A 55,365-nucleotide genomic window follows, 5' to 3' on the forward strand; every position below is an offset into this window, starting at 1 on the left:
CCGGGCGTGCTGTCCTGGCTGGGTGCGGTGGACATGCTCGGCGTGCTCGCTCTGTTCGCCTGGATCATCTGGTCCGGCAATCGGCGCGAGCGGCCGGGGGATGCGGCGGCGAGCCGCGTAGCGGCCGAGGACTCCGCACGCGCCGCGTAGGTGCCCGCCGCCTGCCCGTGCGGACGAACTGCGAGGCATGCCCGCGCTGGGTCTCGGCCGACGCCGATGTCGAGGAAGTGCCCGTAGTGCGGAGCGGCGACCCGGTTCGGCGGATGCCGACTTCGGCTTGCGTCATCGCACCCGCGCACCGAGTCGGGTGCGGCCGCGGGTGCCGGATGCGTCGTCGAAGCGCGCCTACTCCGACTGCGACGCGAGCAGATCGATCTCGCGGGCCATGCCCAGATCCAGGGCGGTGAGTCCGCCCGCGGAATGGGTGGACAACCTGAAGGTCACCTTCCGCCAGCGAATATCGATGTCGGGATGATGGTTCGCGGCCTCGGCCGCGTCGGCGACCCGGCGCACCAGATCGATGCCCGCCGGAAACGAGGCGGCCTTGACGGTGCGGGTGATGTTGTCACCGGACCGGCTCCAGTTGGGCAGCCCGGCCAGCGCGTCGGCGATCTCGGCTTCGGATAGCAATGGGGTGCTCATAAGCCGGTTGTACCCCGTTTGCCGACTGTGCACCGGAATCCGCGGAATTCAGGCTGCGCGAGCCTGTTTCAGCGCCTTCTTCAGATCCTTGCCGCACAGCCCCGCGGCCTCGGCCTTCTTCATCCGCATGATGACAACGGGGCATTTGAAGCAGCGCGTCTTCTTCCGACAGCACTTCTTCTTGGGTTTCAGACTCGAAACCTTCTTCGCTTTGACCTTGCCCACGATGGTTAGCATACCCTTACTCGAACGCCTGGTACGTGGGGGGCGTTCGGTAGCCGGTAGTCTGTAGCTGGCCGCAATGCCCGGTGAGTTTTCATTCTCCACCTGTTTGCAGGGGTCGGCCGGCACCAACACCGAACAGCAGGAGGATTCAGGCGTGTCGTCTGCACGCGATTTTCGCAACGTCGCCATCGTGGCCCACGTCGACCACGGCAAGACGACGCTGGTCGACGCCATGCTGCGCCAGTCGGGCGCGTTCGCCGAGCGGGCCGAACCGGTCGACCGGGTGATGGACTCCGGCGACCTGGAACGCGAGAAGGGCATCACCATTCTCGCCAAGAACACCGCGGTGCACCGGCACCACCCGGACGGCTCGGTCACCGTCATCAACGTCATCGACACCCCCGGCCACGCCGATTTCGGCGGTGAGGTCGAACGCGGCCTCTCCATGGTCGACGGCGTCGTGCTGCTGGTGGACGCCTCCGAGGGCCCGCTGCCGCAGACCCGCTTCGTGCTGCGCAAGGCGCTGGCCGCGTCGCTGCCGGTGATCCTGGTCGTCAACAAGACCGACCGCCCCGACGCGCGCATCGAGGAGGTCGTCGAGGAGAGCCACGACCTGCTGCTCGATTTGGCCTCCGACCTGGACGACGCCGCGGCCGAGGCCGCCGAGCTGGCCCTCGACCTGCCGGTGCTCTACGCCTCCGGCCGCGAGGGCAAGGCATCCAAGGAGCGCCCGGAGAACGGCAGCGCGCCCGACGCGGAGAACCTCGACGCGCTGTTCGACGTGCTGATGGAGTACATCCCGGCGCCCAAGGGCGATCCCGCCGCGCCGTTGCAGGCGCACGTCACGAACCTCGACGCCTCGGCCTTCCTCGGCCGCCTCGCGCTGGTGCGCGTGCACAACGGCGAGCTGCGCAAGGGACAGAACGTCGCGTGGATGCACGCCGACGGCGTCAAGCACGTCAAGATCACCGAACTGCTCCAGACCATCGGCGTCGAGCGCCAGCCCGGCGAGCTGGCCGTCGCGGGTGACATCGTCGCCATCGCGGGCATCCCGGAGATCATGATCGGCGACACCCTCGCCGACATCGACGATCCGGTCGCGCTGCCGCGCATCACCGTCGACGAGCCCGCGATCTCGGTCACCATCGGCACCAACACCTCGCCGCTCGTCGGCCGTGTGCAAGGTCACAAGCTGACCGCGCGCATGGTGAAGTCGCGGCTGGACCAGGAGCTGGTCGGCAACGTCTCGCTGCGGGTGCTCGACATCGGCCGCCCGGACGCCTGGGAGGTGCAGGGCCGCGGTGAGCTGGCGCTGGCCATCCTGGTCGAGCAGATGCGCCGCGAAGGCTTCGAGCTGACCGTCGGCAAGCCGCAGGTGGTCACCAAGCAGGTCGACGGCAAGGTGCACGAGCCCTACGAGGAGCTGACCATCGACTGCCCCGAGGAATACCTCGGCGCGATCACCCAGCTGCTCGCCGCACGCAAGGGCAAGATGGTGCAGATGAGCAACCACGCCGCGGGCTGGGTGCGGATGGAGTTCATCGTCCCCTCGCGCGGCCTGATCGGCTTCCGTACCGACTTCCTCACCGAGACCCGCGGCACCGGCATCGCCAACGCCGTCTCGCACGGCTACGCGCCGTGGGCGGGCGAGATCCGGGCCCGCCACACCGGCTCGCTGGTCTCCGACCGCGCGGGCTCGGTGACGCCGTTCGCGATGATCCAGCTCGCCGACCGCGGCCAGTTCTTCGTCGAGCCGGGCGCGGACACCTACGAGGGCCACGTGGTCGGCATCAACCCGCGCGCGGAGGATCTCGACATCAACGTCACCCGCGAGAAGAAGCTGACCAACATGCGCAGCTCCACCGCGGACGTGATCGAGACCCTGGCCAAGCCGCTGCAGCTGGACCTGGAGGGCGCGATGGAGTTCTGCGCCGCCGACGAGTGCGTCGAGGTCACCCCCGAGGTGGTCCGGGTGCGCAAGGTCGTCCTCGGCCAGAACGAGCGGGCCCGTGAGCTGTCCAGGCGGAAGGCGCGGGACCGGGCCGCGCTGTAGTGCGGAAGCGGACCGGCGAGCGCGAAGCCTCGGCGTCGCCGCGCGAGAGCGTGGCGGCGCCGCGTAGGCGAACGGAAGCCGGGCGAAGTAGAGTGCCGGGCGTGAGCACGGGGGCAAGACGACGCGCGATGTCGCGCGCACTGATGGTTCTGTTGGCGGCCTCCGTGACGGTGCTCGCCGGATGCGCCGCGAACCCGCCACCGCCCATCGAGAGCACGGACAGCCCGAAGACGACGCCGGCCAAGCCGGGCAAGAACACCGTCGTCGTCGCGATCGACGACATCGGCATCGGGTTCAACCCGCACCTGCGGTCCGATCAATCGCCCGCCACCTCGGCGGTGAGCTCGATGGTGCTGCCGAGCCCGTTCCGTCCGGTGCCGAGCCCAACGGTGCGCGGCGCCACCGACTGGGTGCCGGACACCGCGCTGGTGACCTCCGCCGAGGTCACCAGCCAGGAGCCGTTCACCATCACCTACACGTTGCGCAACCAGGCCAACTGGTCCGACGGAGCGCCGATCGCCGCCGAGGACTTCCGTTTCCTGTGGCAGCAGATGCTGACGCAGCCCGGTGTCGCGGATTCGGCTGCCTACCGGCTGATTTCGGATGTGAGCTCCTCCGGCGGCGGCAAGACGGTCACCGTCGTGCTGACCCAGCCGTATCCCGCGTGGCGCGAGCTGTTCGCGAATCTGCTTCCCTCGCACCTGATCAAGGATCAGCCGGGCGGTTTCGCCAACGGGCTCGCGGAGGGCATCCCGGTGTCCGGCGGCAACTTCGCGATCAAGTCGGTGGATCCCGGCCGCGACGAGATCCTGCTGGAACGCAACGACCGCTACTGGGGCACTCCGGCCGGTCCGGATCAGATCCTGTTGCGTCGCGGCGGAACTCCCGCGCAGCTGGCCGAATCGCTGCGCACCGGTGACGCGCAGATGGCGCTGGTGCACGGCGGTGTCGCGACCCAGGCACAACTGGCCGCGATCCCCTCGGTGCGCACCGCGATCATGGCGCAGTCGCGCGAACTCCAGTTCGTCTTGAACGGGCGCACCACCGAACTCGCCGATCCGCGGGTCCGGCGCGGGGTGCTCGCGCTGCTCGATCCCGCGCTGCTGGCCACGGTCGGCGCGCAGACCGGCGGCTGGGTCGAGCCGGTGCGCGCGCAGATCCTGACGCCATCGGACCCCGGCTACGCGCCGACCGCGCCGCCGCGCCCCGCCCCGGACGAAGCCTTCGCGCTGCTCGCCGAGGCGGGTTTCGCTCGCGCGCCGGAACCACCGGCGGTGGTCTCGCCGACCTCGCCCGCGCCGCAGCCGCGGCCGGTCGCGAAGAACGGCAAGGCGCTCGCCCTCCGTATCGGCGCGGTCACCGGTGACGCGACCGCGCTCGCGGTGGCCAACACCGCCGCCGACCAATTGCGCAGCGCAGGCATCGATGCCAGCGTCCGCAGCGTCGCCGCCGACGCGCTGTACGGCAAGGAACTGGTCGAGGACGGCGTGGACGCCATCGTCGGCTGGGAGGTCGCGGGTGCGGATCCGGCCAACGTGCTGGCGTCCCGCTACAGCTGCCTGCCGCCCGAACCGAGCCCCCGCGACGGCGAGACACAGGCCGCGGTGGAGGCGGCACGCCGCGCGCCGAGCAACCTGTCCGGCGTGTGCGATCCGGTGCTGCAACCCGCGATCGACGCCGCGCTGCGCGGCGTCGACGTCCCCAAGGTGCTCGCCGAGGCGGAGCCCGCGCTGTGGGGGCTGGCCACGGTGCTGCCGATCGTGCAGGACAACGTGGTCGCCGCCGCGGGCCCGCGGGTCGACGGCGCGTCGCTGAGCGGCGCCATCCAGGTGGGCATCTTCGGCGACGCCGCGATGTGGCGCAGGATCCCGTGACCGCTGCCGAAGGAACCGGCGGCATCGTGCTGGTGCACGCGCATCCGGACGACGAATCCATCACCACCGGCGGCACGATCGCGCATTACCGCCGTCGCGGCGTCCCGGTCACGGTGGTGACCTGCACCCTCGGCGAGGAGGGCGAGGTGATCGGCGAGCGGTGGGCCCAGCTCACCGCAGACGGCGCCGATCAACTGGGCGGTTACCGCATCCTCGAATTGACGAGGGCGCTGGCCGCATTGGACGCCGCACCGCCGCGCTTCCTCGGCGGGGCCGGTCGCTGGCGGGATTCCGGGATGGCGGGCACGCCGTCCGCCGAGCATCCGAGGGCGTTCGTGCGCTCCGGTTCCGAGGCGGTGGACGCGCTCGTGGAGATCCTGCTCGAGCTGCGGCCCCGGGTGGTGATCGGCTACGACCCGCGCGGCGGCTACGGCCACCCCGATCACATCAGGGCGCACGAGGTCGCCACGGCCGCGGTGCACGAAGCGGCCGAGCGCGGCTGGGACGTGCCGAAGTTCTACTGGACCGTGACCGACGCCGACATGCTGCGGCTGCACACGGAGGCGCTGGCCCGCCGCACCGTCGATGGCCTGCCCGGCGCGCTGCCCAAGGGCTGGCGGCTGCCCGCGGCGGGGGAGCTGGCGAGCGTGCCGAGTCACACCGTCACCACCACCGTCGAGGTGTCCGACGCGCTGGCCGCCAAGCGGGCGGCGCTGCGGGCGCACGCCACCCAGGTGACGGTCGCGCCGTCCGGGCGGGAGTTCGCGCTCTCCAACGACATCGCTCAGCCGGTGCTGCCCGAGGAACACTTCGTGCTGGTCCGCGGCGCGCGGGGGCCGGCAGGGCCGGACGGGCGCGAACACGACTTGTTCGCAGGCATCGGCTGAATCGGACACGGTGCGCGATCCGCGGCCTCGGCGGCGGGGCATAGACTCCTGGACGTGTACAACTGGGACCTCCAGAACGCCATCTCGGCCTTCGTGGACAGCTTGCGCCCCGGCGCGGAGCATCAGCACGAGCTGTACATGTCGGTGCTGTACGCCTTCGTCGACATGCAGAGCCACCTGCTGACCCTCCTCGGCTACCCGCCGGTGCCGTGACGGCGCTCGACAAGCGCGCGGACGCGCCCCATACCGATGATCGAGGGTGGATCGCCGAGCCGCTACGGCTGGCACTGATGGCCGCGCTCGTCCTGAGCGGGTTGTTCACCCTGGCCTTCGAGATCCTCTATCTGCCTGTCTATCTGGGCGCCTCGCATCTCCCGCCGCCGAAGGAGACCACCTTGGTGGCCGCACCGCTCGCTGCGGCCGCCGGTTCGGGCGCGATCGCGTTCCCCGCGACGGTCCTGCTCGCCGCCACGCTCAATGTGCTGCTGATCGCGGCCATGCGCACCCTCACCGAGAGCGTCCGCGTCGCCCTGCTGCCGGTCATCGTGTGGACCTTCGGCTTCCTTGCCTGCACCGTCGCGGGCCCCGGCGGCGACCTCGTGCTCCTCAGCGACTGGCCAACCCTCCTGCTCCTCCTTTGCGGCCTGCTCCCACCCCTCGCCTACCTCTACCTCCGCCCCGCCCAGCACTGACCTCGCAGACCCTCCGCACGCTTCGCAGGGGTCGCAACCGGTGCGAAGCGTGCGGTGCCTCTGCGAGGCAGAACTGACCTTGGGAAGCGTGTCGAGGCCGGGTTGTCAGTCGACGCGGATCGGCAGGGTGGCGATGACGGCGTCGGTACGGGCGCGCAGCGCGGCGGCGAGGACGGGGCCGCGCGGGTTGTGCAGCAGGCGGTGGCGCCAGTGGCGCGCTTCCACGTGGGTGAGCAGCACGGTGACGTCGCGGCCTCGGGCGCTCTGTTTGCGCACATAGCCGACCAGGGTGGTGATCAGGCTGCGGTGCGGGCACGGCAGAACGGTGAGCGGGACGCCCGGGTCCCATTCTTCCCAGCGGGCGCTGAGGCGCTTCGTCGCGGCGGGGTCGATCTCGGCGGCGACCGCGACGATCTCGCCGCGTGTGCGCAGGGCGACGGCGAGCGCGCGGGCGGTCGCCTCGCTCACGGCGACCACCGGGACGACGACCAGAGCCCTTGTCTCGCGCGAGATCTCGGGACGCGGCGGGATCTCGCCGAGACGCAGTTCCGCGGCGACCGTGCGGTAGTAGTTCTCGGTCCTGGCGAACAGGATGATCAACAGCGGGATGATCACCAGCAGCATCCAGGCGCCTTCGGTGAACTTCTCGGCCAGCAACACCACGGCGGCCACGGCGGTCAAGCCCGCGCCGAACCCGTTGAGCGCGGCGCGCGGCGCCCACCCCGGGTCGCGCTGCCGTTGCCAGTGCCGGACCAGCCCCCACTGGCTGAGGGTGAAGCCGATGAAGACGCCGATCGCGTACAGCGGGAGCAGATCGTGCGTCTCGGCGTCGACCAGTATCAGAATCGTGCCCGCGGCCAGGGTGAGCGCGGTCACGCCGTACCGGAAGACCGGCCGCTCGGAGCGCAGCGTGAACAGCGAGGGAATCCGTCGGTCCTTCGCCAGCAGCGCGAGCAATACGGGCAGCCCGCCGAAACTCGTGTTCGCCGCCAACCCGAGCGTCACCGCGACGGCCACGTTCACGATGTAGAACGGCCACCCCGTGCCGAACGCGGCGGCGGCGAGCTGAGCCAGAATCGTCACTCCTTCGCGCGGCACCACGTGGTGCAGGCGGATGAGCAGCGCCAGACCCAGCAGCATGACGCACAGCAGCACGCCGAGCGCGACCTCGGTGTGCTGGGCGCGCCGGACGGCGGGCGTACGGAACGACGGCACCGCGTTCGCGATCGCCTCCACACCGGTCAGCGCCGCACAGCCCGCGGCGAAAGCCTTGAGCAGCAACCACACTCCGAGCGCCTCGATCGGGACCAGCGGCCCTGGTTCGTCGCCGACCACGGCCACCGGCTCCGGTCGCAGCAGGCCGACGGCTATCACGCCGAGGACGCAGCCGACGAACAGCAGCATCGGCGCCATCAGCACCCTCGCGGACTCGGCGACGCCGATCAGATTCACCACGGCGATGAGCGTCAGCGCCGCGAGCGCGACCTCCAGCTCGTGGTCGCGCAAGAGGGGAAACGCACTGGCCAGGCTCGCCGCACCCGCCGAAAGGCTGACCGCGACCGTCAGCACGTAATCGACCACCAGACTGGCCGCGGCCAGCAGGCTCGCGCCACGGCCGAGGTCCTTCTTCGCGACCGCGTACGCGCCGCCGCCGTCCGGGTGCGCCGCGATCACCTGACGGTAGGAGAGGACGAGCACCAGCAACAGCGCAGCGATCGCCAGCGACACCGGCAGTGTCCACTGCACCGCCGCCGCTCCCGCGCCGACGAGCACGAGCACGATGGCCTCGGGCCCGTAGGCGACGCTCGACAGCGCGTCCAGCGAGAGCGCCGCGAGCCCCCCGAACGCGGTGAGCCGGAAGGCATCGCCCCGCTGCATCCGGCGCATGCGCCGATCGGCGATCCGGGACTCGTCGCGCGTTACGGTCTCGACCACATCCGCCATTCAACGCCGCCCCCGCACGCCCGCCCCCCAACGACACGTACGCGCCCCCGCAGGGCGCTGCCGCAGGCCCTTTGCACGCCCCGCAGCGCATACACGCCCGTTGCCGGCTACCGGTCGCCGCCAATGGCGAACTGGTCGGTGACCGCCGCCGACGCTGGTGCGAGCAACAACCTGTGTGGCGTACGAAAAGGCAGCGAGGTGTCAGCGGCGGCCGAGCGCGCCGGGGGTGACGGCTTCGACGAGGGACCAGGCTTGCGGCAGCGGGATGTCGATGACGTGGTAGCGCTTCTTGCCCGCGGCCGTGGCGGCGATGACGGTGGCGACACCGGAGCGGCGTTGCCAGAAGGATTGGCGAACGGTCCAGCCGATGACGCCGGGGGCTTCGAGGCAGTCGCGATCCCGATCGAGGGAGCCGGCGCGGGTGATGAGCCAGGCGGGGCCGGTCTCGGTGCGCGGGAGGACGGCGTGCCCGAGGCCGCGGTAGCGGTCTTCGGCCAGGGCGACGGCGAGCACCGCCGAGATGCCGGGCAGCAGCCACCACCAAGCGGGAATGGGGCCTTCGAGGGCGAAGGCGAGCACCGCGACGGCCAGTAGGACGACGGGGGACAGGACCCGCGTGTAGCGGCGGCGGCGCGCGACGGGCCCGTGCCGGGTGAGTCGGACGGACAGCTGCGCCACGGGCGTGAGTTCGGTTGCGGCACTGGGGCTCGACGCGGAGGGATGTGGCGGCGTGTGTTGATCGGGCAGTGTGGGTTCGGGCTCGGCGGCGGTGAGCTCGGGCGGGGTGGTGGGTTGCGGCGGGTGTTCATCGAGCGAGGCGGGCGCGATATCCGCGCCGGGCTCGGACGTGGCGGGCTGTGGCGACGGTCTGCCGGCGCCGGGTGGGGCGGCAGGCGAATCTCCCGGTCTCGCACGCGGACTCAGCAGTTCCGCGAGGGTGCGTTCGACCGCGGCGCGCGGTGCCTGCGGCAGGATCTTCTGGCGCGGGTTCTCGCCGACCATGATGGCCTCGAGTTCGGCGGCGCCCGAAAGGCGGAGCAGCAGTGGCTCGTTGACGGTGGCGCCGCGGAAGCGGGCCAGGTCGAGGGTGATCTGCCTGGTGGTGAACAGGCCGTGGCGCAGGTGCAGTGTGCGGCCGTCGTTCAGGACGCGGAGGCCGAAGTACGTGGTCAGGTATCGCGTGCAGGCCGCGAGGCTGACCACGAGCACGATGGCGGCGATCAGGCCGAGTACGACGAGGACGATGGCGGCGACGGTGCGATCCCCGATGTCCTGCGCGGTTTCGGATTCGAACAGCCACTGGCCGAGCCCGTACTGGAACGCCACGCCGACCACCGGCGCTACGACGGCGAAACCGGTCAGCGACAGCGGCGCGTACCGCGCCCACCGCGGCTGCCAGTGCCCGATCTCCCGCGCCGTCGATTGTGCTCGAGCCGGTTCGTCATCGGTGCCTGCGGCGGGGATCTCGGGTCTGTCGGCTCGACGCGCCGTGTGCGCGAGCAGTTCCGTGCGCAGCGCGGGCACCACCCTCGCGTCGAGCGAGTCGAGCTTGAATTTCTCACCGCTGTCGGCCTGCTGCCCGGTGCCGATGACCACCACGGCAAGGCCCAATGCCCGGTGCAGCAAATCGGATTCGATGTCCACGGATCTGATCCGGCTTCGCGGCACCGAAAGCTCTCTGCGCTGGAGCAATCCTGTCCGGAGTTCGACGTGGGTCTCTCCGACCCGGTAGGTCGTGGTGAACCAGCGGGTGATCGCGAATCCGACGATCAATGCCAGCGGGATGATGCTCCACGCGGGATTGCCGCTGCTGGTGCCGAGGATGACGGAACCGATCAGCACCGGGATGAACTTGACCACCTCGGTGACGGGGTGCACCAACAGCATTCGCCGGTCCAGGCGCGCCCACTGCGGTCCGATGTCGCCGGGTAGCGGCCCGGTCATGTCGCGTCTCCGCGATGCCGGGCGGCGATCTCGGTCAGCCGCGTCACGGTCGCTTCGGCGACCGGAAGGTCGAGCGCCGAGATCTGCACCGCGCCCGCCGACGAGGCGGTGGTGACCGTGACCGTGGCGAGGCCGAGCAGCCGCTCCAGCGGTCCGCGTTCGGTGTCGACGGTCTGCACCCGCGAGATCGGCGCGACCCGGCTCTCCTGAGCCAGCCAGCCGACCCTGGTGTACACGGCCTCGTCGGTGACCTCCCACCGGTGCACCGCGTAGCGCCACCACGGCACGACGGCGATGCTGAACACCGCGCAGATCAGTCCGATCACCAGCGTGATCAGCTGCCAGCCGCGGTGCTGCGAGTCCACCGCGGCCCACACGAGCAGCGCGAGCAACGGCACCGCCCACGACAGCACCGCCTGCACCGTCCACAGCAGTTTCGCCTTGGGGCTCGGGCGCCAGGCCGGGTCGGCCATGATCGTGCGCGGCTGCGACATGCTTGCCATGGTTGCACGAACATTCGCCACCCACCGCGCGCCGGTGGAATAACCGTGGCGCATGGTGAGGTTGTGAACGCTCACGACGGGTCCCGTGCGGCTCGCCGTGCCCGTGAGCTGGTTACGCTCACTCACAAGCACTGGAGGGAGACAGTCCAGGATGGGTAGCGCATGATCGAGGGCGTGACCGAGCTAGCGACCCCGAGCGTCCCGCCCGCCCCGCCCAGCCCGCCGGCCATGCGCCGCGCGCTGCGCCGGGCCCGAGACGGTGTGACGCTGAACGTGGACGAGGCCGCGGTGCTGCTGCACGCGCGCGGTGATGATCTGGTCGAGCTGTGTCGCAGCGCGGCGCGGGTGCGCGACGCCGGTCTCGAATCCGCGGGCAGGCCGAAGACCATCAGCTACTCGCGCAATGTGTTCATTCCGCTGACCCGGTTGTGCCGGGACAAGTGCCACTACTGCACGTTCGTCACGGTGCCCGGCAAGCTGCGCGCCGAGGGCAAGGGCATGTTCCTGGAGCCCGACGAGGTGCTCGACATCGCCCGCCGCGGCGCCGCGCTCGGCTGCAAGGAGGCGCTGTTCACCCTCGGCGACCGGCCCGAGGCGCGCTGGCCAGAGGCCGCGCAGTGGCTCGACGAACGCGGTTACGACTCCACGCTGGACTACCTGCGCGCCGTCTCGATCATGGTGCTGGAGGAGACCGGCCTGCTGCCGCACCTGAATCCCGGCGTGATGAGCTGGGAGGAGATCGCCCGTCTCAAGCCGGTGGCCCAGTCCATGGGCATGATGCTGGAGACCACCTCGACGCGGCTGTTCACCGAGAAGGGCCAGTGCCACTACGGCAGTCCCGACAAGGACCCTGCGGTGCGATTGCGCGCCATCACCGACGCCGGACGGCTTTCGGTGCCGTACACCACCGGCATCCTGGTCGGCATCGGCGAGACGCTGACCGAGCGTGCCGAGTCCATCATGGCGATTCGCAAGCAGCACAAGGCTTTCGGGCACATCCAGGAAGTCATCATCCAGAACTTCCGTGCCAAGGGCGACACCGCCATGCGCGACGCGCCCGACGCCGGTCTGGAGGAGTTCCGCGCGACCATCGCGGTGACCCGCCTGCTGCTCGGCCCGGACGTCCCGGTGCAGGCGCCGCCGAACCTGGTGTCGCTGGAGGAATGCCTGGCGCTGATCGACGCGGGCATCGACGACTGGGGCGGCGTCTCGCCGGTGACCCCGGATCACGTGAATCCCGAACGGCCGTGGCCGAATCTGGACACGTTGCGCGAGATCACCGAGGCGGCTGGCTATCAGCTCGTCGAAAGGACCTCGGCGCACCCGAAATACGTGCGCGCGGGCAACCCGTGGGTGGATCCGCGCATCGGCGCCCATGTGGCCGCGTTGACCGATCCCGCAACGGGTCTGGCGAATCCGGACGCGATCCCGGCGGGCCTGCCGTGGCAGGAGCCGGACGAATCGTGGGACTCCGCGGGCCGGATCGACCTGAACACCGCGATCGATACCGATGGCCGCAACACCGAGAGCCGCAGCGACTCCGCGCTCGGCCAGGACGTGGTCGGCGCTTTCGGCGACTGGGACACCATCCGGGAACAGGCGCGCGACCTGGCCACCTCGGCTCCCGAGCGGCTCGACGCCGACGTGCTCGCCGCGCTGCGCGCCGCCGAACGCGATCCGGCCGCGCTCTCCGACGCCGAGTACCTGGCGCTGGCCACCGCCGAGGGCGCCGATCTCGAGGCCGTCACCGCTTTGGCCGACCAGCTGCGCCACGACACCGTCGGCGACGACGTCACCTATGTGGTGAACCGGAACATCAACTTCACCAACATCTGCTACACCGGCTGCCGCTTCTGCGCGTTCGCCCAGCGCAAGGGCGACGCCGACGCGTTCACGCTGAGCACGGAGGAAGTCGCAGACCGAGCGTGGGAGGCGCATGTCGACGGCGCCACCGAGGTCTGCATGCAGGGCGGCATCGACCCGGATCTGCCGGTCACCGGCTACGCCGATCTGGTGCGCGCGGTGAAGCAGCGGGTGCCGTCCATGCACGTGCACGCCTTCAGCCCGATGGAGATCGTCAACGGCGCCTCGCGCGGCGGGCAAAGCATCCGCGACTGGCTGGTGGCGCTGAAGGAGGCCGGGCTCGACACCATTCCCGGCACCGCCGCGGAGATCTTGGACGACGAGGTGCGCTGGGTGCTCACCAAGGGCAAGCTGCCCACATCGGCGTGGATCGAGGTGATCACCACCGCGCACCGCATCGGCCTTCGTTCCAGTTCGACCATGATGTACGGGCACGTGGACAGCCCGAAGCACTGGGTCGGGCACCTGCGGGTGATTCGCGGAATCCAGGACGAGACAGGCGGTTTCACCGAGTTCGTGCTGCTGCCCTTCGTGCACCAGAGCGCCCCGCTGTACCTGGCGGGCGCGGCGCGGCCAGGTCCGACGATCCGCGACAACCGCGCGGCGCACGCGCTGGCCCGCATCATGCTGCACGGCCGCATCGACAACATCCAGACCAGCTGGGTGAAACTCGGTACGGCGGGCACCCGCATGATGCTCAACGGCGGCGCGAACGACCTCGGTGGCACGCTCATGGAGGAGACCATCTCCCGGATGGCGGGTTCGCAGCACGGCTCGGCCAAAACGGTCGCCGAGCTCGTCGAGATCGCCGACGGCATCGGTCGTCAGGCCAGGGAACGCACCACGACGTACGGCCGGGTGGACCGCACACAGGCGGCTCTGTCGCTTTCGCTCCAGTAGCGCTCGGCGTCGGTGCGCGCGACTACGATCGGCTGGTGACCGTCAGCTGGCAGGGACCGCAACCGGAGCCGATCACCTGGGAGACGTACCTCGACCTGGACGAGGACATCCGCCGCGGAATGGAGATCGTCGACGGTTTCGTCGTGCCTCGTGAGCAGCGCAGCCGCGACCACCAGAAGGTCGGTACGAGACTTTCTCTGGCATTGGAGCGTGCGGCCGTCGATGAGATGCGACGCGGTGGCCACGGATCGTGCTACGAGACGAACACCGAAGTCGACGTTCTGCTGTGGGAAGTGCCGCCGACGGCTCGCAAGCCCGGCGCGGTACTGCACCGGTGTCTGCCGGAGTTCGAGCAGCTGGCCGCCGAGCACTGTCTGATTGTCGCGGAGGTGCTTTCGACCTGGTCCGTCCGACGCGACCGTGTGCACAAGATGAGCGACTACGCGGACGCCGGGATTCCGCACTACTGGCTGCTCAGTTTCGACAAGATCGGCGCATTGACGATCGAGCGCTATGCCCTGTCCGGCCGTACAGGTCCGTATACGCATGTCGGCACCACCCACCGGGACATGGGAGCGATCGCGGTCTCGGCGTCGGATCCGTTCCCGCTGGAACTGCGATGGGCGGACCTCGAGATTGCGCCACCTTCGTAGCCCGGGGGTCGAAGCGTCGCGGCGGTGAAGGGCCACAATGGGGTTTAGGATCGGCTTCCGGCCGTCGGCGGGTACGTGGGCCCGGCATACCGGCCGCGAGCGGGGGCGGAGCCGGTGAAGTTAGGGCAGGCTGACCAGTAGTAATGTGGGTGGTCGGGATAGGGTTTCGCGTGGCGGACCATCCCCGCAGGTGAGGACAGACTAGGAGAGCGGCAGTGCCGTACATCATCGCTGAACCGTGCGTTGACGTGAAGGACAAGGCATGCATCGAGGAATGCCCCGTCGACTGCATCTACGAGGGTGGTCGCATGCTGTACATCCATCCCGACGAGTGCGTGGACTGTGGTGCATGTGAGCCGGTATGCCCGGTGGAGGCGATCTTCTACGAAGACGACACGCCGGACCAGTGGAGCGGATACGTGAACGCCAACGTCGATTTCTTCGACGAGCTGGGTTCGCCGGGCGGCGCGACCAAGGTCGGCAAGGTCGACTACGACCCGCCGTTCATCAAAGAACTTCCCCCGATGGGCGAGTGAGACCCGAGTGAGTTCGCGTGGCCGGGTCAGCGCTCTGCTGCCCGATTTTCCCTGGGACACCATTGCGGCGGTCAAGGCGAGAGCCGCGGCGCATCCAGACGGGATCGTCGATCTGTCGGTAGGCACCCCGGTAGACCCGGTCGCCCCGATCATCAGGGCGGCACTGAACGCGGTCGCGGAGGTGCCCGGCTACCCGACCACGCACGGCACCCCCGAACTGCGCGCGGCCGCGGTCGACGCGCTGAAGCGCCGGTACGGGATCACCGGACTGGACCCGGCGGCGGTGCTGCCGGTGATCGGCACCAAAGAACTGATCGCGGGTCTGCCCAGGCTGCTCGGCCTCGGTTCCGGCGATCTGGTGGTCATTCCCGAGATTGCCTACCCGACCTACGAGGTCGGCGCGCTGCTCGCGGGCACTCAGGTGCTGCGGGCCGACGGGCTCACCCGGCTCGGTCCCCAGTCGCCCGCGCTGATCTACCTCAATTCGCCGTCCAACCCGACCGGCCGCGTGCTCGGCGTCGAGCACCTGCGCAAGGTCGTCGCGTTCGCGCGCGAGCGCGGCGCGATCGTCGCCTCCGACGAGTGCTACCTCGGCCTTTCCTGGGACAGCCGCCCCTTCTCGATCCTGGATCCCGAAGTGTGCGACGGCGACCACACCGGTCTGCTCGCGGTGCATTCGCTCTCGAAGACCTCGAACCTGGCCAGCTACCGCGCCGGTTTCGTGGCGGGCGATCCCGAACTGGTCGCCGAACTGCTCGAGGTGCGCAAGCACTCGGGCATGATGGTGCCCTACCCGGTCCAGGCCGCGATGACGGCCGCGCTCGGCGACGACGCGCACGAGGCCCAGCAGCGCGAACGCTACCGCGCCCGGCGCGAGCAGCTCCGTAATGCCTTGCAGGGCGCTGGTTTTCGCATCGATCATTCGGAGGCCGGGCTGTACCTGTGGTCCACTCGCGGCGAGAACTGCCGGACCACGCTGGACTGGCTGGCCGAGCGCGGCATCCTCGCGGCGCCCGGCGACTTCTACGGGCCGACCGCTGGTGAGCACGTGCGAATCGCGCTGACCGCGTCCGACGAACGTATCGCCGCTGCCGCGGAGCGCTTGCGCGCGAACTGATTTCGCTAGCCGGCCCAGGTGCGCTGCGATGTGTTTGCCCTGTGGTGGCGGCGCGAATGCTGATGGTGGGCGTCGGATGATGACCGGCCCTCGTACACCAGTGACGGGCTGATCCTCGACGGTTCGCGCAGGTTCACCGCGCTCCGTACACTCGAGGCGCTCGATCGGCTCAGCGAAAGGTTGCTGCGATGCAGGGGGTGGGGCTCGCCGTCGGCGAGGTGTTCGCCGGTTATCGGATCGAGCGGGTGCTCGGTCGCGGCGGGATGGGCACCGTCTATCTGGCCGGTCATCCTCGGCTGCCGTGCCGGCGACCGCCGAGGGTGAACGGCAGGCGAGACGATTCGCACGCGATCGATACGCGGGCCGATTCGGAACCGGTAGTCGCCGGGCCCTCATGGGCGAGCCCTTTGCCAGCCTTCTCGCCGCCGCCGGCTCCGCATTCCGCCGACGCGGTAGCCGCTCGCCGACCCGCGGCCGCCCACCACTGGGCGAGCGACGCGGCGATGCCCGCGCGCCGAGCGGCCGGACGGCGGGTCTCCTCCGGCTGGCGGACGTTCTCTGTGCTGCTGCTCGTATCGCTCCTGGTTCTCGGGCTGGGCGGGGTCGCGGCCGTCGGCGTGTACTGGAAGTTCATCCGACCGAATCGGACGCAGCCGCTGCCGTGGGGCGCGCAGCATTCCGTCGCGATCGCCTTTCCCCAGCTCATACCGGCGAGCCCGGACGGAACGGGCTGGCGGGGCGCGCGCTGCCACGGCGCGGCGACGGTGGTGACCGCGCTCGGTGACCCGCTGCCGCGGCGCCAGATCGTCTGCACCGATCCGGACGGTGTCACCGCCTGGTACACCGAGTACGAAGGGTTCCGCGAGGTAAAGGCCTACCTCGCCGCGCACGCCACCTTGACGGGCGAACGCGAATTCAGCAGGCCGGGTGGGCTCCAGGTGTTCCGGCCGACCGATCCGGCCGCGCCGTTCACACTGGCGACGCACGGCTGGGTGAGCCCGTCCACCTCGTCGATCCTGGTCGAGGTCGCCTGGCCGGGGCACACGTTCGACGAGGTCCGCGACAGCTGGTGGGCCGAGGCGCCGTTCTGATCGGCGTCCGACACGCGATCGCGCGAGGGCTCCGTCCGGACGTCGATTTGGGGCTAGCCTGAGTTATGGACGCTGTCACGGTTGTCCCTACTCCGAGCAACGAGCCGGTGCATACGTACGCGCCGGGGAGTCGCGAGCGCGAGCTGCTGATGGCCGAGCTGGCCGAGATCTCCGCCGAATCCGTCGACGTGCCGCTGGTGATCGGCAGCAAGCATCGGCCCGGTATCGGCGAGCGGCACGAGATCGTCGCACCGCACCGTCATCGGCACGTGTTAGGGACCTACACCGATACCACTCATTCGGAAGCACACGGAGCCATCGAGGCGGCCATCGCGGCCGCGCCGGGATGGCGCAACATGCCCTTCGACGACCGCGCCGCGGTCTTCCTGCGCGCGGCCGACCTGCTGGCCGGACCGTGGCGGGAGAAGCTGGCCGCCGCGACGATGCTCGGCCAGTCCAAGTCGGTGGCGCAGGCCGAGATCGACGCGCCCTGCGAGTTGGTCGATTTCTGGCGATTCAACGTGGCGTTCGCCCGCGACATCCTGGCCCAGCAGCCGCAGTCGAGCCCCGGCGTGTGGAACCGGATGGACTACCGGCCGCTGGAGGGCTTCGTCTACGCGATCACGCCGTTCAACTTCACCGCCATCGCGGGTAACCTGCCGACCGCACCCGCACTGATGGGCAACACGGTGGTGTGGAAGCCATCGCCGACGCAGACGCTCGCCGCGTTCCACACGATGCGGCTGCTGGAGGCGGCGGGCCTGCCGCCCGGCGTGATCAACATGGTCACCGGCGACGGGATCCAGCTCTCGGAGGTGGCGCTCGCCGACCCGCGCCTGGCCGGTATCCACTTCACCGGCTCCACCCGCACCTTCCAGTCGCTGTGGCGGCAGGTCGGCGCGAATATCGGCCGCTACCACGGATATCCGCGGCTGGTGGGGGAGACGGGCGGCAAGGATTTCATCGTCGCCCACCCGTCGGCCGATCCGGATGCCTTGCGCACCGCGCTGATTCGTGGCGCCTACGAGTACCAGGGCCAGAAATGCTCGGCGGCATCTCGTGCCTATATCGCGCGTTCGGTCTGGCGTGCCATCGGCGACGATTTCCTCGCCGCGACCGCCGAGCTCAGTTACGGCGACGTGGCCGATCTGTCGAATTTCGGTGGGGCGCTGATCGATCGGCGTGCCTACGACAAGAACGTCGCGGCCATCGAACGCGCCAGGGACGCGGGCGTCACCATTCCGGTCGGCGGCACTTACGACGACCGCGAAGGCTGGTTCGTCCGGCCGACGGTGCTGCTCTCCGACAACCCGCGCGACGAGTCGTTCACCACCGAGTACTTCGGGCCGATCCTCTCGGTGCACGTCTACGACGACGCCGAACCCGGTTCGTACGCGGCGATTCTGGCCGAGGTGGAATCGGCCGCGCCGTACGCGCTGACCGGCGCGATCTTCGCCGACGATCGCAAGGCCGCCGAACAGGCCGGCGCCGCTTTGCGTTTCGCGGCGGGCAACTTCTACATCAACGACAAGCCCACCGGCGCCGTCGTCGGTCAGCAGCCGTTCGGCGGTGCGCGCGCCTCGGGCACCGACGACAAGGCGGGCTCGCCGCTGAACCTGCTGCGCTGGACGGCGCCGCGCACCATCAAGGAGACATTCGTGCCGCCGGTGCAGCACCGGTACCCGCACATGGACTCGTGAGACCGGCGGCGCCGCCGCGCCGGCCGGAAGAAGGAGGCGTGATGCGTGACATTTTCGAGGACCGATGAACCCGCTGCGTCCGGTGATTCTCGCGGCGGCTGCCTCGCCACGGATGAAGCGCGCGCTCACCGGGACACCGGTCACAGCGGAGATCGTGCGCCGGTTCGTGCCGGGCGAGTCGCGGGCCGAGCTGGCGCCGGTGGTGCGTGCACTGCTCGACAGCGGCAGGTTGATCAGCATTGACTACCTCGGCGAGAACACCACCGACCGGGCCCGCGCCGATGCCACGGTGGCGGAATACCTTTCGCTGATCAACGAACTCGCCGCCGCCGACCGTTCACCGCGGCCGGATGGCGCGCCGGTGCCTGTGGAGGTATCGGTGAAGCTGTCCGCGCTCGGACAGGCACTGCCGGGAGACGGTCCGGCCATCGCCACCGACAACCTGCGCACCGTGTGCACCAAGGCCGCCGAGGCCCGCGTGCTGGTCACGGTGGACGCCGAGGACCACACCACCACCGACGCCACCTTGGCCGCCGTGCGCGAGTTGCGGCCGGAATTCCCTTGGCTCGGTGTGGTTCTCCAGTCGTACCTGCACCGCACCCGCGACGACTGCGCCGAGTTCACCGGTCCCGGCTCGCGAATCCGCTTGTGCAAGGGGGCCTATCGCGAGCCTGCGGCGGTGGCCTACCAGCGGGCCGTCGAGGTGACCGATTCCTACCTGCGCTGCCTGGAGATCCTGATGCACGGCCATGGGTACCCGATGGTGGCCACGCACGACCCGGCGCTCGTCCTGGCCGCCGAGTGGATGGCTGCCGAAGCAGGGCGCGGCACAGGAGAATTCGAGCACCAGATGCTGTACGGGGTGCGCGACGCCGAGCAGCTGCGGCTGGCGCGGGCCGGTCACCCGATGCGGGTCTACGTCCCCTACGGCGACGACTGGTACGGCTACCTCACTCGAAGGCTGGCCGAGCGACCCGCGAATCTGGCGTTCTTCCTGCGCGCGCTGGCCGGCGATCGCGATCAGACCAGCGGCTTGCCGAGCCTGCGCCGCCTGCGCAGATCCCACAGGTAGTAGTTCATCGGAAAGAGCCGCAGTCGCTGGGGAAGCCTGCGGTGCACCGCGCCGATCACGCGGAGCAGCAGACGCAGCGCGTGGTCCTGGCGGGGCGTCCAGCGCATGCCCATCTCGTCCCGCAGGTGCGGTGGCAGCAGCCCGGTGACGATGAAGCGCTGCACCGGCGCGAAGAGGCGCAGCGGCGGCGCGACCATTCGCAGGTCGACGAGGCCGTCGAAGTAGGCGCGGGTGCGGGCGTCGATGGTCTTGGTGGCCAGCTCGGCGTTCCAGTACTCGGCGAAGGCTGCGCGATCGGCGGGCCACAGCTCCGCGCGCATCTGCAAGGTGGTGCCGAGCCGTGCGGCGAACTGGTAGAACGCGTCCGCGCCGGCCGCGTCGAGCGGGCCGTGCATGCGCTCCTCCAGATCGACGATGCCCCAGTACAGGCAGGCTGCCACCCACAGCTGGAGGTTCGGGTCGAAGGCGTTGTACTTCACCGGGCTTTCGGCGCCGGACCGGATGGTGCGATGCGAGGTGTTCACCGCATCGCGATAGGCGGCCCGCTCGTCCTCCGTGCCCATCAGGGCGACCGCGAGATACGTGAGCGTGGTGCGTAGCCGCTTCCACGGGTGCACGGTGACCTTGCCGGACTCGACGGTGCTCTCCAGCACGCCGTAGGCGACGGGCATCAGGCTCAGCTGCATGATCACGTTCGCGGTGCCGCCGAGGAAGGCGGCCATGCCGCTCCAGAACTCCTCGATGTCGAAGTCCTCGGCGGTGCCGTAACGGCTGCCGGGCACCGGCTCGGGCGTCGTTGCACGAAGGGGCGCGGTCATCGTCGTCCTCGTCTTTCCGTTCACCAGAGGTGAAGCGATGAGAAGGTTCTGTGGTCACCTTGTCATCTGAGGGCGGGCGCTGTCAAAGGTCGCGGGCCGCGCCGGGTGAAGGTATGCGATGCTGACGGTGTCATCGTTTCGCCGAGGAGAGGGTGGGAGACATGGCGAGCTTGACGAAATTGCTGCCGCTCGTGCGCAACTCCGGTCCGGAGGACCGCAACCAGGCGCGCGTGCTGGACGCCGCGCTCGTGGCCTTCCTGGATTTCGGCATCAAGCGGACCAGCATGGTCGAGGTGGCCCGGCGCTGCGGCCTGTCATTGGCCACCCTGTACCGGCGCTTCGCCAGCAAATCCGATCTGATCGAGGCGGTCGCGCTGCGCCAGACGCGCGAGTTCATCGATGAGGTGGACGGCGTGCTGCAACGGCAGGTCGACCGGGACGCCGGCGCCGAAGAGCAGATCGTCGCGCTGTTCGTCGCGTTCGTGAACGGCCTGCGCGGCAACCAGCTGGTGCACCGGTTGCTTGCCACCGAACCCGAATTGGTGCTGCCGTTCCTGACCGTGAAGGGCGCGCCGATCATCGAACTCGGGCGCGACTACGTGGCCGAGTTCATCACCCGGCTGCAGGGCGAGGGCAAACTGCCCGCGTACGACCCGGCGCCGCTGGCCGAGATGATCGCGCGCACCGCGGTCTCGCTGGCGCTGACCCCGCAGACCGTCATCCCGTTCGGCGACGACGCCGCCCTGCGCGAGTTCGCCCGCGACCACGTGGTGGTCTCGTTTCGGGTGCGCTGACCGCCGATTGTCCGGGCGCGCGCGCTCAGCGGGGAGCAAACCAGGCGGACACCCCGAGCACGTCGACCACCACTTGCGGCAGCGCGCCGAGCACGTCGCCGGTCTGATCGTCGGCGGTGCCCCAGGTCAATGCCGCCACGGTGAACCCGGTTCCGTAGGAAGCCGAGCCCACTTCGGGCGCACCGAGATCCGACCATCCCCATTTGGTGCCGAGTACGCCGGGCAGACGGGCGGTTCCCCAGTCCTGCGCGGTGCCGTCGGCGGCCGTGTCGCTCGCCGTGGCCATCCAGTGGAAGATCGGTGACGCCGGGTCCTGGAGTTGCTTCGCGTGCAGGAAGTCGGCGACGTCGGCGCTGCTGGTGATCGCGGTGCTCCAGTCGCCCGTTCCTGACCGAGTGGCGGCGAGCCCGTACTCGGCGGCGATGGCGTCGATGGCCTGCGGGTATTTGCCTTCCATGGCGCTGGCCGCGCCGTCGTCGGAGAAGCGGATCATGCGTTCGCCCAGTTCCCGGTCGGTCGCTGAGCCGTCCCCGTGGCGCAGGGCGTAGTCGACGATGAAGAGCTTGGACAGCGAGAGGGCGCCGCGCGATTCGTACTGGTTCGCGGTGCCCCACGACGCGCCGACGCTCGACCGCATGGCGATCGATGTGCGTGACGGTGTTTCCTCGGCGCTTGGCTCGGAGTTTGCGGGTGGTAAGCACAATGCGGTGAATCCCAGGGCGTAGAGCGCTCCTGCGGTCAGTGACGCGACGATCATTCGACGGATCACGATGGCCTCCCGGGGGTCTACCTCCGACATTTGGCCTTATCCAGGAGAAAAAGCGTACGCGGGCACTCGGCCCCGGCGGGGCGGAATGTGGATGCTGTGAGTTAACTGATATCGAGGCGCGCTAGACGAGCGGAAGTCCGAGGCGGCGGCGCAGGCGCAGGTCCCAGAGGAAGGCGTTCACCGGGAAAGTCTTGACGGCCTTGGGCATCCGGCCCTCCACCGCGCCGATGGCGGTGAGCAGCGCGGCCAGGCGCCGGTCGTCGCGCTCGGTCCACGTCATGCCCATCTGCTCGCGCAGGCGTTCGGGTAGCAGACCCGCGGTCACCCAGCGGTGGAACCCGCCGAAGGCGAGCTGAACGGGGCGCGGGAACATGCGCAGGTTCACCAAGTCCCAGAAATAGTCGCGGACCGGTGGATCGATGACGGTCAGCGCCAGGTTCTCCCGCCAGTACCGGTCGAACGCGGCCCGGTCGGCAGGCCACTGGCCGGGGCGCATCTGGAGCGTGGTCCCGAGCCGTTCGGCGTTGCGGTAGAACGCGTCCGCGGTGGCCTCGTCCATCGGGCCGTGCATGCGCTCGTGCAGATCGCGCGCGCCCCAGTACAGGCAGGCCGCCACCCAAAGCTGAAGCTTGGCGTCGAAGGCGTTGTACTTCACCGGGCTGGTGGGACCGGACCGGACGGCGCGGTGCGAGCGATCGATCGCGGCGCGGTAGGCCGCGCGTTCGTCGTCGCTGCCCAGCATGGCCACGGCCAGATAGGTCAGCGTGGTGCGGGTCCGCTTCACCGGGTGCAGCATGATCTTGCCGCTGTCGACGGTGCTCTCCAGCACGCCGTAGCCGACCGGCCGTGCGCTGAGCTGCATGATGACGTTCGCGGCGGCGCCGAAGAAGGCGGCCGATCCGTCGAGGTGGCCGCGGATGTCGAAATCGTCGCCGGTGGCGTTGGGCGCGGATACGCGAAGGGGACTGGTCATCGTCTAGCCCGGTTCTCGTCGTTGAGAAGGATATGCTACGACCTTCTCACCCTCTCGCGGGAGTGTCAACGGTCATACCGCGTCGTCGCCGAGCTGTGACGCGCGGTACGGAGCTGTCGGCGGCCGACGCGCACACAGTAGGTTGAGCGAATGTCGTTCGGTCCACACCTGCTGCTTCGTTCCCTGAATCCGGCCGCGGTCGCTGCGGGCGCGGACATCCCGGACGCGGTCACCATCGACGGCGTCACGCTCTCGCGCAGCGACCTGCTCGGCGCGGCGACCTCGGTGGCCGAGCGCATCGCGCGCGCCGATCGGGTGGCGGTGCTGGCCAGGCCGACCGCGCGCACCGTCCTCGCGGTGGTCGGCTGCCTGATCGCCGGCGTCACTGTGGTGCCGGTGCCGCCGGATTCCGGGCCCGCCGAACTCGCGCACATGCTGGCCGATTCCGGCGCGCAGGCGTGGCTGGGCGATGCTCCGGAAGGCGCCGAACTGCCGGTGGTGCCGGTCCGCATGCACGCCAGGTCGTGGCACACCTATCCCGAACCCGACCCGGCCACACCGGCTTTCGTGCTCTATACCTCGGGAACCACCGGCCCGCCGAAGGGCGTCGTGCTCACTCGCGGCGCGATCGCCGCCGGGCTCGACGCGCTCGCCGATGCATGGGACTGGACCGCGAAAGATATTCTGGTGCACGGGCTTCCGCTGTTCCACGTGCACGGGCTGATCCTCGGCGTGCTCGGCGCGCTTCGGGTGGGCAGTCCGCTGATCCACACCGGGAAGCCGACGCCGCAGGCGTACGCCGCGGCGAACGGCACGCTGTACTTCGGCGTGCCGACCGTCTGGTCGCGCGTCGTCGACGATCCCGAGGCGGCACGGAAACTGGCGAACGCGCGGCTGCTGGTGTCCGGCAGCGCGCCGCTGCCGGTGCCGGTGTTCGAACGGCTGCGCGAGCTCACCGGCCACGCCCCGATCGAGCGATACGGCATGAGCGAAACCATGATCACGCTGTCCACGCGCGCGGACGGCGAACGGCGGCCCGGCTGGGTCGGTACGCCGGTGCGCGGTGTGGAGACCAGGCTGCGGGACGAGACCGGAGCGCCGGTGCCGAACGACGGCGAGAGCATCGGCGGCTTGCAGGTGCGCGGACCGATGCTGTTCGACGGCTACCTGAACCGGCCCGACGCCACCGCGGAGAGCTGGACCGAGGACGGATGGTTCAAGACCGGCGACGTCGCGGCCATCGACGCCGACGGCTTCCACCGCATCGTCGGCCGGGAATCGGTCGACCTGATCAAGTCCGGCGGCTACCGCATCGGTGCGGGCGAGATCGAAACGGCCTTGCTCGGGCATCCCGAGGTCGCCGAGGCGGCGGTGGTCGGCCTGCCCGACTACGACCTCGGGCAGCGCGTTGTCGCCTTCGTCGTGCTGCGCGGCGAGGCGGACGCCGGGATCGAGAAGGAGCTGATCGACCATGTGGCCGAACAGCTTTCGGTGCACAAGCGGCCGCGCGAGGTCCGTGTGGTCGCGGCGCTGCCGCGCAATGCGATGGGCAAAGTGCAGAAGAAGCAGCTCGGCTGAGAAAGCGTGTCCGCCGGGCTTGACCTCGAGTCGACTCGAGGTTCTACCGTCGCAGGCATGACCGCAACGCTGACCTCGGACCAGATCGACTACCTGCGCACCCAGCGCTTGGGCCGCCTCGCCACGGTGCGCAAGGACGGGTCGCCGCAGAACAATCCGGTCGGCTTCCACTACAACACCGAACTCGGCACCATCGACATCGCGGGCTGGAACATGGGCGCCTCCCACAAGTTCCGCAACCTGGCCACCAACGATCGCGTGGCGTTCGTCGTCGACGACATCGTCTCGGTACAGCCGTGGCGGGTGCGCTGCCTGGAGATCCGCGGCACCGCCGAGGCGTTGACCGACGTCGACACCTACATGTCGGGCGTCTCCAGGGAGCTGATCCGCATCCACCCGGAGCGGATCATCGCCTTCGGCATCGTGCCCGATGTCGTGGCCACCGCCTGATCCCAGCCCTAGTCGTTGGCGTGCAGGTCGGCGTTGAGTTCGATGCCGGTGCCCTTGCGCGGGACGACCTCGACCGCGCCGGTCTGCGAGTTGCGGCGGAACAGCAGGTTGTTCTGACCGCTCAGCTGGGCGGCCTTGACGACGGTGCCGTCCGGGGTGGCGACCTTGGTGCCCGCGGTGAGGTAGAGACCGGCCTCGAGCACACAGTCGTCGCCGAGCGGGATGCCGAGGCCCGCGTTGGCGCCGAGCAGGGAACGCTGGCCGATCGAGATGACGGTGGTACCGCCGCCGGAGAGGGTGCCCATGGTGGAGGCGCCGCCGCCGATGTCGGAACCGTCGCCGACCACGACGCCCGCGGAGATCCGGCCCTCGACCATGGAGGCGCCGAGGGTGCCCGCGTTGAAGTTGACGAAGCCTTCGTGCATCACGGTGGTGCCGGAGGCCAGATGCGCGCCGAGCCGGACCCGGTCGGCGTCGCCGATGCGCACGCCGGAGGGCACCACGTAGTCGACCATTCGCGGGAACTTGTCGATGCTGTAGACGGTGACCGGTCCGCGGGCGCGCAGCTTGGCGCGGGTGGCCTCGAAGCCCTCGACGGCGGCCGGGCCGTGGTTGGTCCAGACGACATTGCTGAGCAGGCCGAACTGGCCGTCCAGACTCACCTCGTGCGGCTTCACCAGCCGGTGCGAGAGCAAGTGCAGGCGCAGGTAGACGTCGTGCGCGTCGACCGGGGCGGCGGACAGGTCGGCGATGACGGTCTGCACCGCGACCACGTCGACGCCACGCGCCTCGTCGAAGCCGAGCAGCGCGGCGTATTCGGCGGGCGCCTCGTCCAGGCGCTTGGTGCCGGTCTCGCCGAACTCGCCGAGCTCCGGGTTCGGGTACCAAGTGTCCAGGACGGTTCCGTCCGCGGTCACGTTGGCGATACCGACTGCTGCTGCTCCCTGAATGCTCACGTCATTAGAGGTTACCGACCGATCGCCGCCAGTGGTGCGCCACCTCCGGCCTGCCCGTTCCGCGGGCCACGCGGCGGTTTGCCGAAAGTCGCCCGCGACGCTCCCGGCTCGGCGATGGGCGCGGTGTCCGCCGCCGATCCGCCCCGCTCGTAGGCTGAGGGGCGTGACCATCGACCTGTCTGCCGATCCCATCGCTCTCACCGCCGCGCTCGTCGACATCCCGAGCGTTTCGCTCGACGAGAAGGCGATCGCCGACGTCGTCGAGCGGGCGCTGCGGGAGCAGACCAGCGGCTTCGAGGTGGTGCGGCGCGGGAACGTGGTGCTGGCTCGCACGAACCGCGGGCTGCCCACGCGGGTGATCCTGGCCGGGCACCTGGACACGGTGCCGATCGCGGACAACGTGCCGAGCCGGTTCGACAAGGACGAGGACGGGCAGGAGGTGCTCCACGGGTGCGGCACCGTCGACATGAAGTCGGGTGACGCGGTCTTTCTGCATCTCGCCGCGACGGTCGCCGATCCGGTGCACGACCTGACGCTGATCTTCTACGACGGCGAGGAGATCGCCGAAGAGCACAACGGCCTCGGTCACATCGAGCGCGACCTGCCCGAATGGCTCGACGGCGATCTTGCGATCCTCGGCGAACCCTCGGGCGGCTGGATCGAGGCCGGTTGCCAGGGCACCCTGCGCGCCCGGCTCGCCACCAAGGGCGTGCGCGCGCATTCGGCGCGAGCGTGGATGGGCGACAACGCGATTCACCGGCTGGCCCCGGTCCTGCAACGGTTGGCCGACTACCGGGCGCGGCAGGTCGACATCGATGGGTGCGTCTATCGCGAGGGCCTCTCCGCGACCCGCCTCCTCGCGGGGGTGGCTGGCAACGTCATCCCCGACGCCGCGGAGGCGGAGGTGAATTTCCGCTTCGCCCCCGATCGCACCATCGACCAGGCCGTCGCCCATGTGCGCGAGGTGTTCGACGGTCTGGACCTCACGATCGACGTGGTCGACGCGGCGCCGGGAGCCCTGCCCGGTCTCACCGCGCCCGCCGCCGCCGACCTGATCGCCTCGGTGAACGGTCACGGCGGCGGAGGGGTGCGCGCCAAGTACGGCTGGACCGACGTCTCCCGCTTCGCCGCCCGCGGCATCCCCGCCGTCAACTTCGGCCCCGGCGACCCCAACCTCGCCCACAAGCGCGACGAGCACGTGCCGACCGCCCAGATCACCGCGGTCGCCGCCATGCTGCGCGACTACCTGACCGGTAAGGCCTGACCGCTCGCCCGATCGGGCGCAGCTCTCGGCATGGCGACGGCGCACGTCGTTGGCGATGCCGGGACCGATCACGACGACGGTGCGGCCGTCCTCCTTGCCGTGATGCCATCGCCGCGGTGCGCGTCGCTCGTCGATCCTCGATGCCGCCCTCACCCGGCGAACTGTTCAAATGGTGTGCGGCAGACCCGAATCGATGATGGCCCGTTCCGAGTCGGCCTTGGCGCGGAAGTAGCCGAGCGGCAGGTTCTCCGCGGCGATGACACCGATGTAGACGATGTGCCGCGCACCCGCCGCCGCGTCGACCAGATTGCGGGTTGCTACATCGTCGCCCTTCGGCCCGCCCGCCAGATGCAGGATGGTGTCGACGCCCGCGACGGCCGCCTCGACGCCCTCGCCGCGCAGCAGATCGCCGGTGACGAATTCGATGCCGTCGACGCCCGCGCGGGGCGTGCGGCTGAGCACCCGCAGATCCCGGCCAGCGGCCCGCAGCAGCGGAACGACGTGGTTGCCGAGGGTGCCGGTGCCGCCGGTGACGAGGATGGTCATGATGATCTCCGATCGTCGGAATCGTTGCGCCGGTGTCGTTCCCGGCGTCTCGATCGGATGACAACACCCCCGCCGGGAGTGTGACACCCCGGCACGGCACCGCGAGTGTGCCGGGCGTTCACCGCCTTGCGCCGCCCGCGACGCCTATGGCCCGGTAGCGTGGAATGCATGTCCACCGACGCCGCCGATCACGAGGTCGCCCCTAAGCCGAAGTCGACAGCGAAATTCCGCGGACCGATAATGTTCCGCCGCGACCGCAAACCCGGCGCCGGTACCGCCGACCGGAACCTGTTGGACCAGCGCGGCGACAGCGACTGGGTGCACACCGACCCGTGGCGGGTGCTGCGCATCCAGGCCGAGTTCGTCGAGGGTTTCGGCGCGCTGGCCGAGGTGCCGCGCGCCGTCACGGTCTTCGGTTCCGCCCGCACGCCCGTCGACCATCCCGAATACCAGGCGGGCCTGGCCATCGGCGACGCGCTGGCCAGGGCTGGGTTCGCGGTGATCACCGGCGGCGGCCCCGGCGCGATGGAGGCCGCCAACCGAGGCGCGTGCGAGGCGGGCGGCTACTCGATCGGTCTCGGCATCGAGCTGCCGTTCGAGCAGAGCCTCAACGACTGGGTCGATCTCGGCATCAACTTCCGCTATTTCTTCGTCCGCAAGACGATGTTCGTGAAGTACTCCGAGGCATTCATCTGTCTGCCGGGCGGTTTCGGCACCCTGGACGAGCTGTTCGAGGCGCTCACCCTGGTGCAGACGCGCAAGATCACCCGTTTCCCGATCATCCTGTTCGGCACCGGTTACTGGGCGGGACTGGTGGATTGGCTGCGCGGTTCGTTGCAGGGCTTCGGCAAGATCTCGCCGGGCGACCTGGACCTGATCCACGTCACCGACGACGTGGAGGAGGTCGTCGAGATCATCATGCGGGCGGCCACCGACCGCGCGGGCATCGACACCCTCGGCACGGAGGACCAGTGGTGACCGTGGACCCGGCCGACGTCGCCGTCCCGTACGCCGTCTGCGTCTACTGCTCGGCGAGCACCGCCGACCCCGGCGCACTGGGGCTGGCGGCCCGCGTTGGCACTGAGATCGCCCGGCGCGGATGGCAATTGGTGTCCGGCGGCGGCCACGTCTCGATGATGGGCGCGGTCGCCACCGCGGCAAGAGCGGGCGGCGCCAACACCATCGGCGTCATCCCGAAACACTTGGTACACAAGGAAGTCGCCGACGTCGACGCCGACGAACTGGTGGTCACCGACACCATGCGCCAGCGCAAACAGGTCATGGAGGATCGCGCCGACGCCTTTCTCACGTTGCCCGGCGGGATCGGCACGCTCGAGGAGTTCTTCGAGACCTGGACCGGCGGCTACCTCGGCCAGCACGCCAAACCGGTGGTCGTGCTCGACCCGAACGGCTTCTACGACGGCCTGTTCCGCTGGGTCGACGAACTCTACGAGCGGAAATTCGTCTCCCGGTTCGCCATGCAGCGGATCACCGTGGTCAGCGATCTGCACGCCGCGTTCGCGGCGCTGAAACCCGAACCGACACTTGGCGGCAGCGTCGCGCAAGGCTAGGAAGACCGCCAGTTGAGTACCGGCACACGCGCAACGGTGCGCCTCGTCGACTCGGCCAAATCGCTTCCGGGGATGACGCGCGACGCGCCCGTGCTGGGCAACGCGCGGCATGCTGGTGCGGCCCGGCGACACGGCCTCGGTCGGCCTGTTCTTCCAGCGCACCGCGCATCGTTCGACACCGGTGATCTGGTGCGCGATCGAGGCTGGTGGCACATCGCCTTCGTGGACCGGCTCCGCGATACCTTCCGCTGAAAGGGCGAGAACGTGGCCACCACGGAGGTAGAGAGCGCGCTCGGCGAGCACGAGACCGTCTCGCATGCGGTCCCGGACACCCGGGAGCGCGCCCTACGCGGTCGCGGGCCGCGCCGAGGGGTACGTCCCCGCGTACGACGACTACGCCGCCGACGTCGCGGCGGGCCGCGCGCCGAAGAGCTGAGCCGCTACAGTCGAGAGCATGTTCAGCCCGATTGCCGTGCCGTCCCCCACGCTGTGCGGCAAGCCGGTGGCGACCGATCGGGCGCTCGTGATGGCGATCGTGAACCGGACCCCCGATTCCTTCTACGACCGAGGCGCGACATTCACCGACGCCGCGGCCATGGACGCGGTCGCCCGCGCGGTCGACGAAGGCGCTGATCTCGTCGACATCGGGGGAGTGAAGGCCGGGCCGGGCGCGACGGTCGACGCCGAAGAGGAGACGCGGCGGGTGGTGCCCTTCGTCGCGGCGATCCGCACGGCGTATCCCGACCTGCTGATCAGCGTCGACACCTGGCGCTCGGAGGTCGCGCGTGCCGCGGTGGCCGAGGGCGCCGACCTGATCAACGACACCTGGGCGGGCGCGGACCCGGATCTGGTCGTGGCGGCCGCGGAACTCGGCGTCGGCATCGTGTGCAGCCACACCGGCGGCGCGGTGCCGCGCACCCGGCCGCATCGGGTCAGGTACGACGACGTGGTGAGCGAGGTCACCGAAACGGTCGTCCGGGCCGCCGAGGACGCGCTCGCCGCGGGCGTACGCAAGGATTCGATCCTGATCGATCCCACCCACGATTTCGGCAAGAACACCTATCACGGGCTCGAACTGTTGCGGGGAATCGACGTTCTCGTAAATACCGGATGGCCGGTCTTGATGGCGCTGAGCAACAAGGATTTCATCGGGGAGACTCTTGGTGTCGGTCTCTCCGAACGGTTGGAGGGCACGTTGGCGGCAACAGCGTGGTCCGCCGCCGCGGGCGCCCGAGTCTTCCGCGTCCACGAGGTCGCCGAAACACGGCGCGTCGTGGACATGATCGCCGCGATCCAGGGCATCCGGCCCCCCGCACGAACCCTGCGAGGTCTGGTATGAAAATCCAACACCGCGAGTCCGCCTGGGCAAGCACGAATACCTGGGACAACCCCGAGTGGTCGGTCGACGAGCTGATCGCCGCCAAGGACGGGCGCACCGTGTCGGTGGTGCTGCCCGCGCTGAACGAGGAACACACCGTCGCCGAAGTGGTGGCCAGCATCCGGCCGCTGCTGGGCACGCTTGTCGACGAGCTGGTTGTGCTCGATTCCGGATCCACCGACGCCACCGCCGAACGGGCCCGTGCGGCGGGCGCCGAGGTCATCACCCGCGAGCAGGCGGTGCCGGAGCTGGAGCCGCTGCCCGGCAAGGGCGAGGTGCTGTGGCGCTCGCTCGCGGTCACCGGCGGCGACCTGATCGCGTTCGTCGACTCCGATCTCATCGACCCCGACCCGGCCTTCGTGCCGAAGCTGCTCGGCCCGCTGCTGCTGAACGACGACATGCACCTGGTCAAGGCCTACTACCGACGCCCGCTGCGGCAGGGCGGCACCGTGGACGCGCACGGCGGCGGGCGCGTCACCGAGTTGGTCGCACGTCCGCTGCTCGCCGCGCTGCGCCCGGAACTGTGTTCGGTGCTGCAACCGCTCAGCGGCGAATACGCGGGCACCCGCGAACTGCTCACCTCGGTGCCCTTCGCGCCCGGCTACGGCGTGGAGATCGGCCTGCTTCTGGACACCTACGACCGCGTCGGCCTGTCCGCCATCGGCCAGGTCAACCTGGGCGTGCGCACCCACCGCAACCGTCCTCTCGGCGACCTCGGCGTGATGAGCCGCCAAATCCTCGGCACGGTCCTCGGCCGTAGCGGAGTCGCCGATTCCGGCGCCGCCCTCACTCAATTCCCCTTGATCGGCGACGCCTTCACCGCGCACAGCACGGAAGTCTCCCTGACCGACCGCCCCCCGATGAACACCCTGCGCCCGTCCCAGGTGGCGGCCTAACTCCGCAGACCTTTCACACGCTTCGCAGGGGTTACAACCTCTGCGAAGCGTGTGGAAGGTCTGCGAGGCGCCCGGACTGCTCGCCAGCTCCGGAACGGGCTAGGACTCGCCGCGCCCGTCGGCCGCGCCACCGGCCAGTTCGGCGCTCGTTAACTCCCCATCCTCGCGCGGCTCCGCACATTGCCCGTTTCCCTCGTCGGCCAGCCGGGCCTGGATCGCCGCGACGGTCAGCTGACCCGACGAGTTCGGCTTCCGCAGCACGCCGACCAGAACGCCGATGGTGATGGCGACGAAGACGATCACGCCTACAACGACGATGGTGTTCATCGCGTCCTCCCCGAATGAGCGCTCGTCCCACCATGATTCGTTTCGCGCGTCACGGGTGCCCGGAATGCGCGACTGTCGGACATCGAAGACATGGAGCACTCACCTACTCGAAAGATAGTTATCTACTAGCTATCTAAACATCGAGCGGATATCTGTTACCCGCAGGGCCACGTGACATGCGACACAATGTGGAAATAGTCCGGACATTTCGTGCGAACCGGGCGCGGAACGTGTGTGTGGCAACTCTCAGCTATCGATGCGCTACGTATCAGCGCCGCGGGCGGGTGCCGATGAGGCGTGGATCGGCGTCGTGCCGGTAGACGGGAGTGAGCAGGTCGACGTCGACCGGCTCGCCGCTGGCGCGGTCGTAGCGGACCGCGATGAGTACCGAGAACAGGTGGTTGGCGGCCCGCTCGTGCAGCGTGGCCAAGCGGGTGGCGAGCAGGCGCACCGCGCCGAGCGACCCTGGCGGGTGCAGTCCGTCGATGATCAGGCAGGTGCCGCGGCCGTCGGGGCGGGGGAGGCGGGCCAGATACGCGATGTCGTGCGGTTCGGGGCCGCCCGGCCGGTACACGCGGCGCGCGGCCCTGTCCTCGATGCCGCGGCGCGCGTCGCCCGCCCTCGCCACCGCGCGGCGCAGCCGGGGATCTGCGGCGATGAGCTGACGCACGCTCGGGGACAATTCGGGACCGCCGACCACGATCAGCCCGTCCCGGTTCAGGTCAACCGGTCTGCCGGGCAGGAATCTTTCGATTCCCGCGGCGAACCCGAGTTCGCCCAGCAGCTCGACGAGCCGGTGTGCCGCACCGGGATCCGGCGCGCCGAGCACCCGGCCCGCGCGCACCTCCGGAACGAGCACCGTGAGCGACCCGTGGCCGAAGAACAGCCCTTCCGGCGCCGGGCCCTGGGTGCTCACCTGATGGATACGGGCGCGGGAAAGCCCCGCCGCCGCACCGATTCTGGCGAAGGTCCAGCCCTCGGCGTGAAGTTCCCGGATGACCGCCCTGCGGATCCTGGTGAGTTCGTTGATCGTCTGCTGCGCCGCCGCCACCCCGTCGGTGGCCGCCTTGAGTCTCTCGACCTTGTCCTCGATTGCGAAGACTCGCGCCACGTCATCGGCCGACATGTGCGAAGTTTAGACAGCTCGACAGCCTTACGGGTCTAGTCTGCTTGACATTGCGGACTTCCATACGGCCCAGTCTGTTTCGCCTCGACGGCGTTTCTCGCCGACTCGCCGGGCCGAAGACGCTGCGGCGCATGATCATTGCCGAACGAAGTCCGTCCTCGAATCACGCATGGCCCCGGCGGAAGTGTAGGTGCGCATGACGGATGCTGCCCAACGGATTTCGGCCTCAGCCTACGGACGGCCGGAGCGGCGGCGGGTGCGCACGGTGAGTGCTGTCGAACGGATTTCGTCCCGGATCCGCATGGCCGGAGTGGAGACATACGTTCTGTGGAGCGAAGTCCGTCGACCCCGCACCCGCGGACGCACACTCCACTCAGGTGGCGTCGGAATCGATCGGCGGACGTTCGTTGCGCTCCAACGGCTTTTCCAGTTTCGGCATCCGATAGTCCGGCATGCCGCTGCTCGTGCCGTACAGGTCGTCCTTGGTCGGTACGGCCTTCTCCAGGCTGCGCAGCACCGAATCGTCGCCGTTCAGCAGGTGCTTGGTGACCATCGAGCGCGGCGTCATCCCGCGCAGCTCGTTCAGGTCGGCCAGCGGCTTGCGCAGGTCTTCGAACTCAGGGCCGAGCTCTTCCTTCAGCTGGGCGGTGGCTCCGCTGGCGTAGTCGCGCAGGCGGCGCAGGCTCTCCGTGGTCCAGCGCACGGCGCCGGGCAGACGCTCCGGACCGAGGATGACGAGGGCGGCGACGAGCAGGATCATCATCTCGCTCCAGCCGATGTTGCTGAACACGAATCCAGGCTACCCGTGCATCCGACCAGCGGGTCAGTCGGATTCCAACGTCACAGGCACGTCCACCTGCCTGCCGTCCCGAATCAACTGCACGTTCACCGTCTCACCGATCTCGCGGGACTGCACCGCGACGGTCAGCTCCTCCGGCCCGGTGACCTCCCGATCGCCCACCCGGACGATCACGTCACCCTCGACGATCCCCGCCTTGGCCGCGGGTCCGTTCGCTGCCACGTCGGCCACCGCGGCACCGCTCATCACCTCGTTGGCGACGGTCTTGGTGCGGGCCGAGACGCCGATCACCGGGTGATTCATCTTGCCGTTCTTGATGAGGCTCTGCGCGACCTCGGTCATGGTGTCGACCGGGATGGCGAAGCCGAGGCCGACCGAGCCGCCCGTCTCACTGCGGATCGCGGTGTTGATGCCGATGACCCGCCCGTCCATGTCGACCAGCGCGCCGCCGGAGTTACCCGGGTTGATCGAGGCGTCGGTCTGCACGGCGTCGATCACCGCGTTGGTGTCGCTGCCCTCGCCCGAGAGCTTCACCGGGCGGTGCAGCGCGCTGACGATGCCGGAGGTGACGGTCTTGCTCAGGCCGAGCGGCGAGCCGACGGCCAGCACGTCGTCGCCCACCTGCACGTCGCCGGACTTGCCGAGGAGGGCCACCGTGAGATTCTTCACGTCGACCTTGAGGACCGCGAGGTCGGTCTTGGGATCGCGGCCGACGATGTTCGCGGGCACCCGGCTGCCGTCGGAGAAGGTGACCTGGATGGCGGCCCGGTTGCTCTTGTCCTGGGCGGCCATCGAGATGACGTGGTTGTTGGTCACCACGTAGCCCGCGCCGTCGATCACCACGCCCGAGCCGGTGGCGCCGTTGTCGCCGACGGTGACCCGGATGGAGACCACCGAGGGCAGCACCGCGTTGGCGACCTCGGCGATCAGACCGTGCGGGCGCTCGACGCCGTCGGTCTGTTCCAAGGTGACCTTGCGCGAGGTGAGGTTGGTGGTCTGCTCGGCGGTGAGCCTGCCGACCAGGCCGCCGAGCACCCCGATGCCGAGCGCGATCGCGGCGAGCAGGGCCAGCGCCTTGGGCGCGATCCTTGACCCGAAGAGCACCTCGCGCGCGCTCAGCTTGCGCGACTGGGGCAGCGGCTCCGGCTGCGGCGTCGGCACCGCGGGCGCGCCGAGGCGGGCTCCGGTGGTCGGATCGCGCCAGGGGTCCGCCGGGCCGGCGGGCGCGGCGGCGGCCTCGGCCGCGTCGGGATCGCGCTGGAGCAGTTCGTCGGAGCCTTCGGGCCTGCCGAACGCTTCGGCGAGCACCGCGTCGGGCGGCCGGTTGTGCAGTTCGGGGCCGAGCGGGGGCGCGCCCGCACCGGCGCGCGGCGGGGTGTAGTCGGCGAACGAGCCGGAGATGCCCGACGGGCGGCGGAAGGCGCGGGCGGTGTGCGTGTCGACGTGGGGTCTGACGACCGGCCGCGGCCCGAGCACGGGCGCGTCCGACGGCCTCAGGTTCCCCCTGTTGGCCGCCGAATCGGAGGTGTCACTGGCGGTGGGCCGTGCGTCCGGCACAGGTCCGGTGTTCGTCGATTCGGTGGTCACGCGCCAAACTCTACTTGCGCCACCAGGTTGTCCACCGGGTCGCGGTGAACGAATCCGGCAGAAAACCGAAAACTGCCTCGTTACGGGCGTTCCCGGACGGCCGGCCCGGATTGTTCGACGCACCGCCGGGCAGTTCCGCGAGCGGGATACGGGTCAGGCTGTCGTGCAAGCCGGTGGGGATGGAGATGGGGCCGGACTGGCGCAGCGCGATCCGCGCCTGCTGCTGCGCGTCCACCTCGGCCGCGCACTCGGGACAGACCGAAAGATGCTGGGCGGCACGCAGATACGCGTTCATCCGCAGCTCGCCGTCGACGTAGGCGACGACCGCCTCGCTGGCCAGGTGTTCGGTGGGCGCGAAGCGCGGTGACCTGCCTGGCGTCCGGCGTTCCGCCCCGTTCGCGGGACGACCGGACGTGCTGGACTCGCCACTCATGCGGTGCTCACCCTTCCAACGACATCCTCTGGCCCGGGCGTCGCCGGTGCCCGGCGAATCACCCGATGTTCGCGTCAGCGGCGAACCGCTGCTGAGATCCATTATGCGCAAGGTGCTCGCGCAGTGCCTGACGGCCGCGGTGGATCCGGCTGCGCACGGTGCCCAGCTTCACGCCGAGCGTAGCGCCGATCTCCTCGTACGACAGACCCTCGATGTCACACAGCACGACGGCGGCGCGGAACTCCGGCGCCAGCGCGTCGAGGGCGGATTGCAGGTCGGGATCGAGGCGCGCGTCGTGATAGGCCTGCTCGGGACCGGGGCCATCGGCGGGCACGCGGTCGTAGTCCTCCGGCAGCGCTTCCATGCGGATGCGATTGCGACGGCGCACCATGTCCAGGAACAGGTTGGTCGTGATGCGGTGCAGCCAGCCCTCGAAGGTGCCCGGCTGGTAGTTCGACAGCGACCGGAAGACGCGGATGAAGGTCTCCTGGGTGAGATCGTCGGCGTCCTGCGCATCACCGGACAGGCGGTAGGCCAGCCGGTAGACCCGGTCGGCGTGTTCGCGGACCAGCTCGTCCCAGGACGGCATCACCGAGCGATCACCGGTCGCGTCGAACGCGGCCGTTCCGGTCAGTTCGGCATCGAGGTCCTCGGCCTGCTCGGCCTCGAACGGCATGATGTGGTCGGGGAGGGTGGCGTACTCGGAGTGCCCATGCGGAGCCGCAAACGAACCTTTGACCATGTGGATGGGGCTACCTCCTACTCGGGACCGTAAACTCGGGACTCCCGTTTCGGTCCGGGTCACGAACCGTCGCGTACGGAATACAACCGACTACCTGTATGTCGTTGTTCCCGCGTCCCGCGTATCGCGGTCGGCTGGTCTTGCGTGCCCTTACTCTTTCCTGTCCCGATATGGCGGGGATATGGAGATCCTGAGGGACACCTGAGAAAACCGATCCCTGCAGAAAGCGTGTTGTCGGAACGCCGAGACAACGGCCCCCGCATTAGCCTCTTAGGCGTGGCATCGAACCTGGAGCGAAATCTCTCCTACGTGGAAGAATCCGTCGTGGAGGACGAGATCCTCGTCAGCGCGCGCGAACGGGCCACCGAGCTGGGCGCGGCACCGGTGCCGCCGTCGGTCGGGGCCCTGCTGAGCATGTACGCCCAGCTGCTCGGTGCGCGCGCGGTCGTCGAGGTCGGGACCGGCGCGGGCATCAGCGGACTGTGGCTGCTCGACGGCATGCGCGAGGACGGCACGCTGACCACGATCGATTCCGAGCCGGAGCATCAGCGCGCGGCCAAGGACGCCTTCCGCGCCGCCGACATCCCGCCCGCGCGGACCAGGCTGATCAACGGGCGCGCGCTCGACGTGCTACCCCGCCTCGCTGACGGCGCCTACGATCTGGTCTTCATCGATGCCGCGCCGCTCGAGCATCCGCAGTACGTCGCCCAGGCGGTGCGGCTGCTGCGCGACGGCGGCGCCATCATCCTGCACAACGCGCTGCTCGGCGGCCGCGTCCCCGATCCGAGCCAGCGCGATCCGGCCACCCAGGCGGTGCGCGCGGCCACTCGCGCCATCGCGGAGGATCCGGAACTCACCTGTGTGCTGATTCCCGTCGGCGACGGATTGCTCTGCGCCTCACGCGGATAGCGCACTCGCGCAATGCCGTTCGCGGCGCGGCGGCTGAACGGTTTGCCGCCGTGGCGAATCCGGTCCCGCACGAGAGCCGGTCTGTCGCCATTCGATGATTCAGCGCGCCCGTCCCGGGTATCCGACGATCAGCCGGGGTGCGGGCGATCCCGTACGTCATCGCGCGCGTCGCGTCCGAAAAACCTCGGTGCCGCAAGCGAATTCGGAGGTCTGGCGATGTGGGATCACGCGTCGGAAATCGTTCATTACGGCCACGTCGGACATGTGGTCAAGGAAAAAGGTTCGGTGAATTGGGTGCTGGCCGGGTTGGGCTTTTTCGCGGTCGCGATTCTGCTCGTCGTGCTGGTGCTGCTCGTGGTGAGCAATGCCGATTTCGACACCGGTCCCGCGAAGGTGGTGCCGACCACCGGACCCTGTGAGCCATTCTGCACGCGGACGCCGCCACCGCCCGCGCCGTGACGCACGGGCCGAATTCCGCGTGCTGTTCACGATTTCGATGGCCGAGGGGCCCGCGGTGTGTTTGGGTGAGCCCGGGGCAGCGCGGAGGACGAGCCGATGTTCTGGAACGACGACGATCGACCGAGGAACCGCACCGAAGAGTGGGCGGGCGCGACAATCGTGTTCGGCATCCTGCTCGTGCTGGCGATCGTGCTCGCGATTCTGGTCAGCACCGCCGATTTCGGCGACCGATCGCGGCCGACGACGCCGCGCACGCCCGGTTCCTGCCAGCCGTTCTGCACCGTCCCGCCCACACCGTCGTGAGATCGGAGCCACGTCACCATGAACCGGAGTCGTGCCGCGTGAACGGGAGGCGCGGCGCGTGAACGAGAGCTGCGCCGCGTGCGAACGAGAGCCGCGCCGTATGCGAACGGGAATCGAGCCGCGTGAACGGGGGTCGAGCCGCGTGAACCGGAGCCGCGGGCTTCGTGTTATCGCCCGTCACCTCGAATCACCAGCGGTCGCAGGGAATCTCAGACCCAGACGCCCTTGCCGACGGTCACCACGCCGCGTTTGCTCACCGCGAAACGATCGCGGTCGCGCTCCAGGTCGACGCCGATGATCTCGCCCTCGCCGACCACCACGTTCTTGTCGAGGATGGCGCGGCGCACCACCGCGCCACGGCCGATGCGCACGCCGGGCATCAGCACGCTGCCCTCGACAGTGGCGCCGTCGTCGACCATCACGTTGGAGCTCAGCACGGAATTGCGCACCGTCGCGGCGGACAGGATGCTGCCCGAGCCCACGATGCATTCCTGGGCCAGCCCACCCTGGGCGAACTTGGCGGGCGGCAGGTTCTCGGCGGCGCCGCGGATCGGCCAGTGCTTGTTGTAGAGGTTGAACACCGGGTGCACCGAGACCAGGTCCATGTGCGCGTCGTAGAAGGCGTCGATGGTGCCGACATCGCGCCAGTAGCCGCGGTCGCGTTGGGTGGCGCCGGGCACCTCGTTGTGGGCGAAGTCGTAGACCGCGGCCCGGCCCGCCGCGACGAGCCCGGGGATGATGTCGCCGCCCATGTCGTGATCGGAGTCGGAGTTCTCGGCGTCGGCGCGGATCGAATCGACCAGCACCTTGGTGGTGAAGACGTAGTTGCCCATCGACGCGAAGGTCACGTTCGGGTCGTCCGGCGTTCCGGGTGGGTGGGCAGGCTTCTCCAAGAATTGGATGATGCGGCCGGACTCGTCGGAATCGATGCAGCCGAACGCGCTGGCCTCGCTGCGTGGCACCCGGATGCCCGCCACGGTGACGCCCGCGCCGGAATCGATGTGATGGGAGACCATCTGCTCCGGGTCCATCCGATACACGTGGTCGGCGCCGAAGACCACGATGTAGTCCGGGTCCTCGTCGTAGATCAGGTTCAGCGACTGCATGATCGCGTCGGCGCTGCCGGTGTACCAGCGCGGGCCGAGGCGCTGCTGGGCGGGCACCGGGGTGATGTACTCGCCGGCGAACCCCGATAGCCGCCAGGTCTGGGAGATGTGCCGGTCCAGCGAATGCGATTTGTACTGGGTGAGCACGCACAGGCGCAGGTAGCCCGCGTTCACCAGATTGCTGAGGACGAAGTCGATCAGGCGGTACGCGCCGCCGAAGGGAACCGCTGGCTTGGCGCGGTCCGCGGTGAGTGGAAACAGGCGCTTTCCCTCGCCACCGGCGAGCACGATCCCGAGTACGTGCGGCTGGCTCCTCACAGTGCCCAAACTACCGTGTAGTCATGGAGCGGGTGGCTCCCGCCGAGCCGAGCGTCTAGTTTGGATCGGTGAGTTTCGGCACGAGCGGCGGGCACTCGGCGACGGGATCCGGCGAGCCGGAGGACCTCGGGGACCGGTTGCGCGTCGCGATGTTGACCCGCGAATACCCGCCCGAGGTGTACGGCGGCGCGGGCGTACACGTCACCCAGCTGACCGCCGAATTGCGCAGGCTCTGCGAGGTGACCGTGCACTGCATGGGCGCCGAGCGCACCGACGCCGTCGTGCACCAGCCTGACTCGACGCTCTACGCCGCCAACGCCGCGCTGCAGATGATGTCGGCGCAACTGCGGATGGCCGACGCGGCGGGCGACGTGGACGTGGTGCACTCGCACACCTGGTACACCGGCCTGGCCGGACACCTGGCCGCCGCCCTCTACGGCATTCCGCACGTGCTCACCGCGCACTCGCTCGAGCCGCGCCGGCCGTGGAAGGCCGAACAGCTCGGTGGCGGCTACCGGCTGTCCTCCTGGTCGGAGCGCAACGCGATGGAGCACGCCGACGCCGTCATCGCGGTGAGCGAGGGCATGCGCCAGGACGTACTGGACGCCTACCCGGCGATCGACCCGAGCCGGGTCCACGTGGTGCACAACGGCATCGACGCCACACTGTGGCGGCCGGGTCCGCCCGCCTCGGGCGAACGTCCGATCTTGGACGAGCTCGGGGTGCATGCCGACCGGCCGATCGTCGCGTTCGTCGGCCGCATCACCCGGCAGAAGGGCGTCGGTCACCTGCTCGCCGCCGCGCGCGAGTTCGCGCCCGAGATCCAGCTGGTGCTGTGCGCGGGCGCGCCGGACACCAAGGAGCTGGAGGACGAGACGGCCGCCGCGGTCGCCGAATTGCAGCGGCAGCGCGGGAACGTCTTCTGGGTGCGGGAAATGCTGCCCACCGAGCAGATCAGGCAGATACTCGCCGCCGCTACCGTGTTCGTCTGCCCGTCGGTGTACGAGCCGCTCGGCATCGTGAACCTGGAAGCCATGGCCTGCGCGACCGCGGTCGTCGCCTCCGACGTGGGCGGCATCCCGGAGGTGGTCGCCGACGGCGGCACCGGCAGGCTCGTGCACTACGACGCGGGCGCCGCCGAGGAGTACGAGCGGGGTTTGGCGGCCGCTGTCAACGAGGTCGCGGGCGACCCGATGTTGGCCGCCGAATTCGGCGCGGCGGGGCGGGCCAGGGCCATCGCGGAATTCGACTGGTCGCGGATCGCGGAACGGACCGTCGAGGTCTACGAGCACGTGCGCAAGCCGTGAACCGGCTGGCACGTGGTCAGGGACGGCGGCGATAGGTCGACACCGTGACCGACGCGGTGACCTCCATGTGCTCCGGCAGCGTCGCGAGGCGGGGATCGCGCGCTCGTTCGGCGTGATGCGCCGAGGGGCCCATCCCGACCACATCGGCCACCTCGGCGCGGTCGAGCTTCATCGGATACTCGACGACGGCCCGGTCGACCTGCTCGAACAAGCCCGACATGGACTCGGTGATGCGGCGATCCTTGTCCGGGTCGACGGTGACCATGCCGAGCGGATCGATCAACTCGGCCAGATGACGCGCGGTCGGCGCGGCGACGACGAAACGGCCGTCCGCGTCGAGCACCCTGGCCGCTTCCGCCGGATTGCGTGGCGCGAATACCGAGAGCACTCCCGCCAGCACACCGTCGCGGACCGGTAGGCCACGCCAGGCGTCGGCGAGCACCGCTGCCGCGCGAGGATGGGTGCGCGCGCAGCGGCGTGCGGCGGGTTTGGCCACATCCAGCGCGATGCCACGGGCTCCAGGTGCGGCGTCGAGCGCCGCGGCCAGGTAGTAGCCGGTGCCCGCGCCGACCTCCAGCAGGGTCGATGCCCGATCGCCGACCGGACCGACGGCAGCAGCCACGGCGGCGGCGATGGGTGCGAAATGCCCCTCGCCCTGGAAGGCGGCGCGGGCGTCCAGCATGGCCGCGGTGTCGCCGGTCATCTTGGTCGACGCACCGGTCAGCAAGCTGACGTAGCCCTGTTTGGCGATGTCGAAACTGTGGCCGCGACCGCAGCGCAGCGCCCGATCCACCGCCTCGAGCGAGAGACGACATTCCGGGCAGGCCAGCAGGCCGGCCACATCAGCGAGTGCCGAGGGACTAGCTGGTGACACTCTTCAATTCGTCGCCAAGCGCCGCTGCCTCATCCGGCGTGAGTTCGACGACCAGACGCCCGCCACCCTCGAGTGGAACCCGCATAACGATTCCACGCCCTTCCTTGGTTGCCTCGAGGGGACCGTCCCCGGTGCGGGGCTTCATGGCCGCCATCCTCTGCTCCCTCCAGATCTGCGCGGTTTTCTGCGCACTTTCTTGGAACTACAGTTGTCACCAACCAGGTAGCTCACCGGCATTTGGCGAGCTACACCCGTCCTATTCTTCCCTATCGCCGTTGTGGACGGATACCTGAGTTCGAAATGTGACCGCTCGAGCGGTGTTGTGCGGGTCACTTCCGACCCAGCAATCGGCCAGGTGATCGTCGACCATTCCGGTCGCCTGCATCAGCGCGTAGGCGGTGGTCGGTCCGACGAAACGAAACCCGCGCCGCTTCAATTCTTTTGCCAGAGCTATGGATTCGGGACTCGTCGCGGGCACGTCGGCGATGGTCCTCGGGCGCGGGCGTGGCGGCGGCGCGAACGACCAGATCAACTCGTCGAGGCCGTGGTCGAGCGCCTGGGCGGCCCTGGCGTTGGCGATCGCCGCCTCGATCTTGGCGCGGTTGCGGACGATGCCTTGATCGGCGAGCAGCCGGGCCACGTCCGCCTCGCCGAACGCCGCGACGCGGTCGATCGAGAATTCGGCGAACGCGGAACGGAAGGCCGGACGCTTGCGCAGGATCGTGATCCAGGAAAGGCCCGACTGGAACGCCTCGAGGCAGACCCGCTCGAACATGGCGTCGGGGCCACGCAGCGGTTCGCCCCATTCGAAGTCGTGGTAGTCGCGATAGAGCTGTGAGGACGCCGCCCAGGGGCAGCGGATCATCCCGTCGTCGGCGAGCGGGGCGGTCACGGCTGTTCGGGGGTGCTCGGGGCGGGCCAAGGCGACGCCGGGCGCTCGGTGTCGTGGCGGGGCGCCGCGGCGGTGTCGTGACGCGCGACGCTCTCCGCGCCCGTCTCGACGGTCAGGCCGCGGCCTGACCTATCGCCGCGAGCGTGGGCGAGTTCCAGCTGAAGTTCGTCGATACGGGCGGCGAGCCTGGCCAGCGCCCAGTCCACCTCGCCCGCTTTGTAGCCGCGCACCACCTGCTGGAAGCGAAGCGCGCGCACGTCGGCGCCGGTGATGCCCTCGGCGGGCAGCACGGTGGCCGTCGTGCCCTCCGGCAGCGGGCCCAGTTCCTCACCGCGCCCGAAGATCGCACTCGCGAGCAGGAACAGCACCGCGGCCACCAAGCCGACGATCAGCACGTACAACAGCAGCGTGAGCATGACACGAGCTTATTCCGCCCGTCCGACATGCTCGTTCACGACCGAGCAGAGACGATCGCCCGGGCGGGAACCGGTTTCGCGAGGACGCTACAGATGCCGCGTGGTGTCGATGCCCAGCGACATGCCGGCCAAGCCGCGGCGGCGCACCGCGAGCTTGTCGGCGACCTCGATCAGCGCCTTGGCCGACGCGCTGTCCGGATCGCGCAGCACGATCGGGGTGCCCTCGTCGCTCGCCTCGCGCAGACTCTGTTCGATCGGGATCTGGCCGAGCAGCGGCACCGTCGCGCCGACCGCGCGGGTGAGGCTGTCGGCGACGATCTGACCGCCGCCGGAGCCGTAGAGGTCCATCCGGCTGCCGTCGGGCAGGTCGAGCCAGGACATGTTCTCCACCACGCCCGCGATCCGCTGACGGGTCTGCAGCGCGATCGAGCCCGCTCGCTCGGCCACCTCCGCGGCGGCGAGCTGCGGGGTGGTGACGACCAGGATCTCCGCATTGGGGATGAGCTGGGCGATGGAGATGGCCACGTCGCCGGTGCCGGGCGGCAGGTCGAGCAGCAGGATGTCCAGATCGCCCCAGAACACGTCGGCGAGGAACTGCTGTAGCGCACGGTGCAGCATCGGGCCGCGCCACACCACGGGCGTGTTGCCCTGGGTGAACATGGCGATCGAGATGACCTTCACCTCGTGCGCGACGGGCGGCATGATCATCCGCTCGACCTGGGTGGGCCTGGCGTTGGTGCCGAGCATGCGTGGCACCGAATGGCCGTAGATGTCGGCGTCGAGCACGCCGACGGACAGGCCGCGGGCGGCCATCGCGGCCGCGAGATTGACCGTGACCGAGGACTTTCCGACGCCGCCCTTGCCGGAGGCAACCGCGTACACGCGGGTCAGCGAGCCCGGCTGCGCGAAGGGGATCACCGGGTCGGCCGAATCGCCGCGCAGCTGCTTGCGCAGGGCGGTGCGCTGCTCGTCGTTCATCACGTCGAGGTCGACGGAGATGGCGCCGACGCCGGGGACGTCCGCCACCGCCTTGGTGACCCGCTGGGTGATCTCGGTACGCAGCGGGCAACCCGCCGTCGTCAAGTAGACATCGACATGGACATTGCTTTCGGCATCGATCGCGATGCTTTTCACCATGCCCAGTTCGGTGATCGGTTTCCGGATCTCCGGGTCGTCGACCTTCGCGAGTGCACCCCGCACGTCCGATTCCGTTACCACTGGCATAACGGAAATTTTAGGCGGATCAGATCCGCGGCAGCTGCGCGGGCTTGGGTGCGACCCCGCTGCCGTAGGAATTCGACCATGCCATGACGTTCGCGACGTAGGCCATGGAGTTGTTGTAGCGCAGAATCGCGCGCGACTGCTGAGCCAGGTCTCGCATGTTCAACCCGCCGGCGCACAGGTACTTCCCGGCCGTCAGCGCGGCGTCGAAGAGGTTCTGCGGGTCGGCGATGCCGTCGCCGTTGCCGTCGGCGGCATAGCGCTTCCACGTCTCGGGCAGGAACTGCATCGGGCCGACGGCGCGGTCGTAGCCCGCGAGTCCGTCGAGCGCGCCGTCGTCGCTGTCGTGGATGACGTTGTTGCCCGCGAGCGAGCCGTCGAGGACCGGGCCGTATACCGGGGTCAGCGGGTTGCCCTCGGCGTCGGCCTTGCCGCCGAAGGCGTGGGTTGACTCGACGCGCCCGATACCGGCCAGCAGCGTCCACGGCATCTCGCAGACCGGGTTCTCCGCGTCCAGCCTGCGCTCGGCGTTCTGGTAGGCGGCGATCGCGACGCCTGGCACGCCCAGCTGTCCGGCGGGCAGATCGGACTTCACCCGATCAGCGGACAGCGCAACGGTTTTCACGACCGGCGGAACGGAGGTGCGCTGCTCGGCCATGGCGTGCGCGACGAACTCGACCGAGTCGGCGGATCTGACGCCGAGCGCCTCCTGGTCGTCGCCGGGGACGAGTTGAACGGCGGCCTGATCGGAATCCAGATCGGACGCCGCGGCGCAGGCCACGAATCCGGCGGGAACCAACCCGGTCAGTGCGATAACGGAGCCGCGCCTGACAGGAGCGGGCGATTGCTTGCGGTGACGCCCCACGGTGTGGTGACCCTCCTCCGGTTGGCTCGCTGGCGAGCCCTTCGTAGACGAAGGAGAGATTACCGTATTCGAGATCTTTTTGTTACTGCTTCGTGATCTGCCAGGAGGTTTGGTCTCAACCTTGTGGCGGAGCGGGCGGCAACGGGATGACGATGCCGAACGGCAGTGTGATGCCGGGCTGTTGGGTCGGGGCGGGAGCGACGCTCGGCTCCTCGGCGGGCGCGGGTTCGGGGGTCTTGGCGACCTCCGGCTCCGGGCTCGGCTGCTCCTCGGCGGGAGCCGGCGCGGGTGCGGGAGCGGGCCCGCCCGCCTGGGGTGCGGGCTGACCCTGCACCGGCGGCGTGCACACCGGATTCGGCTGCGGTATCTGGACGCGGGCCGGATCGTTCGGGTCGAGCGGTTCGCCCGCCTCGGCCGGGGCGTTCGGGTCGAGCGGTTGGGCGCCGAATTCCCGGCCCGGCCCGAGCGGACGCCCTGGCGAGCCCGGCTGCGGCATCGGCGCGGGCACCGTGATCTGTTCGCACGGGTTGGCGACCGGCGGCGGTGGCGGGCAGAAGATGCCGCACGGAATCGGTGGCAAGCCGGGGATGGTGATCATCACCTGCGTCGGCGCCGGAGCCAGCGGAATCGGCGTCGGCGGCCGATCCGCGGGCGACGTGGGGGTGGGCAGGGTGGTCTGCGCCGCGGACACGTCCGGGCCCGCCGTGATGATCGGCGCCGAGCCCGGCGGGATCAGTTCCGGGGAGATGTTGACCTGACTCGGGGTGCCGCCGGTGCGGTAGGCCGCCGACCAACTCAACACGTTGGCCGCGTAGGACATCGAGTTGTTGTAGCGCAGTACCGACCGTAATTCCTGCGCGGAATCGCGGAGGTTCAGCCCGCCCGAGCACAGGTACTTGCCCGCGGCCAGGGTGGCGTCGAAGACGTTGTGCGGATCGGCGACCCCGTCACCGTTGCCGTCGGCGGCGTACAGGCTCCAGGTGCCCGGCAGGAACTGCATCGGGCCGATGGCGCGCACGTACCCGCCGTCCGCGGCCTTGATGACCTCGTTGCCGGGCAACGTGCCGTCCAGCGCGGGTCCGAAGATCGGGGTCACCGTCGTGCCCGCCGCGTCGGTGCGACCGTTGCCCGCGTGCGCGGACTCGATCCGCCCGATGCCCGCCAGCAGATTCCACGGCAAGCCACACCCCGGCATCGAGGACTCCAGCGCCAGCTCCGCGTTCCGGTACGCGGCCAGCACGATCTCGGGAATGCCGAGCGCGCCACCGACCGAGGGCAGCCTGACGTCGTGCAGGGGGACCCTGCCGCCGGCAAGCGGCAGCCCATCGGAGGGCGGAGTCATTGCTCGAAGTTTGCGGGGAGTGTCCGGCGCCACCGGTAGAAGCCCTACTGTCCGAGACGGGGCGCCTTCGGATTCGGTGTCCGTGTCGTTGCCGCCGCGCCCGGCGGACGCGGCGAGCAGCGCTTCCGGAGCCTGCGGCGGCGCGCTCGAGGTGGTGCTGTGCGTCGCTGATCCGGTGGCGACGAGACCAGCGACAACGAGGGTCGACATGGTTATCGGAGCGGAAACTCGCATTCGGCCACACCAATCCTCTACGTCGTGGGAGCGGTCCGGAAGGGCGCCGGGCCGGGCGAACGTCCGGCACTCGCACATCACAAACCGGGTCCCGCTCAGGACAACATTGTCCAGGTTACCCAGCGGTCAGTAGGTTGTTGAGCATTTCCGGTCAATCGTCAGCAACGGGCGGTGAAACCGGAAGGTGGGACTGCTTTGCACCGGAGGCCTTCTTGCGATTCGCCTTGCCCGGCTTGACCTCACGCGATGTGTCGTGTTCCTGGCCCGTCGCCCCCTCGATGCGGTCGAGAACCTCACGCATCTCTTCCAATTCGCGCCGCAGGTAGTCGCGAGTCGCCACCTCGCCGACCGCGATGCGAAGCGCTGCGAGTTCGCGGGCCAGAAATTCGGTGTCGGCCTTGGTTTGTGCCGCGCGCATCCGGTCCTCTTCCAGCGCCACCCGGTCGCGGTTGTCCTGGCGGTTCTGCGCCAACAGGATCAGCGGCGCGGCGTAGGCGGCCTGGGTGGAGAACGCGAGATTCAACAGAATGAACGGATACGGGTCCCAGCGCAGCGTCACCACGAAGACGTTGATCAAGATCCAGAAGATCACCACGACGGTCTGCATCGCGAGATATCTTCCGGTGCCGAGGAATCGGGCCACCCGCTCCGAACTGCGCGCCAATGCCTCTGCGTCCCAGTCGAATCGGAACCGGGACTCGACCGGCATCTCCAATCGCTGCCGGGCGGAGCCTGCGCCGATCCTGCTGATGCCCGCTGCCGGATTCTTGTCAGTCATGCGCCGGGATCCCTTCGGGCTGCTCTTCCTCGCGCCAGTCCTCCGGCAGCAGATGGTCGAGCACGTCGTCGACGCTGACCGCGCCGAGCAGATGGTTCTCGTCGTCCACCACCGGCCCGCACACCAGGTTGTAGGTGGCGAAGTACCGGGTCACCGCGGAGAGCGGCACCTCGGCCCGCAGCGGCCCGAGATCGGAATCGATGATGCCGCCGACCAGGTGCGCCGGTGGTTCGCGGAGTAGTTGCTGGATGTGTACGCAGCCGAGGTAGGGCCCAGTGGGCGTCGCGGTCGGCGGGCGGACCACGAACACCATGGAGGCGAGCGCGGGCGTGAGGTCAGGGTTGCGCACCCTGGCCAGCGCCTCCGCGACCGTGGTCGACGGTGTGAGCACGACCGGTTTGGTCGTCATCAGACCGCCCGCGGTGTCGGGGGAGTGCGCGAGCAGCCTGCGCACCGGCTCGGATTCCTCGGGGTCCATCATCGCGAGCAGCGATTCGCGTTCCCCGGTCGGCAGTTCGCCGAGCAGGTCGGCCGCGTCGTCGGGATCCATCGCCTCGAGCACGTCGGCGGCGCGGCGCACCTCGAGGTGGCCGAGCAGGTCGACCTGATCGTCGTCGGGGAGTTCCTGCACGACATCGGCCAGCCGCTCGTCGTCGAGCGCCTCGGCGACCTCGATGCGGCGCTTCTCCGGCAGTTCGCGCAGCAGATGCGCGACGTCGGCGGGGCGCAGACCCTCGAACTGTTCGAGCAGCTGCGTGACGTCCTGGCCGGGCCTGCCGATCTCGTACGGTGTCAGGCCGGACACGGCGGTCCAGTCGACGACGTGCACGGTGCGCCGCCGCCCGATCCGCCGGTGCCCACGCACCGCGACGCGGGAGACCCGCCAATCCCTGGTTCTGGTCAGTTCGATGCCCAGATCGACCACGAACAGGTCGACGTCGACGAGGTCGGGTAGGTCCGGATCGTCCACACGCACCTTGGAATCCACGATCTGCGCCAGCGCCAGCATCTCACCGGGTCGCTGCTGGAAACGACGCAGGCTCACGGTGCCGGTGTTGAGCGTCACCATGCCCGGTTCGACCGAGGTCACCCGCAGCATCGGCACGAAAATCCGGCGCCTGCTCGGCAATTCGACGACCAGGCCGTGCACGCGCGGTACCTGACGGTCGTAGCGGATCGCCACGACCGCGTCGCGCACCCGGCCGATAGACTCCCCGTCCGGTCCCAGCACCGTCAGGCCCGCGAGCCTGGCGACGTACACCCTGGTAGCTGCCATGCTTGCCAGACTAGACAGGAGGCTCCATGAAGCCGCGCCGATCTGTGCTCGCCGTGCCAGGCAGCAACCCCAAGATGATCGAGAAAGCCAAGGGGTTGCCGGTCGACGAGGTCTTCCTCGATCTGGAGGACGCGGTGGCCCCGGTGGCCAAGGCCGCGGCGCGGGCCAACATCGTGGCCGCGCTGAGTCAGCCCGGCTGGGGTTCGCAATTGCGGGTGGTGCGGGTCAACGACTGGACGACCGCGTGGACCTACGCCGACGTGATCACGGTCGTCGAGGGCGCTGGCCGCGTCATCGACGCGATCCTGCTGCCGAAGGTCACCGACGCGGGCCAGGTGCGGGCGCTGGATCTGCTGCTCACCCAGGTCGAGAAGGCCAACGGGCTCGAGGTCGGGCGAATCGGCATCGAACCGCAGCTGGAAAACGCCGTGGGCCTGCGCAACATCGACGAGATCGCCACCGCGAGCCCGCGGGTCCAGGCGCTGGTCTTCGGCCCGGCCGACTTCATGGCCAGCATCAATATGCGCACCCTTGTGGTCGGTGAACAGCCGGAGGGTTACGACACCGGCGACGCCTACCACCACATCCTGATGACCATCCTGCTCGCCGCCCGCGCCCACGGCCTGCAGGCGATCGACGGCCCTTACTTGCAGATTCGCGACGTCGACGGTTTCCGCAGGGCCGCAGGGCGCACCGCGGCGCTGGGCTTCGACGGCAAGTGGGTGCTGCACCCCGGACAGATCGACGCGGCCAACGAGATCTTCAGCCCGCGCCAAGCCGACTACGACCGGGCCGAGGAAATCCTGGACGCCTACGCCTTCCACACCTCCGCCGAGGGCGGCGCGCGCGGCGCGGTCATGCTCGGCGACGAGATGATCGACGAGGCAAGCGCGAAGATGGCGCAGGTGGTGGCGGACAAGGGCAGGGCCGCAGGCATGACGCGCACCACGCGTTTCACAGCACCGAACGGCCGCGCGGAATAGCAGAATGGAGTCATGACGAATCCCTTGGGGAATCCCAACCGTGCCCGCCAGGGGTTGCCGACCCCGCCGTCGGGCTGGCCGGTGGGCTCCTACCCGACCTACGCCGAGGCGCAGCGTGCGGTCGACTACCTGGCCGACAACCAGTTTCCGGTGCAGGACGTGACGATCGTCGGTGTCGACCTGATGCAGGTCGAGCGCGTGCTCTACCGCCTGAACTGGGGCAAGGTGATCGGCGGCGGCGTGGTCTCCGGCGCCTGGCTGGGTTTGTTCCTCGGTCTACTACTGAGCCTGTTCACCACCAGCGGTGCGTTCGGTCCGCTGCTGGTCGGCTTGGTCGGCGGCATCATCTTCGGTGTCATCTCGACCTCGATTCCGTACGCGGCCACCAAGGGTCAGCGCGATTTCGCGTCCACCATGCAGCTGGTGGCAGGCCGCTACGACGTGCTGTGCGACCCGAAGTCGGCCGAGCAAGCGCGGGACATGCTCGCGCGGTTGGCGATCTGAGCGCATGGACGTGATGGACACCGTCCGCACCGGCGTGCTCGACCACTACGGTGTGCAGCCGACGGGCGTGGATTCGGCCTCGGTGACGTTTCTCGGGCTCGAGCCGATCGAGATCCTGCGGATCGTGGACGGCGACGTGGTGCACTACGCGACGCTCGGCGGCTCGCGCCATCCGATGGGCGATCCCGGTGACCTGCACGCCGATCCGGTGCGCGGCCCGCGCGCGGAGCTGGTGCTGACGCTGCGTTCCGGCGCCGCCGCGTCCGGCCTGCCCAAGTCGCTCGGCATTCTGGTCGCCACGCCCTCCGTGGAAGGCGTTGTGCTGCAAGCCGACGCGTTGCTCGATCTCGGGGAGCCGCTGTGGCAGGGCGCGGCGTTCACCGCGGCGCTGCTCGGTGACAGCGAGATTCCGGAGATTCCGCTGCCCGAACCCGCCGAGCCGGTCCGATATCTGACGGTGACGCCGGTGACCGCCACGGAGGCGGCGTGGGTGCGGGTGCGCGGCGCGCAGGCGCTGCGCGAGGCGTGGAAGGAAGCGGGCATCGACGTGCGCGATCCCGGTCGCGGGGCGGCGACGTTGTAGCCGCGCTCGTTCAGAGCCAGTCGTTGCGGCGGAACGTGACGAACAGCCCGGTGCACACCGTCGCGATCAGCAGCAGAACCCCGCCGTAGCCGTAGGTCCACTTCAGCTCCGGCATGTGCTCGAAGTTCATCCCGTAGATGCCAGCGATCATGGTCGGGACCGCCGCGATGGCCACCCACGCGGTGATCTTCCGCATGTCGGTGTTCTGCTGCAAGCTGATCTTGGCAAGGGCCGCGCTGACGAGTTCGCTGAGCGACTCATCGAAATCGGAGATGCGCTCGGCGACCGCGGTGTGGTGGTCGGCCACGTCGCGCAGATAGCGCCGAATCTCCTTGGGTACCGGCAGATCCGGTTTGTGCCCGAGCAGTTGCAGCGGCGCCGCGAGCGGATTGACCGCGCGGCGCAGCTCCACCACCTCGCGCTTGAGCTGGTAGATCGACTCGATGGTGACGTGATTGCGCGGGGTGAAGACTTGCTCTTCCATCTCGTCGATGTCGTTCTCCACCCGAGTCGCCACCTCGATGTAGGAGTCGACGACGTGGTCGGCCACCGTGTGCAGCACGGCGTACGGGCCGTGACTCAACTGCTCGGGACGATTCTCGAGTTCGCGACGCACTCCGGCCAGGCCGGAGTGCTCGCCGTGCCGGACCGTCACCGCGAAGTCGGCTCCGGTGAACACCATGATGTCGCCGGTCTCGACTATCTCACTGACGCTGTCCATTTCGTGCGGGACATAGGACACCGTGCGCAGCACCAGGAACAGCGTGTCGTCGAAGCGTTCCAGCTTGGGCCGCTGATGGGCCTTGACCGCGTCCTCGACGGCGAGCGGATGCAGGTCGAAGGTCGCGGCGATGTCGGCCATCTGCGTGTCGTCCGGATCGTGCAGCCCGATCCAGACGAAACCCGTCCCGCGCGAGCGGACCTCGGCGAGCGCTTCGGCATGGGTGAACCGGCCAGGCAGCCGGTGCCCGTCGACGTAGACGGCGCAGTCGACGACAGCTCGTGCGGTGGGAACCGGAATGCGTGGGCGCGGCAACGCCGCGCGGCCCTGCCCACGAAAAGATGGCAGAGGCGGTATGGACGGCACGACGACGATGGTAGACGTGCCGCGGGCCGCAGCCGTCGGCTGCCGTGCCTGCCGAAGATCGCGCACTGTAAGACTGGAGGACGTGCGCATCGACCTGCATACCCATTCGACCGCGTCCGACGGCACCGACACCCCGGCCGAGCTGGTGCGGAACGCGGCCGCCGCCGGTCTCGACGTCGTCGCGATCACCGATCACGACACAACGGCCGGGTGGGCGGAGGCGGTCGACGCGCTACCGAAGGGCATGACGCTGGTGCGCGGGATGGAGATGTCGTGCGTCGGGCTCGGCGAGGACGGCTGGCCGGTGCCGGTGCATCTGCTCGCCTACCTGTTCGATCCGGCCGACCGCGGCTTCGCCGAGGAGCGCGAGCGGCTGCGCGCCGAGCGGGTGGACCGGCTGCGCGCGATGGCGGAGCTGATGGCCGCCGACGGACTGCCGATCGACCCGGACGCGGTGCTCGCCTCCGCGGGCCCGTCGGCGGGGCGTCCGCACCTGGCGCGGGCGTTGGTCGAGGCCGGGGTGGTGCCGAGCGTGGACGCCGCCTTCGTCGAGCTGCTCGCGCCGCGCGGCCCGTACTACGCGGAGAAGGCCGACACGCCGCTGCACCGCGCGGTCGAGATGATCGCGGGCGCGGGCGGGGTCAGCGTGCTCGCTCACACCAGGGCGCGCAAGCGGGGGCGGCTGCTCGCCGTGGACGACATCAGGGAACTGGCCACCCTCGGACTGGGCGGACTCGAGGTCGACCACCCGGACCATTCCGCCTCCGATCGCGCCGTGCTCACCGCGCTGGCGGACGAACTGGGTCTGCTCACCACCGGCTCGTCGGACTACCACGGCGCGAACAAGACCATCCGCCTCGGCGAATTCACCACCGACCCAGCACAATTCGAGGAGCTCGCGGGTAAGGCGACGGGTGTGCCCGTGATCGTCTCGTGAGATACGTCCGGGTACTCAGCGGTGTGGTCGCGGCGGGCACGGTGCTGTTGACGCTGGTTGTCGTCGGCGCGGCGGCGATCGGCGCGCGGCGTGGTTTCCCGGGTCCCGGGGCGGAATCGGTGACCTGGCATCTGCTTGCCTCGGCGACTGTCGTTGGGGCGCAGATCTTTTCGGACAGGAATCGGGGTTTTCTCGCCTTTTCCGGATCCGCGGTCGTTTTCTTGGTTACCGGTGTATTGCTCTGGACACAGTGGTGGGGTTGACGGTCCGTTACTAGTTGCGGCCGGGTGAATTGTGGACGAACATCTTTTCTTGTGATCGACATCGAGACGGATGTGCTGGTTCTAGGCGGCGGCCCCGCCGGAACCTGGGCGGCCGTCTCGGCTGCCTCCAGAGGGGCGAGGGTGGTGCTCGTCGACAAGGCCCGCTGCGGGAGCAGCGGGCCTTCTGCGTTCGGGAGCACGACCGTGTGGAATATCCCGCCCGGCGCATCCAGGAGCGAGGCGGTGCGCCGATCGCACGCCCACGGCGGCCACCTCGGCGATCCGGACTGGATGCACGGGATGCTCGACGAGACGCATCGGCGAATCGAACAGCTGGTCGGCTGGGGCTACCGGCTTCCCGACGACGCGCGGTCCGGCTCGCAGCGGGTCCGCTTGGACGGCGCCGGCTACCTGCGCCGGATGCGGCGCACCGTGATCGAGGCGGGGGTGCGCGTCCTCGATCATCACCCCGCCTTGCAGCTGCTGCGTGACGTCGACGGTGTGGTCTCCGGTGCGGCCGGGGTGCAGCAGCACAACGGCTTTCGCGCCTGGACGGTCCGCGCGGGCGCGGTGGTGGTGGCCACCGGCGGGTGTGCCTTCCTCTCCGGCGGCGCGGGCACCGACGTGGCGACCGGCGACGGTCTGCTGCTCGCCGCCGAGGCGGGTGCGCGGCTGTCCGGAATGGAATTCTCCAGCGCCTACGGCCTCGCGCCCGCGCCGCACGCGATGACACCGGCGGTGCATCCGAGTTTCGTGCCGGGTCTGGCGCTGCACAGCGCGACGCTCTACGACGAGAGCGGCGCCGTCGCGGGTGACCGGCACGCGGTGTTCACCGCCATCGCCGACGGGCGGCGGGTGTTCGCCGCCGTGGCCGATCTGCCGGAAGCCGTCCGGCACTGGCTTACCAGGCAGGGCGCGGTCGATCGATCCGGGCGGGTGCCGTTGGGCGCGGTGCTGGAGGGAACCGTGCGCGGTACAGGCGGATTGGCGCTCGCCGGTCCGGACGGCGCGACCACGGTGGCTGGGCTGTTCGGCGCCGGTGACGCGGTCAGCCGTGAGCCGATCACCGGCGCGGTGAGCGGCTTCGGTGGACAGAACGGAGCATGGGCCATCGCGTCCGGCGTCTGGGCGGGGGCGGGCGCGGCCAGGTTCGCGCGGACCAGAGGCGCCGTGGGTGCGGTGCGTCCGGTACCCGGCGCCGGCCTCGCTTCGCGGGCGCGCATCGATCCCCGTGCGATCGTCGGACTGGTGCAGGAGCACACATTGCCGTTGCGGCGCAGCTACTGGCGCAGCGCGGGCAGCCTGCGCGACAGCATCGCCGAGCTCGACGGCATGTGGCCGGGCGCGGCGTTCGAGCTCGGCGGCGTCGGCGCCGAGCGCCTGCGCGCCAGGCAGGCGGCGGCCCTGCTCGCGGTGGCCAGATGGACCAAGCACAGCGCGCTGGCACGCACCGAGACCCGCGGCATGCATCGGCGCACCGATCACCCCGACGCGGGCGCCGAGTGGCGGGTCCGGCTGACCTCGGGCGGGCTGGACAGCGTCTGGGTGGGCACCGAGCGATTGCGGCGGGTAACGTCGGAATCGCCGCCCGCAGTGCGCGGCCCGGCCGTCGCGCGCGGCCAGGTGCCCGTCGGATCGGCGCCCGCGCCAACGACGCCGGAAACCCTCGTGATCGCGCCCGACCGGCAGGAACCGGACCTCACACCACCGGACCGCCTGGCGATGTGACAACTCACCGCCGTGCGATGTGTGAATGCGAGTTTCCCCTAACTTCGGGGTAATTCCGGGGACTTACCCTCGGACTATGACGCGCAACCGGGATCCGACACACCGGTTTGGCAAGTCGTCGGACCGGCTGGCAGAATGTTGCGGATTCCCGTCCTACGCCACCGCCGGGTTCGGGAACCACGGTGCTCCACGCCGCGCAACGTACCGTCGCGCCCCCGGGGATCGCCCCGCATGTTCTGTCCGGACCCACCCGTCCGGCCCCCGCTCTGCGGATCAG

The 55,365-nt window shown here is 69.5% G+C and carries 59 protein-coding genes (1 of these 59 cut by a window edge); 32 read left to right on the forward strand and 27 right to left on the reverse strand.

The window, feature by feature from the left end; translation table 11 throughout:
- On the forward strand, positions 1 to 150 hold the 3' end of the coding sequence (locus AB0H50_RS16725) for a mannosyltransferase (RefSeq protein ID WP_357452718.1). It extends 1,116 nt beyond the left edge of the window; only the last 150 of its 1,266 coding nucleotides appear in the window; the start codon falls outside the window, past its left edge; the stop codon is at positions 148 to 150.
- 195 nt (positions 151 to 345) lie between these two features.
- Here the strand turns inward: AB0H50_RS16725 and AB0H50_RS16730 are convergent, their stop codons facing one another.
- Complete coding sequence (locus AB0H50_RS16730) at positions 346 to 642, reverse strand: 4a-hydroxytetrahydrobiopterin dehydratase (RefSeq protein WP_357452721.1); 297 nt, start codon at positions 640 to 642, stop codon at positions 346 to 348.
- Between the two features lie 48 nt (positions 643 to 690).
- Positions 691 to 867, reverse strand: a complete 177-nt coding sequence (locus tag AB0H50_RS16735) for a hypothetical protein (RefSeq protein WP_357452724.1) — start codon at positions 865 to 867, stop codon at positions 691 to 693.
- A gap of 154 nt (positions 868 to 1,021) precedes the next feature.
- Here AB0H50_RS16735 and typA point away from each other — a divergent pair, with 154 nt between their 5' ends.
- From typA to AB0H50_RS16760, 5 genes are all read left to right on the forward strand, one after another.
- Entirely contained in the window at positions 1,022 to 2,920 is a 1,899-nt protein-coding gene (typA, locus tag AB0H50_RS16740) for a translational GTPase TypA (protein WP_357452727.1), read from the forward strand.
- Between the two features lie 128 nt (positions 2,921 to 3,048).
- A complete protein-coding gene (locus tag AB0H50_RS16745; protein ID WP_357453446.1) occupies positions 3,049 to 4,794 on the forward strand; it encodes an ABC transporter family substrate-binding protein in 1,746 nt (581 codons plus the stop codon).
- Positions 4,791 to 5,681 carry an N-acetyl-1-D-myo-inositol-2-amino-2-deoxy-alpha-D-glucopyranoside deacetylase gene (gene mshB / locus AB0H50_RS16750; protein WP_357452730.1) on the forward strand — a complete coding sequence of 297 codons (891 nt, stop codon included), beginning with the start codon at positions 4,791 to 4,793 and terminating at the stop codon, positions 5,679 to 5,681. The genes AB0H50_RS16745 and mshB overlap by 4 nt, the downstream gene beginning before the upstream one ends.
- A gap of 54 nt (positions 5,682 to 5,735) precedes the next feature.
- Positions 5,736 to 5,894 carry a hypothetical protein gene (locus AB0H50_RS16755; protein ID WP_097245437.1) on the forward strand — a complete coding sequence of 53 codons (159 nt, stop codon included), beginning with the start codon at positions 5,736 to 5,738 and terminating at the stop codon, positions 5,892 to 5,894.
- The gene (locus tag AB0H50_RS16760) at positions 5,891 to 6,373 is read left to right on the forward strand and encodes a hypothetical protein (protein WP_357452733.1); all 483 of its coding nucleotides are present in this window, start codon (positions 5,891 to 5,893) and stop codon (positions 6,371 to 6,373) included. Before AB0H50_RS16755 ends, AB0H50_RS16760 begins: the two co-directional genes overlap by 4 nt.
- A gap of 105 nt (positions 6,374 to 6,478) precedes the next feature.
- Here AB0H50_RS16760 and AB0H50_RS16765 read toward each other — a convergent pair whose 3' ends face one another.
- The 3 genes from AB0H50_RS16765 to AB0H50_RS16775 form a co-directional block, all read right to left on the reverse strand.
- Entirely contained in the window at positions 6,479 to 8,260 is a 1,782-nt protein-coding gene (locus AB0H50_RS16765) for an APC family permease (protein ID WP_357453449.1), read from the reverse strand.
- 258 nt (positions 8,261 to 8,518) lie between these two features.
- Entirely contained in the window at positions 8,519 to 10,261 is a 1,743-nt protein-coding gene (locus AB0H50_RS16770; protein ID WP_357452736.1) for a PH domain-containing protein, read from the reverse strand.
- Positions 10,258 to 10,755 carry a PH domain-containing protein gene (locus AB0H50_RS16775; RefSeq protein ID WP_357452739.1) on the reverse strand — a complete coding sequence of 166 codons (498 nt, stop codon included), beginning with the start codon at positions 10,753 to 10,755 and terminating at the stop codon, positions 10,258 to 10,260. The genes AB0H50_RS16770 and AB0H50_RS16775 overlap by 4 nt, the downstream gene beginning before the upstream one ends.
- 171 nt (positions 10,756 to 10,926) lie before the next feature.
- On the opposite strand from AB0H50_RS16775, the gene AB0H50_RS16780 reads away from it, so the two are divergent.
- The 7 genes from AB0H50_RS16780 to AB0H50_RS16810 all read left to right on the forward strand — a co-directional run bounded on the left by AB0H50_RS16780 (position 10,927) and on the right by AB0H50_RS16810 (position 19,696).
- Positions 10,927 to 13,527, forward strand: a complete 2,601-nt coding sequence (locus AB0H50_RS16780) for a bifunctional FO biosynthesis protein CofGH (protein ID WP_357452742.1) — start codon at positions 10,927 to 10,929, stop codon at positions 13,525 to 13,527.
- Between the two features lie 35 nt (positions 13,528 to 13,562).
- Positions 13,563 to 14,180 carry a Uma2 family endonuclease gene (locus AB0H50_RS16785; protein WP_357452745.1) on the forward strand — a complete coding sequence of 206 codons (618 nt, stop codon included), beginning with the start codon at positions 13,563 to 13,565 and terminating at the stop codon, positions 14,178 to 14,180.
- A 215-nt stretch (positions 14,181 to 14,395) separates the two neighbouring features.
- Positions 14,396 to 14,716 carry a ferredoxin gene (fdxA, locus tag AB0H50_RS16790; RefSeq protein WP_011211287.1) on the forward strand — a complete coding sequence of 107 codons (321 nt, stop codon included), beginning with the start codon at positions 14,396 to 14,398 and terminating at the stop codon, positions 14,714 to 14,716.
- Positions 14,717 to 14,723: 7 nt separating this feature from the next.
- Positions 14,724 to 15,833: a succinyldiaminopimelate transaminase gene (dapC, locus tag AB0H50_RS16795; RefSeq protein WP_357452748.1), complete on the forward strand. Its 1,110-nt coding sequence runs from the start codon at positions 14,724 to 14,726 to the stop codon at positions 15,831 to 15,833.
- Positions 15,834 to 16,021: 188 nt separating this feature from the next.
- Positions 16,022 to 16,924, forward strand: a complete 903-nt coding sequence (locus tag AB0H50_RS16800) for a hypothetical protein (RefSeq protein WP_357453524.1) — start codon at positions 16,022 to 16,024, stop codon at positions 16,922 to 16,924.
- Positions 16,925 to 16,989: 65 nt separating this feature from the next.
- Positions 16,990 to 18,624, forward strand: a complete 1,635-nt coding sequence (gene pruA / locus AB0H50_RS16805; RefSeq protein ID WP_357452751.1) for an L-glutamate gamma-semialdehyde dehydrogenase — start codon at positions 16,990 to 16,992, stop codon at positions 18,622 to 18,624.
- A gap of 64 nt (positions 18,625 to 18,688) precedes the next feature.
- Positions 18,689 to 19,696 (forward strand): proline dehydrogenase family protein, encoded by a 1,008-nt coding sequence (locus AB0H50_RS16810; RefSeq protein WP_357452754.1) that lies wholly within the window; start codon positions 18,689 to 18,691, stop codon positions 19,694 to 19,696.
- Here the strand turns inward: AB0H50_RS16810 and AB0H50_RS16815 are convergent.
- Entirely contained in the window at positions 19,645 to 20,514 is an 870-nt protein-coding gene (locus AB0H50_RS16815) for an oxygenase MpaB family protein (protein ID WP_357452757.1), read from the reverse strand. The two genes, AB0H50_RS16810 and AB0H50_RS16815, sit on opposite strands and share 52 nt — an antisense overlap.
- 161 nt (positions 20,515 to 20,675) lie before the next feature.
- Between AB0H50_RS16815 and AB0H50_RS16820 the strand changes: the two genes are divergently transcribed.
- A complete protein-coding gene (locus AB0H50_RS16820) occupies positions 20,676 to 21,308 on the forward strand; it encodes a TetR/AcrR family transcriptional regulator (protein ID WP_068060218.1) in 633 nt (210 codons plus the stop codon).
- A 25-nt stretch (positions 21,309 to 21,333) separates the two neighbouring features.
- Here AB0H50_RS16820 and AB0H50_RS16825 read toward each other — a convergent pair whose 3' ends face one another.
- Both AB0H50_RS16825 and AB0H50_RS16830 read right to left on the reverse strand, forming a co-directional pair.
- Positions 21,334 to 21,945, reverse strand: a complete 612-nt coding sequence (locus AB0H50_RS16825; RefSeq protein WP_357452761.1) for a hypothetical protein — start codon at positions 21,943 to 21,945, stop codon at positions 21,334 to 21,336.
- A gap of 253 nt (positions 21,946 to 22,198) precedes the next feature.
- Positions 22,199 to 23,050, reverse strand: a complete 852-nt coding sequence (locus AB0H50_RS16830; protein WP_357452764.1) for an oxygenase MpaB family protein — start codon at positions 23,048 to 23,050, stop codon at positions 22,199 to 22,201.
- A 150-nt stretch (positions 23,051 to 23,200) separates the two neighbouring features.
- Between AB0H50_RS16830 and AB0H50_RS16835 the strand changes: the two genes are divergently transcribed.
- Complete coding sequence (locus AB0H50_RS16835) at positions 23,201 to 24,628, forward strand: acyl-CoA synthetase (protein ID WP_357452767.1); 1,428 nt, start codon at positions 23,201 to 23,203, stop codon at positions 24,626 to 24,628.
- 57 nt (positions 24,629 to 24,685) lie between these two features.
- Entirely contained in the window at positions 24,686 to 25,078 is a 393-nt protein-coding gene (locus AB0H50_RS16840; RefSeq protein ID WP_357452770.1) for a PPOX class F420-dependent oxidoreductase, read from the forward strand.
- A gap of 8 nt (positions 25,079 to 25,086) precedes the next feature.
- Here the strand turns inward: AB0H50_RS16840 and dapD are convergent, their stop codons facing one another.
- Complete coding sequence (dapD, locus tag AB0H50_RS16845; protein WP_357452773.1) at positions 25,087 to 26,034, reverse strand: 2,3,4,5-tetrahydropyridine-2,6-dicarboxylate N-succinyltransferase; 948 nt, start codon at positions 26,032 to 26,034, stop codon at positions 25,087 to 25,089.
- A 163-nt stretch (positions 26,035 to 26,197) separates the two neighbouring features.
- Between dapD and dapE the strand changes: the two genes are divergently transcribed.
- On the forward strand, positions 26,198 to 27,298 hold the full coding sequence (dapE, locus tag AB0H50_RS16850; RefSeq protein WP_357452776.1) for a succinyl-diaminopimelate desuccinylase: 1,101 nt from the start codon (positions 26,198 to 26,200) through the stop codon (positions 27,296 to 27,298).
- Between the two features lie 165 nt (positions 27,299 to 27,463).
- On the opposite strand, the gene AB0H50_RS16855 is transcribed toward dapE, so the two are convergent.
- Positions 27,464 to 27,844 (reverse strand): NAD(P)H-binding protein, encoded by a 381-nt coding sequence (locus AB0H50_RS16855; protein WP_357452779.1) that lies wholly within the window; start codon positions 27,842 to 27,844, stop codon positions 27,464 to 27,466.
- A gap of 168 nt (positions 27,845 to 28,012) precedes the next feature.
- On the opposite strand from AB0H50_RS16855, the gene AB0H50_RS16860 reads away from it, so the two are divergent.
- The 5 genes from AB0H50_RS16860 to AB0H50_RS16880 all read left to right on the forward strand — a co-directional run bounded on the left by AB0H50_RS16860 (position 28,013) and on the right by AB0H50_RS16880 (position 31,689).
- A complete protein-coding gene (locus AB0H50_RS16860) occupies positions 28,013 to 28,822 on the forward strand; it encodes a TIGR00730 family Rossman fold protein (protein ID WP_357452782.1) in 810 nt (269 codons plus the stop codon).
- The gene (locus tag AB0H50_RS16865; RefSeq protein ID WP_357452785.1) at positions 28,819 to 29,415 is read left to right on the forward strand and encodes a TIGR00730 family Rossman fold protein; all 597 of its coding nucleotides are present in this window, start codon (positions 28,819 to 28,821) and stop codon (positions 29,413 to 29,415) included. The genes AB0H50_RS16860 and AB0H50_RS16865 overlap by 4 nt, the downstream gene beginning before the upstream one ends.
- Positions 29,416 to 29,487: 72 nt before the next feature.
- Positions 29,488 to 29,667 carry a hypothetical protein gene (locus tag AB0H50_RS16870; protein ID WP_357453527.1) on the forward strand — a complete coding sequence of 60 codons (180 nt, stop codon included), beginning with the start codon at positions 29,488 to 29,490 and terminating at the stop codon, positions 29,665 to 29,667.
- 202 nt (positions 29,668 to 29,869) lie between these two features.
- Positions 29,870 to 30,754 (forward strand): dihydropteroate synthase, encoded by an 885-nt coding sequence (gene folP / locus AB0H50_RS16875; protein WP_357452788.1) that lies wholly within the window; start codon positions 29,870 to 29,872, stop codon positions 30,752 to 30,754.
- The gene (locus tag AB0H50_RS16880; RefSeq protein WP_357452791.1) at positions 30,751 to 31,689 is read left to right on the forward strand and encodes a glucosyl-3-phosphoglycerate synthase; all 939 of its coding nucleotides are present in this window, start codon (positions 30,751 to 30,753) and stop codon (positions 31,687 to 31,689) included. Before folP ends, AB0H50_RS16880 begins: the two co-directional genes overlap by 4 nt.
- A 99-nt stretch (positions 31,690 to 31,788) precedes the next feature.
- Here AB0H50_RS16880 and AB0H50_RS16885 read toward each other — a convergent pair whose 3' ends face one another.
- The 6 genes from AB0H50_RS16885 to sigE all read right to left on the reverse strand — a co-directional run bounded on the left by AB0H50_RS16885 (position 31,789) and on the right by sigE (position 36,637).
- Positions 31,789 to 32,016, reverse strand: coding sequence for a hypothetical protein (locus AB0H50_RS16885; RefSeq protein ID WP_357452794.1), 228 nt, complete (start codon positions 32,014 to 32,016; stop codon positions 31,789 to 31,791).
- Between the two features lie 268 nt (positions 32,017 to 32,284).
- Entirely contained in the window at positions 32,285 to 33,142 is an 858-nt protein-coding gene (locus tag AB0H50_RS16890) for a hypothetical protein (protein WP_357452797.1), read from the reverse strand.
- 373 nt (positions 33,143 to 33,515) lie between these two features.
- Positions 33,516 to 33,932: a Sec-independent protein translocase protein TatB gene (gene tatB / locus AB0H50_RS16895; RefSeq protein WP_357452800.1), complete on the reverse strand. Its 417-nt coding sequence runs from the start codon at positions 33,930 to 33,932 to the stop codon at positions 33,516 to 33,518.
- A gap of 33 nt (positions 33,933 to 33,965) precedes the next feature.
- Positions 33,966 to 35,528: a trypsin-like peptidase domain-containing protein gene (locus AB0H50_RS16900; RefSeq protein WP_357452803.1), complete on the reverse strand. Its 1,563-nt coding sequence runs from the start codon at positions 35,526 to 35,528 to the stop codon at positions 33,966 to 33,968.
- A gap of 10 nt (positions 35,529 to 35,538) precedes the next feature.
- The gene (locus AB0H50_RS16905) at positions 35,539 to 35,961 is read right to left on the reverse strand and encodes a hypothetical protein (RefSeq protein WP_357452806.1); all 423 of its coding nucleotides are present in this window, start codon (positions 35,959 to 35,961) and stop codon (positions 35,539 to 35,541) included.
- Between the two features lie 58 nt (positions 35,962 to 36,019).
- On the reverse strand, positions 36,020 to 36,637 hold the full coding sequence (gene sigE / locus AB0H50_RS16910) for an RNA polymerase sigma factor SigE (RefSeq protein WP_357453452.1): 618 nt from the start codon (positions 36,635 to 36,637) through the stop codon (positions 36,020 to 36,022).
- A gap of 342 nt (positions 36,638 to 36,979) precedes the next feature.
- On the opposite strand from sigE, the gene AB0H50_RS16915 reads away from it, so the two are divergent.
- The 3 genes from AB0H50_RS16915 to AB0H50_RS16925 all read left to right on the forward strand — a co-directional run bounded on the left by AB0H50_RS16915 (position 36,980) and on the right by AB0H50_RS16925 (position 38,374).
- Entirely contained in the window at positions 36,980 to 37,612 is a 633-nt protein-coding gene (locus AB0H50_RS16915; protein WP_067845300.1) for an O-methyltransferase, read from the forward strand.
- Between the two features lie 12 nt (positions 37,613 to 37,624).
- A complete protein-coding gene (locus AB0H50_RS16920; RefSeq protein WP_357452809.1) occupies positions 37,625 to 38,071 on the forward strand; it encodes a hypothetical protein in 447 nt (148 codons plus the stop codon).
- Between the two features lie 96 nt (positions 38,072 to 38,167).
- On the forward strand, positions 38,168 to 38,374 hold the full coding sequence (locus AB0H50_RS16925; RefSeq protein ID WP_357452811.1) for a phage holin family protein: 207 nt from the start codon (positions 38,168 to 38,170) through the stop codon (positions 38,372 to 38,374).
- Positions 38,375 to 38,583: 209 nt separating this feature from the next.
- On the opposite strand, the gene glgC is transcribed toward AB0H50_RS16925, so the two are convergent.
- Complete coding sequence (glgC, locus tag AB0H50_RS16930; RefSeq protein ID WP_357452813.1) at positions 38,584 to 39,798, reverse strand: glucose-1-phosphate adenylyltransferase; 1,215 nt, start codon at positions 39,796 to 39,798, stop codon at positions 38,584 to 38,586.
- Positions 39,799 to 39,935: 137 nt separating this feature from the next.
- Here glgC and glgA point away from each other — a divergent pair, with 137 nt between their 5' ends.
- On the forward strand, positions 39,936 to 41,105 hold the full coding sequence (gene glgA / locus AB0H50_RS16935; protein WP_357453455.1) for a glycogen synthase: 1,170 nt from the start codon (positions 39,936 to 39,938) through the stop codon (positions 41,103 to 41,105).
- A 16-nt stretch (positions 41,106 to 41,121) separates the two neighbouring features.
- Here the strand turns inward: glgA and AB0H50_RS16940 are convergent, their stop codons facing one another.
- From AB0H50_RS16940 to AB0H50_RS16980, 9 genes are all read right to left on the reverse strand, one after another.
- Positions 41,122 to 41,946, reverse strand: a complete 825-nt coding sequence (locus AB0H50_RS16940; protein WP_357452816.1) for a putative RNA methyltransferase — start codon at positions 41,944 to 41,946, stop codon at positions 41,122 to 41,124.
- Positions 41,947 to 41,965: 19 nt separating this feature from the next.
- On the reverse strand, positions 41,966 to 42,133 hold the full coding sequence (locus tag AB0H50_RS16945; RefSeq protein WP_011211259.1) for a DUF3117 domain-containing protein: 168 nt from the start codon (positions 42,131 to 42,133) through the stop codon (positions 41,966 to 41,968).
- Between the two features lie 102 nt (positions 42,134 to 42,235).
- A complete protein-coding gene (locus tag AB0H50_RS16950; RefSeq protein ID WP_357453458.1) occupies positions 42,236 to 42,844 on the reverse strand; it encodes a DNA-3-methyladenine glycosylase I in 609 nt (202 codons plus the stop codon).
- Positions 42,845 to 42,867: 23 nt separating this feature from the next.
- Positions 42,868 to 43,287, reverse strand: coding sequence for a DivIVA domain-containing protein (locus tag AB0H50_RS16955; protein WP_357452819.1), 420 nt, complete (start codon positions 43,285 to 43,287; stop codon positions 42,868 to 42,870).
- Positions 43,288 to 43,374: 87 nt separating this feature from the next.
- Entirely contained in the window at positions 43,375 to 44,511 is a 1,137-nt protein-coding gene (locus AB0H50_RS16960; RefSeq protein WP_357452822.1) for an Mrp/NBP35 family ATP-binding protein, read from the reverse strand.
- A gap of 19 nt (positions 44,512 to 44,530) precedes the next feature.
- On the reverse strand, positions 44,531 to 45,373 hold the full coding sequence (locus AB0H50_RS16965; protein ID WP_357452825.1) for a lytic murein transglycosylase: 843 nt from the start codon (positions 45,371 to 45,373) through the stop codon (positions 44,531 to 44,533).
- 115 nt (positions 45,374 to 45,488) lie between these two features.
- Positions 45,489 to 46,715 carry a lytic murein transglycosylase gene (locus AB0H50_RS16970; RefSeq protein ID WP_357452828.1) on the reverse strand — a complete coding sequence of 409 codons (1,227 nt, stop codon included), beginning with the start codon at positions 46,713 to 46,715 and terminating at the stop codon, positions 45,489 to 45,491.
- 385 nt (positions 46,716 to 47,100) lie between these two features.
- Positions 47,101 to 47,727, reverse strand: coding sequence for a DUF1003 domain-containing protein (locus AB0H50_RS16975; protein ID WP_357452831.1), 627 nt, complete (start codon positions 47,725 to 47,727; stop codon positions 47,101 to 47,103).
- Positions 47,720 to 49,003, reverse strand: coding sequence for a CBS domain-containing protein (locus tag AB0H50_RS16980; RefSeq protein WP_357452833.1), 1,284 nt, complete (start codon positions 49,001 to 49,003; stop codon positions 47,720 to 47,722). Before AB0H50_RS16980 ends, AB0H50_RS16975 begins: the two co-directional genes overlap by 8 nt.
- Before the next feature lie 26 nt (positions 49,004 to 49,029).
- On the opposite strand from AB0H50_RS16980, the gene AB0H50_RS16985 reads away from it, so the two are divergent.
- Genes AB0H50_RS16985 through AB0H50_RS16995 form a run of 3 tightly spaced genes read left to right on the forward strand, consistent with a single transcriptional unit; the run spans position 49,030 to position 51,073 of the window.
- Positions 49,030 to 49,986, forward strand: a complete 957-nt coding sequence (locus tag AB0H50_RS16985) for a CoA ester lyase (RefSeq protein ID WP_357452836.1) — start codon at positions 49,030 to 49,032, stop codon at positions 49,984 to 49,986.
- Positions 49,987 to 49,998: 12 nt separating this feature from the next.
- Complete coding sequence (locus AB0H50_RS16990; RefSeq protein WP_067845322.1) at positions 49,999 to 50,490, forward strand: general stress protein; 492 nt, start codon at positions 49,999 to 50,001, stop codon at positions 50,488 to 50,490.
- 4 nt (positions 50,491 to 50,494) lie between these two features.
- Positions 50,495 to 51,073, forward strand: coding sequence for a suppressor of fused domain protein (locus AB0H50_RS16995; protein WP_357452839.1), 579 nt, complete (start codon positions 50,495 to 50,497; stop codon positions 51,071 to 51,073).
- A 10-nt stretch (positions 51,074 to 51,083) separates the two neighbouring features.
- On the opposite strand, the gene AB0H50_RS17000 is transcribed toward AB0H50_RS16995, so the two are convergent.
- On the reverse strand, positions 51,084 to 52,151 hold the full coding sequence (locus tag AB0H50_RS17000) for a magnesium and cobalt transport protein CorA (RefSeq protein ID WP_357453461.1): 1,068 nt from the start codon (positions 52,149 to 52,151) through the stop codon (positions 51,084 to 51,086).
- 91 nt (positions 52,152 to 52,242) lie between these two features.
- On the opposite strand from AB0H50_RS17000, the gene AB0H50_RS17005 reads away from it, so the two are divergent.
- The 3 genes from AB0H50_RS17005 (at position 52,243) to AB0H50_RS17015 (ending at position 55,088) form a co-directional block, all read left to right on the forward strand.
- On the forward strand, positions 52,243 to 53,097 hold the full coding sequence (locus AB0H50_RS17005; protein ID WP_357452842.1) for a PHP domain-containing protein: 855 nt from the start codon (positions 52,243 to 52,245) through the stop codon (positions 53,095 to 53,097).
- A 41-nt stretch (positions 53,098 to 53,138) separates the two neighbouring features.
- A complete protein-coding gene (locus tag AB0H50_RS17010) occupies positions 53,139 to 53,360 on the forward strand; it encodes a hypothetical protein (protein WP_357452845.1) in 222 nt (73 codons plus the stop codon).
- Between the two features lie 72 nt (positions 53,361 to 53,432).
- The gene (locus tag AB0H50_RS17015) at positions 53,433 to 55,088 is read left to right on the forward strand and encodes an FAD-binding protein (protein WP_357453464.1); all 1,656 of its coding nucleotides are present in this window, start codon (positions 53,433 to 53,435) and stop codon (positions 55,086 to 55,088) included.
- The last annotated feature ends 277 nt before the right edge of the window (positions 55,089 to 55,365 follow it).

Source organism: Nocardia sp. NPDC050793, assembly GCF_040654065.1.
Classification (GTDB): Bacteria; Actinomycetota; Actinomycetes; order Mycobacteriales; family Mycobacteriaceae; genus Nocardia.

What these genes read in the sequence shown, in the direction of transcription:
- AB0H50_RS16810 (WP_357452754.1), top strand. Translation starts at nt 18,689, where the DNA reads ATGAACCCGCTGCGTCCGGTGATTCTCGCGGCGGCTGCCTCGCCACGG.
- AB0H50_RS16730 (WP_357452721.1), bottom strand. Translation starts at nt 642, where the DNA reads ATGAGCACCCCATTGCTATCCGAAGCCGAGATCGCCGACGCGCTGGCC.
- AB0H50_RS16820 (WP_068060218.1), top strand. Translation starts at nt 20,676, where the DNA reads ATGGCGAGCTTGACGAAATTGCTGCCGCTCGTGCGCAACTCCGGTCCG.
- AB0H50_RS16780 (WP_357452742.1), top strand. Translation starts at nt 10,927, where the DNA reads ATGATCGAGGGCGTGACCGAGCTAGCGACCCCGAGCGTCCCGCCCGCC.
- pruA (WP_357452751.1), top strand. Translation starts at nt 16,990, where the DNA reads ATGGACGCTGTCACGGTTGTCCCTACTCCGAGCAACGAGCCGGTGCAT.
- AB0H50_RS16925 (WP_357452811.1), top strand. Translation starts at nt 38,168, where the DNA reads ATGTTCTGGAACGACGACGATCGACCGAGGAACCGCACCGAAGAGTGG.
- AB0H50_RS16825 (WP_357452761.1), bottom strand. Translation starts at nt 21,945, where the DNA reads ATGCGGTCGAGCGTCGGCGCGTCGTGGGGCACCGCGAACCAGTACGAA.
- AB0H50_RS16830 (WP_357452764.1), bottom strand. Translation starts at nt 23,050, where the DNA reads ATGACCAGTCCCCTTCGCGTATCCGCGCCCAACGCCACCGGCGACGAT.
- AB0H50_RS16775 (WP_357452739.1), bottom strand. Translation starts at nt 10,755, where the DNA reads ATGTCGCAGCCGCGCACGATCATGGCCGACCCGGCCTGGCGCCCGAGC.
- AB0H50_RS16745 (WP_357453446.1), top strand. Translation starts at nt 3,049, where the DNA reads ATGTCGCGCGCACTGATGGTTCTGTTGGCGGCCTCCGTGACGGTGCTC.
- AB0H50_RS16840 (WP_357452770.1), top strand. Translation starts at nt 24,686, where the DNA reads ATGACCGCAACGCTGACCTCGGACCAGATCGACTACCTGCGCACCCAG.
- AB0H50_RS16770 (WP_357452736.1), bottom strand. Translation starts at nt 10,261, where the DNA reads ATGACCGGGCCGCTACCCGGCGACATCGGACCGCAGTGGGCGCGCCTG.
- AB0H50_RS16960 (WP_357452822.1), bottom strand. Translation starts at nt 44,511, where the DNA reads ATGCCAGTGGTAACGGAATCGGACGTGCGGGGTGCACTCGCGAAGGTC.
- AB0H50_RS16970 (WP_357452828.1), bottom strand. Translation starts at nt 46,715, where the DNA reads ATGACTCCGCCCTCCGATGGGCTGCCGCTTGCCGGCGGCAGGGTCCCC.
- AB0H50_RS16990 (WP_067845322.1), top strand. Translation starts at nt 49,999, where the DNA reads ATGACGAATCCCTTGGGGAATCCCAACCGTGCCCGCCAGGGGTTGCCG.
- AB0H50_RS16905 (WP_357452806.1), bottom strand. Translation starts at nt 35,961, where the DNA reads ATGAGTGGCGAGTCCAGCACGTCCGGTCGTCCCGCGAACGGGGCGGAA.
- folP (WP_357452788.1), top strand. Translation starts at nt 29,870, where the DNA reads ATGTTCAGCCCGATTGCCGTGCCGTCCCCCACGCTGTGCGGCAAGCCG.
- AB0H50_RS16920 (WP_357452809.1), top strand. Translation starts at nt 37,625, where the DNA reads ATGCCGTTCGCGGCGCGGCGGCTGAACGGTTTGCCGCCGTGGCGAATC.
- AB0H50_RS16815 (WP_357452757.1), bottom strand. Translation starts at nt 20,514, where the DNA reads ATGACCGCGCCCCTTCGTGCAACGACGCCCGAGCCGGTGCCCGGCAGC.
- AB0H50_RS16880 (WP_357452791.1), top strand. Translation starts at nt 30,751, where the DNA reads ATGAAAATCCAACACCGCGAGTCCGCCTGGGCAAGCACGAATACCTGG.
- AB0H50_RS16855 (WP_357452779.1), bottom strand. Translation starts at nt 27,844, where the DNA reads ATGACCATCCTCGTCACCGGCGGCACCGGCACCCTCGGCAACCACGTC.
- AB0H50_RS16870 (WP_357453527.1), top strand. Translation starts at nt 29,488, where the DNA reads ATGACGCGCGACGCGCCCGTGCTGGGCAACGCGCGGCATGCTGGTGCG.
- AB0H50_RS16955 (WP_357452819.1), bottom strand. Translation starts at nt 43,287, where the DNA reads ATGCTCACGCTGCTGTTGTACGTGCTGATCGTCGGCTTGGTGGCCGCG.
- AB0H50_RS16950 (WP_357453458.1), bottom strand. Translation starts at nt 42,844, where the DNA reads ATGATCCGCTGCCCCTGGGCGGCGTCCTCACAGCTCTATCGCGACTAC.
- AB0H50_RS16995 (WP_357452839.1), top strand. Translation starts at nt 50,495, where the DNA reads ATGGACGTGATGGACACCGTCCGCACCGGCGTGCTCGACCACTACGGT.
- AB0H50_RS16835 (WP_357452767.1), top strand. Translation starts at nt 23,201, where the DNA reads ATGTCGTTCGGTCCACACCTGCTGCTTCGTTCCCTGAATCCGGCCGCG.
- AB0H50_RS16975 (WP_357452831.1), bottom strand. Translation starts at nt 47,727, where the DNA reads ATGACTGACAAGAATCCGGCAGCGGGCATCAGCAGGATCGGCGCAGGC.
- AB0H50_RS16860 (WP_357452782.1), top strand. Translation starts at nt 28,013, where the DNA reads ATGTCCACCGACGCCGCCGATCACGAGGTCGCCCCTAAGCCGAAGTCG.
- AB0H50_RS16980 (WP_357452833.1), bottom strand. Translation starts at nt 49,003, where the DNA reads ATGGCAGCTACCAGGGTGTACGTCGCCAGGCTCGCGGGCCTGACGGTG.
- AB0H50_RS16985 (WP_357452836.1), top strand. Translation starts at nt 49,030, where the DNA reads ATGAAGCCGCGCCGATCTGTGCTCGCCGTGCCAGGCAGCAACCCCAAG.
- AB0H50_RS16765 (WP_357453449.1), bottom strand. Translation starts at nt 8,260, where the DNA reads ATGCGCCGGATGCAGCGGGGCGATGCCTTCCGGCTCACCGCGTTCGGG.
- AB0H50_RS16945 (WP_011211259.1), bottom strand. Translation starts at nt 42,133, where the DNA reads ATGGCGGCCATGAAGCCCCGCACCGGGGACGGTCCCCTCGAGGCAACC.
- AB0H50_RS16800 (WP_357453524.1), top strand. Translation starts at nt 16,022, where the DNA reads ATGCAGGGGGTGGGGCTCGCCGTCGGCGAGGTGTTCGCCGGTTATCGG.
- AB0H50_RS16890 (WP_357452797.1), bottom strand. Translation starts at nt 33,142, where the DNA reads ATGTCGGCCGATGACGTGGCGCGAGTCTTCGCAATCGAGGACAAGGTC.
- sigE (WP_357453452.1), bottom strand. Translation starts at nt 36,637, where the DNA reads ATGCCGTTCGAGGCCGAGCAGGCCGAGGACCTCGATGCCGAACTGACC.
- AB0H50_RS16885 (WP_357452794.1), bottom strand. Translation starts at nt 32,016, where the DNA reads ATGAACACCATCGTCGTTGTAGGCGTGATCGTCTTCGTCGCCATCACC.